Here is a 57,671-nt window from a genome sequence, read left to right as displayed (position 1 = left end):
GAGGTCGCGTTCGAGCGCATGCGCCGTGGCGATGTGCTGCGCAGCGTCATCGTTTTCGACTGACCACCTTCCACCTTCGCCGGGCCTGGCCTGTCTCACGTTCAAGGAGTATCCGTGTCCTCACCGCATCCCGAAACTGTCTCGATCAACTATCACGGGCGCCAGTTCCGGCCGATCGCGGACGGCAGCGGGGAGCACAGCCGCGTCGCGACCTACTACCAGGATGGCGACCTGCTCTGGGGCGAGTTCACCGGAGGCCACGCTCGTCGGGGCACCCTCACCGGGCGGTGCCAGCCGGACGGATCGATCGACTTCGCGTACTGCATGGTGCTGGACGACGGACGGATCGTCGTCGGCGAGTGTCACAGCACCCCCGAGATCCTGCCCGACGGGCGCATCGTGTTACACGAGACGTGGCGGCGTCATGGGGTCCACGCCGCCAGCGGCGTGTCTCAGATCGAGGAGATTGCAGGGTCCCCGCCGAACGCACACACCTGACCCACCCGGTTCCGGCCTGCTCGGCACCAACAGGGACCCGGACCGCGATTTCCCACCCCATCACACGTCAGGAGTTCCAGATGACCTCCGTCACCGAGGCCGCCAACCGACCCAGGCTGTTGCTCGTGGCCAGCGGCATGCGGGCGTACCGGGAGTACCTGCTCGCCTCGATCGGCTCTAGTTACCAGGTGCACCTGTTCCACACGGTGGAGCCGACCTGGGAACGTCCCTACCTTGATGGCTGGACCGTACTGGACAGCACCGTCGATGGCCCGGCGATGGCGGCGACAGCACGCGGGCTGCATGACGCCGCACCGTTCGATGGGGTGCTCTGCTGGGACGAGGGACGGATCCACGCGACCGCCCACATTGCACAGGAGTTGAAATGCCGCAACGGTGACCCGATGGTGATCTGGCGGTTACGGGACAAGGCCCAGACCCGGCAGGCGCTTCGCCATGCCGGCGTTCCGCAGCCCGCTTCGGTCGAGGTGAGCACCGTGCAGCAGGCATGCGCGGCGGCTGACTCGATCGGATACCCCATCATCCTCAAGCCCCGTGGGCTGGGTGCCAGCCTCGGAGTCGTAAGGGTGGACGACGCTGAGGCACTGCATCGGTTCTTTCCGTTCACACGGAACACCCGCCCGCCCGACCCGGTCTACTACAGCACCGACGGGCCGGTCCTGGTCGAGGAGTGTCTGATCGGCGACGAGATCAGTGTGGACGCCGTGGTGACCGATGGCCGGGTCGTCCCGATGTTCATCGGCCGCAAGTCCGTAGGCTTTCCGCCGTACGCCGAGGAGATCGGACACCTGGTGGACGCGACAGATCCGCTGCTTGACGACGACGAGTTCCGCGTGCTGCTCCAGCACACGCACGACACGCTGGGCTTCCGCGACGGCTGGACGCACACCGAGTTCATGCTCACTGCCCAGGGGCCTCACCTGATCGAGGTCAACGGCCGGCTCGGCGGCGACCTGATCCCGTACCTTGGAATGCTGGCCACCGGACTCGATCCGGCCCAGATCGCAGCGGCGGCCGCCTGTGGCCGGTCTTCGGCGAGCGTCCCGACCCGGCGACAGGTCGCCGGGGTGCGCTTCTTCTACGTAGACGCCGACGACACGACCATCGGTACGGTGACGATCGACCGCGCGCTGCTACCCGCCGCCGTCGACCGGGCGGTGGTGCTGGCTGAACCGGGCCTTACCGTGTCGCCGCCGCCCAAGGGCACGCTCTGGGGACGGATCGCGTACGTGACGGCGGTGGCCGACACCGCGCAGGAGTGTCGGTCCGCACTCCTGAAAGCGGCGGGGGCCGTACGCTATACCGAAGTCTGAGCTGTGCGCTTCGGATTCCGTCCGACCTGCGCCAACGAAGGACCGAGACTGACAGGGGCGGCTGTGGCCGGTGGCGAGACCTCGTGTCGTCTCGCCACCGGCGTAAAGGTCAGGTCTCGACCGACATGCGGATGGCAGCCGCGATCTTGCGACTGCTCACCGTCTGCAGCATCGTGTAATGGTCGCCGGTGACCCGCATGGTCTGCACGTCGCCGGTCAGCACCCCCTGCCACAGCGCTCGGGTGTCCGGCGACTCCCTGGCGCAGACCACCAAAGCGTTGGCCTCCACCTCTGCCCTCGGTTGGTAGGCGGAGAGCAGATGCATGTGCGCCCGGAACAGCTCGTGCCGGCGGGTGATCTCCTCGCGGACACTCCCAACGGCGGGGAGGGTGCCCTCCAGTTGCGCCACCAACCAGTCGATCTGCCGCTGGGCCGGCAGGTCCCGATCCGGGACCGCGGCCGGGTCGACACCGAGTTGATCGATCGCGTCGGAGACGAAGCGGGCCGCCTTCACCTCCTCGGAGGTGGCCAGCCAGTCCGGCAGTTGGAAGGGCGCGTCCAGCACCGCCAGGAAGGCCACCTGCTCACCGGCGGCCTCCAGCTGGTGTGCCATTTCGAAAGCGACGATGCCCCCCATCGACCAGCCACCGAGGTAGTACGGGCCGGTCGACTGTACTTCGCGGACGATGTTGAGGTAGTCGGCCACCACTTCGGCCAGCGAGTCGGCCGAACTCCCGCGCAGGCCCGGCGCCTCGATGCCATAGACGGTGAACACGTCCGCGAGTTCACCGGCCAGCTGCGCGAGGTTGTAGACCGTCCCGCCGGCCCCGTGCACCAGGAACAGCACCGGCCCACCACCATCGCCAGCGAGCCGGACCAACTGCTTCGGATCGTCGGCGCTCCCAGTCGATCCGCCACTGGACGTGGCGGGGAGCAACTCCGTCTCGTCCAGTGGGGAGTCGGTCAGACCGTGCCGTTCCCGCAGCACGGTGGCGAGCTGGGCAGGGGTGGGGGCGAGGAAGATCGCGGTGACGTCAACGTCCACCGCCAGCTCGTCCCGCAGCCGGGTGACCAGCTGCATGGCCTGCAAGGAGTTGCCGCTGAGGTCGAAGAAGCTGTCCTCCACCCCGACATCGCCTGCCTTGAGTAGGTCGGCGTAGAGGCTGGTCAGCACCGCCTCGATGACGGTACGGGGCGGAGTGTGCTCGCGCTCCTCGTCGTTCTCGTCGGGTGACGGCAGAGCCGCCCGGTCAATTTTCCCGTTGAGGGTGAGCGGGAACCCCGCGAGCACCAGGATATGTGGCGGCACCATGTACCCGGGCACCCGCTGCGAGAGGTGGGCTCGCAGCTCCGCAGGGGTGACCTTTCGGGCGTCGCCGCGTACGTAACCGATCAGCTGTTTCTCACCGGCGCGGTCGGTGTCGACCACCACGAGGGCCTGCGCCACGCCCGGGTGGGACTCGAGTAGCGCCTCGATCTCACCCAGCTCGATCCGCAGTCCTCGGATCTTGACCTGGTCGTCGATCCGGCCGATGAACTGGACACTACCGTCGGCCAGCCGCCGGACGAGGTCGCCAGTCTTGTAGATCCGGTCGTCGGGGTCGTCGCCGAACGGGTTGCGGAGGAACCGCTGCGCGGTGAGCTCCGGCTGGTTGAGGTAGCCGCGGGCCACACCGGGGCCGCCGAGGTGTAGTTCGCCCACCACCCCGACCGGTACCGGGTTGAGCGCCGGGTCCAGGACGTACGCGCGGTAGTTGGGCAGTGGGTGCCCGATGGGCGGCGGGTCGGCGCTGTCCAGGTCGAGGTCCATCATCATCGCACCGACCGAGACCTCGGTCGGGCCGTAGCCGTTGAGGAACCGCAGACCCGGTCGGATCCACTGCTTGACCTGGGCCGTCGACAGCGCCTCTCCCGCGGAGACCAGAACCCGGAGGTCGGGGAATTCCTCGGTGGTCAGGAGGTTGAGTACCGCAGGCGGCATGCAAGTGAAAGTCACCCGCTCCTTACGCATGAGGTCGGCGAGTCGAGGCGGTGACAGCAGTGTCTCCCGCGAGCCGAAGACCGCCGCCGCGCCCGACAGGAGCGCCAGGAACATGTCCATGACTGACACGTCGAAGTTCAGCGAGGCGAACTGCAGGATCCGGTCGTCGGTGCCGAGCGGCCACTTCTCGACCTGACCGATGACGAAGTTGATCACCTGTCGGTGTTCCAGCACGACGCCCTTCGGCCGTCCCGTCGACCCTGAGGTGTAGATGACGTAGACGGCGTTCGAGGGCTCGACTGGGTAGTCTGGGTTGTCCGTGGGAAGAGCGGCCAGGGCTGCCGCCTCCGCGGCCATCGAGAGGACCACCGCTCCGGTCGCCGGAACCACGTCGATGCTGGCGTCGTCGGTGAGTACGACAGGAATCGCGGCGTCGTTCATCATGTACGACAGCCGCTCGGTCGGGTACTCGGGATCCAGCGGCACGTAGCCGCCGCCCGCTTTGAGCACTCCGAGCAGCGCTACGAGCCGGTGCAGGGAACGGTCCATGCAGATTCCGACCAGCACCTCCGGGCCGACCCCGAGCTGGTGCAGCCGTCGGGCCACCTGGTTGGCCCGCTCGTTCAATTCGGTGTAGGTGAGTCGTTCGTCGTCGAGGACCGCTGCGGTCGCGTCCGGATTCCGCTTGACCTGCCACTCGAACCGCTGGTGTAGGCACATCGTGGGGAGGTCGACCCGCGTCCGGTTCCACTCGACGACTTCGCGGTGGTACTCCTGCGGGGTGAGCAGCGGCAGGGCCGACAGGCGCCTGTCGGGGTTCGTCACGACACCGCCCAGCAGCATCCGCAGATGCCCCAGCATCCGCTCGATCGTCTCGGCGTCGAACAGTGCCGTGGCGAAGGAAGCCTCGATCGTCAGTTCGCCCTCTCGCTCGTCGGCTGCGACGTTGAGGTCGAACTTCGCGGCGGCCAGCTCCACCGGGTCGTTCGTCATCTCCAGGCCTGCGACGGACCTTGCCTCGCCCGAATCGGCGTACGTGAATCCGATCTGAAAGATCGGCGAGCGGCTCGGGTCCCGGTCGACGCGCAGTGCCTCCACCATCTTCGCGAAGGGAAGGTCCTGGTGGGCGTACGCCTGCAGGGTGCCCGCCTTGACCCGGGCGAGCAACTCGACGAAGGTGGGGTCACCGGAGAGGTCGGTGCGGATCGGCAGGGTGTTGACCAGGTAGCCGATCATCGGCGCCAGCTCGGTGCGGCTGCGGTTGGCGCTGGCCGTGCCGACCACGATGTCGTCTTGACCGCTGAGCCGGTACAGCAGGGTCTGGAAGGCGGCTACCAGGGTCACGAACAGGGTGGTCTCCTCCTTCCTGCTGAGGCTGCGCAGACCGTCGAGGGTGTCGGCGTCGACCACGACCACCCGCGCGTCACCTTCGAAGCTCTGCACCTTGGGGCGGGGCCGGTCGGTTGGCAGAGGCACCGCCGGCACCCCACGTAGCGTCTCCCGCCAGTACTCGACGAGGCGGTCGAGGGCCGCGCCGCGAAGCCGATCCCGCTCCCAGTACGCGTAGTCGGCGAACTGCACGGGCAACTCAGGTAGCCCGGAAGGCCGCCCCGCCACCTCTGCCTCGTACAGTGCGGCGAGTTCGGACTGGAACACCCCGTACGACCAGCCGTCGAACACGGTATGGTGGGCCACCAGGACCAGCACGTGCAGGTCGGTGTCGAGCCGGGCCAGCCGCAGCCGCAGCAAGGGCCCGGTAGCCAGGTCGAACGGTCGTGCCGCCTCGTCGGCGGTGAAGCGTCGCAGCGCGTCCTCGGCCGTGGCGTCGCCGCTGCTGAGGTCCGTGACCGGCAGCTCGACCGCAACGGGATCGTCGATCTGCTGGACCGGTAGGCCGTCAACCACGATCAGTCGGGTACGCAGCGACTCGTGCCGGGCCACGATGGTGGAGAGGGCCCGCCGCAGAGTGGCAACGTCCAACGCACCGCGCATCCGGAGCGCCCCGGCGACAGTGTAGATGGGTGCTTCTGAGGCGAGTTGCTGGACGAACCACAGCTGTTCCTGCCCCAGCGACAGCGGGGCGTGTACGCCGACTGGCCGTCGCGGGATTGCCGTGGATTGCGCCGGTGCCGTACGGCCCTGCCGCAGTCGCGCGGTGAGCGCCGCGCGGTCGGTCTCCGGCGACTTGCTCTGGCTTGCCATGCTGATGGCTACTCCTGTCTGTCTGACGGGTCGCCGCTCGTGGCGGCGGGTGAGGGCGTGGAGGATCCGGGGGCGGCAGGCTCCTCGGGAGCCGTGGGGATCTCGGTGAGCCGGTAGACCGGTGAGAAGAAGGTCCACAGCAACGGGGTGGTAACACCGACGACGGCGACGACGAGGGCCGAACGGAGACCGACCACGCCGGCCAGGGTCCCGCCGAGCAGTGCCCCGACCGGGGCGGATCCGAACAGGATCATGCGGTAGCTGGCATTCATCCGGGCCAGCAGCCGATTGGGGGTCACTGCCTGACGTAGGGTCAGGGTGCTGACGTTGTAGATCGTCAGACTGGCACCGAAGATCGCCAGCACGGCGGCGAGCAGCATCATGGACGGCACGCTCCCGCTCCTGGGGACCAACAGCGGTAGTTGCGCCAGGCAGGCCGTCACAGTCACCACCAGCAGCGCCCGGCCGAAGCCGAGCGCCTCCCGGATCCGATTACTCAGCAGCGCGCCGACGAGCGCTCCGACCGACCCTGCGCCGACCACGATGCCCAGCTGCGCGGGGCTCAGGCCGAGCTCCCGGACGGCGTAGACGACGAACACGGTGAGCACAGCGTTCTGGAACAGGTTGAAGGTGGCGGACTGGGCGAGCAGCTGCCGCAGCATCGGGCTGCCGAAGACCGTCCGGAGACCCTCTCCGATGGAGGCAGTCACCGAAGGGCGGTCCGCGGGCTGCGCGGGTAGCGGCTCAGGGCGCCGGATCGCCAGGAGCAGCACGGCCGAGGCGAGATAGGTGGCGGTGTCGAAGGCCAGCACGATGGGCGGTTCGAGCAGGCCGACAAGTAGGCCGGCGAGACCGGGGCCGGCGATCCCGGCCAGCGCGAAGCTGGTCTGGATCTTGCCGTTGGCGTCGCCCAGGTGCCGTCGCTCGACCAGCCCCGGCAGGTAGGAGAGAACGCCGACATCGAAGATCACGGTCAGCGCCCCTACCGTGATCGCCACCAGGTAGAGCAGTTCCATGGAGAGCACGCCGGTGAGTGCTGCCAGCGGAACGAGGGCGATCAACGCTGCCCGTCCGAAGTTGCTGTTGATCAGCACTGGACGGCGCCGTACTCGATCGAGCCAGACCCCGGCGAACAGTGAGACCATCACCACCGGCACGTAGCGGGCAGCGTTGAGCAGACCGACTTCGAACGCCGTCGCGCCCAACGTGATGATGGCGACCAGGGGCAGCGTGAACTCGGTGATCTGCGAGCCGAGCAGGGAAACTGTCTCGCCGCTCCACAGCTTGGCGAAGTCCCGGTTACCCAGCACCCCCTTCCGGACGGTGCCGGCGCGCTTCGTGCCTTCGGACCCCTGGTCGGTGGTGGACGTCATCGCCCGGTCCCTTCCCGCTCAGCGGCCGGCTGGAGCGCGCGGAACTGGCAGTCGATGCCGAGATCGCGTAGTCGGCCAAGCCACCTGTCGACCGCATCGTCGGTCGCCGCCTGGTGCAACCCGGGCCGGGCCCGCCCGTCCAGGACCTCCCCCACCCCGATCGCCAGCGGCACCGACACCGTCCGCGCCATCGCACTCTCGACGTCGTTCCCAACCAGGTCCAGCACGTACTCGCCACCCCAGTCCACGCCGTCGTCGCCGGTCAGCCGCAACCCGACGACCAGGACCACCCGATCGCGGTCCTCAGGTGTCGTCGGGTACCGCGTGGCCAGGTCGGCGGCGAGAGCCGATATCTGTGCCTCGTCGCCTGTGGTCAACTGTTCGAAGACCGCAGACCAGGCCGCACGCCAGCCAGCTAGGCGCAGGGTGCCCCGGACGAACCGTTCGACCGTCCAGGCAGCGGGGAACGCGTACTTCGCGACGTAGGGCATGCTGTCCCTGTTGGGATAGACCTCGAACGTCTCGTCGTCCAGGACGAACTCCCGGGTCGCCTCCCACGGACGCTCTGCCGTCTGCTCGATGCCCTCGGCGACGTAACGGGCCGGGGAACGTAGCGCGTTGAGCACTCCGCGCGGGGCCCAGCTGAACCGGTACCTGAACTCGTTGGGCACGGCGGGCAGACCGCCGCAGTACGAGACGAACGCCGCCGACCCCGGGGCAGGACCCGTCGCGGCGATGGCCTGCTGGACGAGGCTGTGCGCCATCAGGTGGTCGATGCCCGGATCCAGGCCCACCTCGGTTAGCACCACGAGGTCGGCCGCCCCCGCTGCGGTTGCGGCCTGTGCGATCTCCGGCGTCAGGTAACTGGAACAGGCGAAGTGGGCCCCGGAGTCAATGGCGGAGCGCAGTAGGGCGAGGTGCTCAGTGGCGGGCAGCATGGAGACCAGGACGTCCCCCGGGCGCATCGCATCGGCCAGGGCGTCGTCGGTCAGCGCGCGGGCCTCCGCACGGCCCGTGAGGCCGAGCCGGTCCAACGTCCCGGCGGCCTGCTCGTCGGTACGCCCCCAGAGCACGAGCCGCTCGGCCTGCTCGCAGAGCAGAGCCAACCCGCTGCCAGTGGACAACCCGGTGCCCACCCAGTGGACGGTGCCGCTGGCCGCTGTCGATTCACCCAACTGTCGACTCCTTCATCTTGCGCGTACGCGTGACCTGCCGGTCGAACGTCTCCTGGCAGCGCCGCCAGACCTCACCGGACGGGTCCTCAAGCGTGGTCAGCAGCGGCGTGAGCTCGGCGGAGAAAGACTCGCTAGCCTCCAGCGGCAGCAGGGATGGCAGGTTGTCGATGGCGATCAGGTCCACTGGCACCTGCCCGGAGCGCAACCGAGCCACAGGCGTGCCCCAGGTGGTGGGACGGTCGTAGATCGGCAGGACGTTGCAGGGGGAACCGACGTCGCAGGAGACGTCGACAATCGTCCGTAGCCGCCGCGGCTGTGCCAGGTCCTCCGGCGTGACGAACGGCGGCACGGGGCGGATCGCCAGGACAGCGTTGACGAGCAGGTCGTGCGAGAGCAGCGCCGCGAGGTCCAGGTCCCGGGTCTCGGCGAGATCCCAGCAGGTCGGAGCGATGCCCGCCACCTCTAGCGCGTCTCGGGCGCCTCTGCCACACCGGCCCAGCGCGCCGACCACCAGCGCACGCGTCCCCGTCGCGGACCTGGCACCGGCGCGTAGCTCGGCGTCGAGAGCCGAACGCGTGATGGGTACCAACGGACTGTGTAGTGTTCCCCGCAGGTGCAGCACTGCGACCGCAGCGCCGACGTAGCCGGCCCAATAACCGAAGGCCGCCAGTCGTCGTCCTGCCCCGTCCACCAGGTATTCGAGGTCGAGTAGTCGGCCACCGCCGACGGTGAAGCGGCTGAGCAGGCGCGCTGCGCCGCGCTGCTCCTTGTAGGCATGTCCGAAGTAGATGTGCCGGTGCCGCAACGCTTCCGGTTGATCCGATAGCTCCTTGAGTCCGACGACGAACTGGTCGGTGTCGGCGTCCACCCAGGTCCCTGCTGGCGCGGTCCGACAGCCCACGGCGGCGTACGCTGCCAGCGGGAAGACACGCTGGGGCGACTCTTCCACGGTCACGGTGAAGCCGGCTCGGACGAGCCGCCCGGCGTCGGCCGGCACGATCGGTACCCGCTGTTCGGTAGACCGCGTCTCGGCGCGGATCCACAGCCTTGGTCGGTGCATCATGCTCGCTGGTCCTTCCGTCGGCTCTCCCCGGATGCCGGGGTGGCACGGTCGAGGTTGAGGCTTTCGGCGATGGTGGCGCGCTGCACCTCGGAGGTGCCCTCGTAGACACGCAGCGAACGGATCTGGCGGTAGAGCCGTTCCGGCACCGAACCCTGTACCAGGCCGGCGGCACCGAAGATCTGGACGCAGGCATCGACGACTCGCTGAGCAGTCTCGGTGGCGTGGAGTTTGGCGATGCTGGAGTGCCGGGCGAAGCGGCGGTTGCCTCTGTCGATCTCCCACGCGGCCCGGGTGACCAGCAGCGCGGCGGCGTTGAGCTGCACCTCCATGTCGGCGAAGGAGGCCTTGACAGTGGCCAGGTCGAGCAACCGACTGCCATAGATCGCACGGTCCCTGGCCCGGCCGAGGGCGGCGTCGACGGCCCGCCGGGCGAAACCGAGCGCGGCGGCGCCGACAGTGAGGCGGAACCGGTCGAGGACCTCCATCGCGATGACGAAACCGGCTCCCTGTCGCCCGAGCAGGGCGTCAGCTGGAAGGTGGCAGTCCTCGAAGTGCAGGTGCGCCATGGCCCGGGGAGCTATGGGCCGTATCCGCTCTCCGACCCTTATGCCGGGAGCCGTGGCGGGGACCAGGAAGGCAGACAACCCGAGCGCACCGGGGCCCGGACCGGTACGGGCGATGACGCAGTGCAGGTCGGCGATGGTGCCGTGGGCGATCCAGGCCTTGTGCCCGTTGAGTAGCCACCCCGTCGCCGTCTGGTCGGCCCGCAGGGCCACCGCCGCTACATCGGAACCGGCATGCTCCTCGGATACCGCGAAGGAGCCGACGACGGTGCCGTCGGCAAACGCCGGCAGGTGTCGTCGGCGCTGCTCGTCGGTGCCGTGCCGCAGGATCGGCGTCGCGGCCAGGGCCTGGATCGAGTACGCCAGGTCGGCCAGGTCGTCGGCGTAGGCAAGCGCCTCTCGGATCAGGCAGATCGTGCGGTAGTCGCCAGGCTCCCGGTGCCCGGCGGGCGGGTTGAGGGGCGCGAACCAACCGTCGGCGGCGAGGGAACGCAGGATCCTGCGCCCCTCGCTGTCGACGTCGTCCGGGCCGGGTTCCCCGTCGAAGGGCTGATGCCGGGAACACCAGCCTTCGATCGAATCAGCGACGGTGCGGTGCGCCGGCTCGTAGAACGGCAGGTTGAGCAGGGCCCGGTCGAGGCTGCCGCGTAAGCGAGTTGGGATGGTGGCGGTCATTGGTCGGCTCCCGGGCGGTGATGGCGCACTTGTCAGATCAGTAGATCGGCGTCGGATCCGGTGGTGATGTGGTTACGGTTCAGGTCGTTGAGGAGGGCAGACTCGACGAAGTAGGCGAAGGACGCGTAGCCCCGCCAGATCCGCCGCCACTCCCGCGGCACCGCGTCGGCTCCGACCTCACGACGGACCCCGTCGAGATAGGCGATGATGATCTCGGCTGCCTGCCGGGCATGGCCGGTGGAGAAGTTGTCAATGGACAGGTGCGCCGCCTCGTAGGTGGTGTCGAAGCCGTACCGCCGGAGTTTCTGGATCTCCTGGAGCCGGACCCGGCCGAGGCCGAACATCTCCACGCAAAGGTTGTAGCCGAGGATCTCGTTGTAGAACGTGTCCGGGAACAGCGACATGCAGAGCTGATGCAGCCCGAAACCGTACGTCTCGGGAAGTTCGTCCTGGTCGATGAAGTCGGCGTCACGCAGGTGCGGCAGGTGGATCTCCATGCTGCCCAGCACCTGGTGGATCATCGTGATGTGGTTCTTGCGGAGGTCGCCACGGCCCATCTCGTCGGCGTAGATGGCGAACAGCATCCCGTCACTCGGCCGTGCGTAGCGGCCCACGTTGCCCGTGCGGCAGGACCAGGTGCCGTCGAGCAGGCTGGCCAGGGCAACCAGTTTCTGCCCGAAAACCACCTCGTCACGGTCCGGGATCTGCGTCAACGGCTGGTACGGGTCGACCAGCTTCTCCCAGTAGATCGCGTCGACCCGGGCGAGTAGCGCCTCCGGCGAGTAGTCGAACCAGCTGGCGTCGGTGTGCATGCCTTGGGCGCCGTGGGTGAAGAGCACCTCCGCGTCGGTGAACACCTGCTCGGCGTGGGCCTGGGCCAGCGGCAACAGGTGCGCGAAGTTCTCGATGTTGACGAGTCGGTGCAGGAACCTACGGTCGTCCAGAGACTCCGGTTCGCGGATCACGATGTCGGACGGCCGGTGCCCGGTGACGAGCAGTCGCCACCGCTCGGCGTGCTCGTCACCGATCCGATTGACCGGAATGGTGATCTCTGATCGCACGCCCTCCCGCGCGGCGGTCACCCATTCGCGCAGGACCGCGCCCTCCCGTTCGTCGAAGATGCCGAACATAGGGCCACCGAGCTTGAGGGCCCGCAGGAACCGGGCCTCGCCAGGAGAGTTCACGTAGTGTGAGTCGCGCAGGTCAGTCAGAAAGCGGGCGATGTCGAGGTTCTCGTCGCCGAGGGTAGTGGCGAGCAACTGACCGGCGATCTTGACGCCTCGGTGCTGTCGCCCGGCGAACGGGGCGTGCCGCTGAATGATCTCGGCCACCTTGGCGTCCAGCGAGAGACCGGCGTGCCAGCTGGCGAGTTCGCTTAGCAGGGCGGCATGTTCCCGCTCAAGTGCGCTGGCCAGACGCACCGCCGACAGCAGTCGCCGTCGATCCGTCACACCGGTGGGGGACTGCCCGGTCAACCCCAGGTACTCGGCCAGCGCGGCGCGCAGCTTCGGCTCGGTGAGTACCGGTACCGAGCCGAAGACCAGGTCGTCCACACCCAGGGCGTTGACGACATAGTGCACGCCGACGATCTCAGGCAGAAGATTCGCCGGCAGCCGGGACAGTGACAGGTAGAAGACGGCGTGCCAGGCGGTCAGGGGGCGCGCCTCCACCCGGCTGAGGAAGTTCACCGCGTCGAGGGGCGGCAGGTGTGTTCCACCGGCCTCCAGACTGCGGCGGCGCAGATGGTGCAGGGACCGCTGCGGTTCTCCCTCGCCCTTGAGGACGAAGTGGTGTCGGAACAGGTGGTTCACGATGATCGACGGCTGGGTGGCCGGGTTGGACACGGTGTCCAGCCAGCAGCCGGCCAGCAGCGCCAGCGGGGCCCGCTGGCGGCGGACCGCCTCGAGTACCGCAGGGTCCGCCGTGGCCAGCGGCGCGAGCAGGGTCGAGATTCGCTCGCGCTCGGCGTGGACCTGCTCGGCGACCACGTCGGCTTCGGCCGCGATGTCGCACGGATCTTCTGCCGCGCGCAGGAAGGCGTCGACCACCGTACGCGCGACGAGCAGCATGACCTCGGACTCCTGGTCGGTGAGGAGTCGGTGATGCAGCGCCTCGACAGGACCTTCGAGCAGCTCCGCGGCCTCGGCCTGTGCGGCCGGGCTGAAGGTGAAGGTCGTCGTCGGGAGGGATGTGATGCGGTCAGGCAACGAGAACGGACGGGGGACGGCGGATACGGCGGGCATGGTCGGAGTCCTCTTCTCCCTGGGCCTCAGCCGGTGTGGAAGGCGTACTGGACGGGGGGTGCAGCCGATGGCTGTGGTGACGGTGCACCGGTTTCTTCGTCGCCGGGTGCAGGCGCGGCGCAGCGGCGTAGCAGCACGGCGAACCGGGAGCCGGGCACGCTGGCGGCGAGCAGGTGCAGTGAACCGACGTCTATCCCGGCCTCCTGCCGGTCCACCAGATTGATCAACGGGTCGGCGGCGAAGCAGTGCCCGAACCGGGCAATGTTGGTGGTGTAGATCTGCTCCTTCGCGAAGCCCGCCTGCAGCTCCTTCATGATCACTAACGGCAGGAAGATGTTCGCCTGCGACAGACCGGCCAGGTCCCGGGTGGTCAGGCCCCGGGAGGACAGCAGTTCCTCGTTGACCTGCCGGGACAGGTCCGAGCTGATCTCGTTGGACCATTCCAGAGCGCCGGCTTCGGTGGCGGAGGCCGAGCCCACCAGCTCGTACCGGTCGGAGCCGAGTGGCTCGCGGTCGACCAGGCAGCTCGCGGCACCGTCGGAGAAGAGCGCGAAGCTTTCCATCCGGGTCGACTCGTCGGCGACCCGATCGGTGGTGATCACCAGGGTGCGTCGGGCCAGCCCCGCAGACACGTGTGCCTGAGCCACCCGCACCGCCGAGAGCAGGTTGGTGCACCGGTTGAGGGTGACCCCGACGAAGTCGGCCCGGGTCAGGCCGATGCCCGTCATGATGGTCTCCACGAACCCACCGTGGGTTTCCGCGCCGCCGGGGAACCGGGTCGAACAGAGCACCAGCAGATCGACCGTGTCGGGATCGACCACGGCGGCAGCAATCGTCGCCCGACCGGTCTCGACGGCCAGTTCCTCCAGACTGCGGTCGGTCCGTCGTACGCTGCCCCAACCCCATAGTCCGGGCTGCGGCGCGAGCTTCAACTTCATGGCCCGCTCGGACAGGCCGTCGATCTCGTCGTGGCTGACCTCGATTTCACCGAGCACATAGCCCGGTGCGCTGAGGAAGACGTGCGATCGGCTCACCGGGAACCGCCAACGGTCGGATCAGCCGAGTCGTCGGAGCGGCCGAAGCGGGCATTGACGTCCGCGTACGGCAACGCCGCCCGGGCGAAGTCGAAGACCCCCTTGGACAGGATCTCCTCCGCGGCGCCCACCAGCCCGGCGAGCGCCAACCGGGGCAGCACCGAGCCGAGACTGATCCGGCGGACCCCGGCTTCGGTCAACTGCGCCACCGACAGCATCGGCCCACTGCCGCCGGCCAGAACGTTCACCGGCTGACCGACCGCGCCGCAGACGCTCCGGACCGCTTCCAGGTCAGGCAGGCCAGGGGCGTACAGCACGTCCGCGCCGGCCTCCTGGTACGCCTGAAGGCGGCGGACGGTGTCCGCCAGATCCCGCCGGCCGTAGAGGAAGTTCTCCGCGCGGGCGGTCAGGGTGAATGGGAACGGCAACTTCCGAGCGGCGGTCACGGCGGCGGTGACCCGCTCGACAGCCGCTTCCAGCGGGAAGATCGGGTCGTCGGGCGATCCAGTGGCATCCTCGATGGACCCACCGACCAGGCCGGCCTCGGCTGCCAGCCGAATGGTGTCCGCCACCTCGGCCGGCGTGGCCCCGAACCCGCTTTCCAGGTCCGCCGAAACGGGCAGGTGGGTGGCGGCCACGATCGTGCGGACGTTGGCCAGCGTCTCGTCCCGGTCGACGCGGTTGGCGCCGTCCGGGCGGCCGAGCGCGAAGGCCAACCCGGCGCTGGTGGTGGCGAGCGCCGAGAAGCCGGCCTGGGTGAGTAACCGGGCGGTGCCGGCGTCCCACGGGTTCGCGACGACGAAGGCTCCCGGACCCTGGTGCAGCCTCCGGAAGGCGACGGCGCGACGGTGCTGGTCAGCGGCGGCCAGATGCACTTTCGGTCTCCTCTTGTGGTGTCACCACGCGGTGGCGTTCTGCGTTCGTGGATAGGCCGATCAATGATCCGGGTCAGATGAGCTCCACGTGGTCCTCCACGCCGGAAGGCCGGCCCGGTTCGGTACGCAGCCGTTGGAACACCTCGACCAAGGCGGCCGGCCGGTCGGTGAAGTAGAAGTGGCCGCCCGGGCTCCAGCGCACCTCGGGAGTGGTGACGAATTCGTCTGCCCACGGAGCGAGGCTCTCGACGTTCACGTGCGGGTCGTCGTGGCCGTTCACCAGCACCAGGTCGACGGTGAGGGGCGGAGCCGAGCGATACTGGTAGCGGGATATCAACCGGACGTCGGTCTTGAGGGTGGGGAAGAGCAGACGATGCAGTTCCTCGTCGGCGAGGATCTCCGGCGGTAGCCCGCCGTAGGAGCCGACGATCGTTGCGAACTCCTGTCCGTTGACCTGCGCAGCCCGGACGACCTGGTCGGAAGGCTGACGGGAGGGCGCCGAGCAGCCGGAGGCCACAAGCGTCCGAAGGGTGGGTACGTGCCGCAGCCGTCGGGCCACCTCGAAGGCGAGCAGCGCGCCGAAGCTGTGCCCGAAGAGCTGGAACGGCAGGTCGGCCCGTCCGGAGATCGCCTCCGCGACGGCGTCGGCGAGCGCGGTGAGACTTGCCGGTTCGGGATCGTCCACGCGGTGCGCGCGGCCGGGAAGGTATACCGGGATGATGCGTACCGACGGGTCCACGAGCCGTTGCCAGGCCAGCAACGACCGAGGGTTACCGCCGGCGTGGGCGAGGCAGAAGACCCTCGACCCAGTCTCCGGGTAGTCCGCTTCGAGCCCGAACCAACTGACGGTTGACGGTGCAGACATCGACCTTTCCTCACCTCGAACATCGTGGCCGTGATTCCGGTGGACGTCAGTCCACCGTGAACACCCTGGTTCCGCCACGGGACGGGTCTCCTCTGCGTAGGTGTAGTTCACCCCGGTCGGGAAACATGACAACTGCTGCCACCGTTCGTTCGCGCCGGATGTCGCCGTCGTCCGGTACGCAGATCGGTGGACTCGACAGCAGGGCGAAGTGCTCCTCTGCCGACGCGCCGGGAGCGAGCGTGTCGAGCCCTGCCGTCGCGGTCCGCAGGCGCAGCAGCGACGAGTTGCGGGCGAACACGTTGATCTCGTCTCGGGGCACGAAGTCGGGGTGCAGGAAGTGGTTGGTGTGCACGCTGCGCTCGTCCCCGCCCTCGACCACCCGCAGCTGCGACTCGACGATCTCCACGCAGGCGACTTGTTCGGCGTCGCAGAGCGTCATCGACCGTGAGCTGGCGAGGTCGAGTCCGGCCAGCACATCCAGCGCCTCGCCGACGGTGTCGCAGCTGTCGAGCAGATGCCGGATGGCGAGGTACGGGGGCAGCCCCGGCCCCCACCGGCCGGCGAGCACCAGGTTGAGACCGATTGCCAGTCCGGAGCTGTTCAGGCCGAGGTAGCCCAGCAGGCCGCCGAAGCTGAGCACGAGGACCCGCCGCCGGCCGTGCCCGGGACCGACGGCGAGCACGGCCAGGTGGTCGTCGAGGTCACCGTTGAGATCCACGGTCTGGGCCAGAACGGGACCTCCGGTGCCTCGACGGGCCCACGTGGTGCAGTCACCACCGGTGGGGATGCGCCGATAGCCGAGAATCTCCCGGCGCAGTTGCAGCAGGACGGCCTGTTGGTAGCTGATTGCGGCGCCCTCGGCCAGACCTCGCAGTTCCTGGGCCAGCGCCGGTGTGGTGGCCTCGATCCGTTCGGTGTGGGCGGCGATGGTGGGTGCCAAACCGTCCAGGGTTACCGGTTCGGGCAGCAACCGGTTGAGACGGCAGAGGTGGTCACCGAGGAACGTTCGAAGTGAAACACCGAGGGCGGCACCGACCTGACGGCCGATGCCGACGGGAGTGCCCGTGGCGACGATGGCATCGGCCATCACCTCGGTCACGATGGCGTGCCCCGTGCCAGGACCTTGGGACTGCGGGCCAGTTGGTCCTTCACCTGGGGCCACTCCGCGCGCAGGATGCTGTAGTAGATGGCGTCGCGGCGCCGTCCCCCCGGCATCGGGTTGAAGCTGCGCAGCACGCCCTCCTCCACGGCGCCGATATTGCGTAGACCCCGCCGTGCCTGCTCGTTGAGCTGGTCGGTCTTGAACTCGACCCGCTGCGCTGACATCCGTTCGAAGGCGTGCTCCAGCATGAGGTACTTCGCCCAACGGTTGACGCCCCGGCCGCGGAAGTCCCGGCCGAGCCACGACCAGCCGATCTCCAACCGGCCGTCGGATTCGGCGAGGTTTCCGAAGCTCATACTGCCGGCGACCCGGCCGCTGGACTTGTCGGTTATGACGTAGACGACCCGCCGCCCGGCGGTCTGGTCGGCCAGGTTGGCCCCGAAGAAGCGGTCGAAGTCCTCGTCGGAGCTCACCATCGACACGAAGTAGCGCCAGATTGCTGGCTCCATCGCCACGGAGTGAAGTGCGTCGTAGTCGTCCCGCCGTAGTGGATGCAGCTTGACGTGCTCGTTTTCCAGTACGGTGTTCGCGGTCGTCACCCAGCTCATGTCAGACCCGCGTCCCCTGGCGCTTGCCCAGTGCCTCCGTTACGTCGCCGAGCGTGCGCATCCGGGCTACGTCCTGTTCGGTGAAGTGCGCCAGCGACACCTCAGCCTCCTCGCAGACCGAGGTGAGGAAGAGGACCTTGTTCAACGAGGTGAGACCGTAGGTGTCCGCCATGTCGGCGGCCGGGTCCAGGTCGGCGGGTGCGACGTCGGATTCGACCACTGCCGCCAAGCCCCTGCGGGCGATCTGTTCGATGTCGTCATGCATGACTGTCCTCCTGGATCCTGACCATGTCCGCGCGGTACGCCTGGAAGATCCGGCGTCGCTTCGGTTTGAACTGTGCGGTGAGCAGGTCGTTGTCGATGCTGAAACGTTGCCGGGCGATGACCACCCGGAAGATTCGCTCGTCGGGTGCCGACATGGTGTTGATGCGGTCGACATGTTCCTCGATCGCCGCCTCGTCGGCTGGTTCCGTCGCTGGGGAGACCACCGCGACCAGGTAGGTCTCGGTGGGGCAGTACACGACTGCCTCTTCGATGGCCGGGCTTCGTTTGAGCTTTTCCTCTATCGGCCGGACGATCACCTTGCGACCGTTGCCCAGCACGATGACGTCGTCGGCCCGCCCCCGGATGTAGAGGTATCCGTCGGCGTCCATATAGCCGAGGTCCCCGGTGCGGACGGTGCCGTCTGGGCCGAAGACACGTTCGGAATCACCCGGCTCGGCGTACGCGTACGCGAGGCTGACCGGGTGGTCGCTGCGGATGCTCACCACACCGTCGTCGTCGACGATCACCTGCTTGCCGGGCAGCAGCCGGCCTACGCTGCCGTCGCGGCTGTGCCCGGGGTAGTTCTTGCTCACGATGCAGGTCTCGTTGAGCCCGTAGCCCTCGTAGATGGGCAGGGCGCACTCGGTGAAGAAGCGCAGCGTGTCCGGGTCGGCGGGGGCGGAGCCGGTCCACAGGTAGCGGATGCGATCACCGAACAACTTGACTGCGGCGGCCCGACGGGCGGCGGCCGGGTCACCCGCGATCTGGGTGGCGCGGCCCTCGATGTGCCGGCGGGCGCTGTCGAAGAAGCCGGGTACACCCATGACGACGGTGGGCCGCGCGGTACCGAGGGTGGCGAAGGCTGCCTCGTAGGTGCTGACCGTGACGTCGTGGCCGTACCGCAGCGCCGAGTAGATCCAGTAGCGCTGCTGGAGCAGCGATAACGGCAGGAAGATGAAGATGTCGTCGTCCGGGCCGTGGGCGAACATCTCCTGCACTGCGGTGATCGAGCTGTCGATGCTGCCGACGCTGGCAGGCAGTCCCTTCGGTGTGCCGGTGCTACCGGAGGTGAACTTGATGGTGCTGGGTTCGTCGGCGGAGTACCGCGCCGGCGGCGGCGCGACTGGCCCGTCGGACGTTTCGGACCACGTCCTCACCTCGTTGATCGGGAGCGAATCCAGCTGCTCGTCGGGCTTGTCGGTGAAGATGAGCCGCAGGTCGTAGCGGGTGGCCAACGCGGTGTCGCTGGTGAACTTGCCAGGCTCGAACCCGGCCGTCACCACCTTGAGCCGCAGGGCGGCGAGGTCTAGCAGGACCCATTCAAGGCTGTTGGCGGCGAGGATCCCGATACGGTCGCCCGGTCGCACGCCGAGCGCGACGAGCCGTGCCGCGACCTTTTCGGCCCGCTCGTGGAGTTCCCGGAGGGTCATCGATTCGGTGCCGAAGAGCCGGATGAAGCGGATCCGGTGATCCGGCCCTGGGGGGTTGGCGACGACGTGGTTGATCACCGACTCGGTCACCGCTCCGTCTCCCCTCTCGCGGTGGCCACGAACCTCGCCATGGCTCGCACGGTGTCCACTTCGGACAGACGATGGATAGGGATAGTAACACCTAGTTGTTTACGGATGACTGTGAGGATTCGCGCTGCGGAGATGGAGTCACCGCCGAGCTCGTAGAGCGTGCTCACCGCGTCGACGGCCGGCACGTCGAGCACCTGCCGCCACAGTCCTGCCACCCAGTGCTCCAACTCGTCGGCCAAGTCGGCGTCCGCCACCACCGTCGGGGCGTCGCGCACAGGCGTCACCCGGACAAGAGCGCTCCGGTCCACCTTGCCGTTGCGGGTGAGGGGGAAGTCGTCATGCCAGACGACCTGTGAGGGCACCATGTACTCTGGCAACAGCTCACGTAACCGTTCCCGGATGGTCGCCTCGGTGGGGCGCGTCGGCCCGGCAGCTACGAGATGAGCCACCAGCCGGTCCCCGGTAGCGCCCTCCTGCCGGACCACCACCGCCCGGTGCACGCCGTCGAGCCCGACCAGCCGGGTCTCCACCTCACCGGCCTCGATCCGGTAGCCGTTGACCTTGATTTGGAAGTCCTTGCGGCCCTGGATGTCGATGCTCCCGTCGGGCAGGTACCGCCCGAGGTCTCCGGTTCGGTAGATCCGCTCGCCGCGCTCGTCGTCGTACTGGAACCGCTCTGCGGTCCGCGCCTCGTCGCCCCAGTACCCGCGAGCCAGCCCTACCCCGGAGGCGCAGATCTCACCCGTGACCCAGTCAGGCATGTCCAGCCCGTCCCGGTCCAGAACAAAGGCGCGGTTGTTGGAGTTCGGCCGACCGTACGGGATGCTCTGCGACCCGTCGGACTCCTTGCCCACCGGATGCAGGATGTTCCAGATAGTCGTTTCGGTGGGGCCGCCGAGCGACACGACTACCAGATCGGGCTTGAATCTGTTCAGCGTGGCTGGAAGCTCCGGCGGGATGCGGTCACCGCTCATCATCACCAGACGCAGCCTGACCAGGTCCGCGTCGGCGCCGTCGGCGTATGCCTGCTCGTACAGCAGCCCCGCGATCGCCGGCACGGAGTTCCAGATGCTCACCCCGGCGCTGGCGCAGAGGTCCAGCCAGTGCCGCGGGTCCATGGCCCGATCGTGCTCCGGCACCACGAGTGCGGCACCTGCGGAGAGCGAACCGAAGATGTCGTAGACGGAGAGGTCGAAGTTGAAGGCGCTGATGCCGAAGAACCGGTCTGCCGGACCGACATCGAACCGCCGGTTGCAGTCGGTCACGACGTTGACGACGCTGCGGTGACGGATCATCACGCCCTTGGGCTCGCCGGTGGTGCCCGACGTGTACAGCACATAGGCCAGGTCGTCTGGGCAGGCTCCCGGCAGGAGGTCCAACTGTGGTACGGGACCCGTCGGCACCGGTTGGCGGATGTCGAGCGGCAGCACCGCCCGGTTGCCCTCCTCGTCGACAAAGGCGGTGTTGGTCAGGACGGTACGCACCCGGCCGTCACGCAGCATGTATTCGCGCCGCTGCGCGGGTAGCCCGGCGTCCACTGGCAGGTAGGCGGCACCGGCGAGCAGTGTCGCGAGCACCCCCACGATCTGCTCCGGCCCCCGGGTCATCGCGAGTGCCACCAGTTCGTCCCGGCCGACCCCCTGTTCACGCAGCCAGTGAGCGGCGTGTGCTGCCCGGGCGTGCAGCTCGCCGTAGTTGACGCAGCCGGTGGACGTCACAATCGCGACAGCGTCCGGAGCACGGTCTACCTGGGCGAGGAACAACTCGGACAGCAGCACCTCCGGAATCGGGACGGTGGTGTCGTTGGCCGACTCGCGTCGGGCCCGCTGGGCGGCGGGGAGCAAGTCGAATCGGGTGTGCTGCCATGCCGCCCCGTCGACCAGCCCGTCCAGCAGCCGCTGGTAAGCCTCGGTGAAACCGTCGAGCAGTCCCTCCGGGAACAGCTCCTCGACGCCGTCGAGCTGGATCACCAGCGCACCGTGCTGCTCCATGGCGAAGACGTTCAGCCACACCTGAGGGGTCTGGCTGACGCTGTGAACCTCCGGGCCGAACAGTTCCAGCGTCGACCCGTCCAGCCCTTCGACGGGATAGCCGAGGGTGCTGTTGAAGGTGAACGGCATGCGTGCCTCGACGTTGCCGCCGCGCCGCCGGGCCAGCTCACGCAGGACCTCGCCGCCAGAGAAGTGCCGATGGTCCAGGCCGGCGCGCAACTCCGCCTGCACCGCGCGGGCCCGCTGCGCGAAGCTGAGCTTGCGGTCCACCGACATCTCCACAAGCATGGTGTCGGAGAACGCGCCGATTGCCGTCATGATCCGGGGATGCAGCGGTGGGCGGTTCGCGAAGGTGCTCAACAGCGTGAAACGCTCACCGCCACCCCAGACGGACAGTGTCTCGGCGTAGCCGGCGAGTAGCAACGCCGACGGGGTGAGCCCCTCGGAGGCGGCGAAACGCTTAAGCGCCTCCCAGCGCGCCGCGTCCATACGTACCCGGCGCGGCGTGAAGCGTGGCCGGTGGATTGCGCTTGGGCTCGTTCGCAATGGCAGGTCAGGGTGGGGTGCCAGCCGATCAAGCCGGTCCAGCCAGTAGCGGCGTGACCGCTCGTACGGCGCGCGGGACCGGGCCGCAACCAGCGCGTCGGTGTACGCCTCGAACGAAAGCTCCTGCGCCGGGTCGGACGGTGTGGCCGACCCCTCGTACTGCTCCCACCACTGCCGGAAGAACAGGAACATGCTGGGGCCGTCGAGCACCAGGCCGTCGTGACCGACATGGAGGACCATCAGATCGTCCGCGAGCAGAGTCACCGCGGCGGCAAGCATCGGCGCACGATCCGTCGGCAGCACTCGGTGGGACCACTCGTCGCGGATTGCGGTCCGGCGTCGCTGACGCGTGTCCGCATCGAGACCTCGCAGGTCGTTCCGGCCGATGCGGACCTCGACGGCCGGCACCTTCACCCGCTCCGCGGTCTGCGTGAAGTGACTACACAGCGAGTCGTGGGCGGAGACCACGGCGGCCAGGGCCCGCTCCAGACGGTCAAGGTCCCAGCATCCCTCGACCTCGTGGTAGACGTAGCTGGCCACGTTACCCATCTCGAACAGGTCGCCCCGCCCGAACAGGTAGCTGCGTTGCAACCCGGTCAGTGGCAGCCCTCGTTCGGCGGGCCGGGTGAGATGGGCGAGAAGGTCGGACTTGTGTTCCCGGATCCGGCCGACCAGTTCGGCGTCGATCCGGTCACGCGCTCCCTGTAGGCGCAGGTCCGAGCCGGAGACGGCGAGAGTGAGACCTCGGGTGGCGATCTCGTCCAGGAGGGCGAGGTGACTCATGCCCTGGCCTCCTCCGGTTCCGGGGCCTCCGGCGTCGCCTCGGCCAACGTACCGATCAGCGTGGCCAGGTCGGCGAGATCTCGTGCGCCGAATATCTGCTCGATGGAGATGTCGGCATTGGTCCGTTCCAGGATCTGGTACTGCAGGGCCACCGCCTGCATCGAGCTCATCCCCAGGTCAAGCAGGGACCGGTCGGAGACCGGGGCGTCGGAGGGGAGCAGCATCGCGGTGCGTGCCGCCGTGGTGAGCCAGTCGAGCAGCAGCGGGTCGCCGTCGAGGAGCGGCTCACCTCCAGCAGTGAAGAAGATCGTGTCGGCCAGGGCTACCCGCGAGCCGGGCGGCAGCAGGGTGACGAGGTCGGGCCAGACCTTCGGTGGGTCGGCGCCCAGCGCCGCGGCGAGGTTACCGGCGAAGCGGGGCAGCACCGGCGCGGCGCAGTGGGCCAGCAGCGAGGCCGCAGCCAGTTCCAGCGCCACCGCGGTGCGGACGTTGCCGGCGGCGACGTCCAGCTCGGCCAAGCGTTGCTCCTGCTCGGCAAAGCGGATCGAGTCTTCGACGATGCCGTTCAGCGCGGCAGCGGCCTGGTTCAACGAGAAGGCGTCCTCGCTGAGGCTGCCGGTCACCTCGGCCAGCCGGGTGCCGAGGCGGCGGAGGAAGGCGGTGTGCTCGGGCGTCCAGGTACCTGCGTCGGGAGCCAACCCCCCGTAGCGCTGTCGCACCCGGGTGCCGAGGTCGGTGAGCCACCGCTGCCAGCGCCCGATCAGCGTGTCCTGAACCGTCGCCTCGTACACGGCGCGTTCGAAATTGGTTCGTCGCCCTTCCGACCGGGTGAGGGACAGGTAGAAGCGCACGGCATCGACGGTGTCCTCGCTGAGGATCTCCTTGCCCCAGATGGCATGCCGGCGGCTGGTGGAAAACTTCTTGCCCTCCAACAGGTAGAACTCGTTGACGTGGTAGTCGATGTCGGGCTGCCACCCGGGGAAGGCCAGGCGGTACAGCGCCGGGTAGAGGATCGCGTGGTAGAAGCTGTTGTCGTAGCCGAAGAAGTGGACGATCTTCCAGCCGTCCTGTGGTCGCGCTGCCTGCCAGTCCCGGCCGAGACGACGGCCGAGGGCCTCGATGCCGTAGAGAAAGCCGTACGACATCTCCGGCCAGACCCAGATCACCTGGTCGGTGACGCCGTCCTCGACCGGTGGCACCCCCCACCGGGACGGGTGGGTGATCGGCACGTCGCAGCTCGGCCGGTCGAACAGCCGCCCGGCCAGTTGCCGCAGCCGCGCCGGGACCCGGCCGTGCCGGTGGTGCGCCTCGATGTCGGCGCGGAAATCGTGTAGGGGAAGGGAGTACCGGATCTGCTCACCGACCAGGGGGGCGAGGCCTGACCGGTTGGACTTCGGACCGATCAGATCGGCGCAGAAGTTGGGCTCGCCGCACTCCTCGCAGATGTTTCCGCCGGTGCCGGAACTGCATGTGGGGCACTCCCCGGAGACGTCGACCTCGTAGAGGTAGCCGCCATCGTCGGCGCCGAACAACGCCGGACCCGGTCGGGCAGCGGCCTGACCCGACGCCAGCACCCGGGAGAAGAAGTCCTGCAGGCCGGAACGGTAGCCGTCGTCACGCTGCGTCACGGTGTACTGGTCTAGCTCGATGTCCATCAACCGCAGAGTCTGCGAGATCTCCGCGCTGTAATGGGCTGCAGTGGTGGCCGGGTCGACCCCGTCGCGGCGGGCGCGGTCGACAACGTAGCTCTGGAAGTCGTCGCTTCCGGTGAGGTGCCACGCTTGGGTACCGTTCATCCGCTGGAAGCGGACGAAGACATCGGCGCCGAGGTACGGGCCGGACAGATGGCCGAGGTGTAGGTCTCCGTTGGGGGTCGGGGGCGTCGAGAAGACAAAGACCGGCCGGTCGCCGAACCCCCGCCGGGGCGCGCTCGCGGCGGCCTGCAGCGCGCGGGCCGGGTCCCGCCAGTAGAGGTCGAAGAAGACCAGGTCCTCCTGGCCGGTGTTCTCGATGACGTGCGAGTCGAACGGCTCCAGCACCGCGACCGTTCCCCGACCGACGTCGTGGTGTACGCCGTCGACCAAGAGCCTCCCGGTGCCGCCGAGGAAGACGAGGACCTCCGTTTCGTCGTGCCGATCCGGGTTGGTGTGCCCACCCGGCCGGATCCGCCCCCAACTGGAGCCGACGCCCGCGTCGTGAATGGCGCTCATCTCGATACCGAACGCCGCCTCGAATTCGGCGTCGGCGTACGTGCTGATATTCAACGAACCTCCCTTATCGCTGAAGCAGGTCGACTGCGGAACGCGCGACAGCCGGCGCGAGGCGGTACCCGGACCCGTTCGCGGCACCGGCGAACACCACCCGACCGTCCGGGGTCAGTGCCCGGACGACCGGTTCCCGGTTTGGGCTGTAGGCGTCACAGAAGACCCGGCCGGAGGTGCGGTACCGGAGGAAGTCGGGCGCGTACCGTTCGAGTAACTGCCGAGCCTGGTCGAGGTGGCGGTCGGCGAGCCCGTCGGTGCTCTGGGGAGCTACGTCCCACTCCTGGCAGGTGTAGCTGAACAGCCAGTGGTTGCGGTGAATCATGGGCAGCAGGAAGGCATCCTCCTGCTCCAGCACGATCGCGCGGTCCGTCGACTCGACGGGTCCTTCGAGATGCAGCGCGACGACCCGCTTGACCCGGATACCCGCTGGGGCGAGGAGGTCGTGCCAGGCCGGACTGTCCAGCCACGGGCCGGGTGCGAGGACCACTCGCCCGACCCGCAGTGTCTCGCCGGTGCCCAAACGCAGTCGTACGCCTCCGACGTACGGGTCGATACCGGTGACCTCGACACCCTCGATGATTGACGCGCGCGGCCGAAGCTCCCGTGCGATTGCCTGGACCAGCCCGTACACGTCGGCGTACTGGGCCCCGTTCACCGTCCAGGCACTGAAATCGTCGGGGACACGGATCCCGTTCGGTCGCTCGACAGGTGTGATCGCCGCAGTGTCCAGGTACGCCTCGCGTAGCTGGTCGGCTGCGGCCACCGGGGCGACCACGGTCATCCCCAGATCGAAGATCGGCAGCCCGTGGACTTCGGCGCGGAGCTTGTCGTAGTAGTCCTGGCTGTAGGTGGCCATGTCCCGGATTCGGATGCTCGCTCCCCGCGGCATGTGCAGACCGGCCGAACGACGGCTGGCGCCAGTGCCGGTCCCGTCCCGGTCGATGAGTATCACCGAGGTGCCGGGAACACCTTCGACGATCCGCCGGGCCACGAGGCAGCCGATGATCCCGGCGCCGACCACCGCGACATCGGCGTCCCGGGCGCCGTCGCTCAACGCACGACCTCGGCGACGAGCCGTGGAGACCACTCCAGGAAGGACGGAAGAGGGCTGGTGCTCTTGGCACCGCGCAACCGGTCGGCGATCCGTTGACTACGCCACGCCATCAAGCTCAGATTGGGGTCGGCAAGACCCCGCTGTTTGCGGGCTGCGTTCTGCAGGAAGATGCCCCGGTCGGACGGTCCGTCCCAGACGACACCGAAATCCTCATTGATTTTGATCTCGCCGTCCTCTACCTGTAGCCGGTCGGCGATGGGCCCGAGGAAGTTCATCGGGGTCGGTGCGACGCCGGTGGCCCAGATGATGACGTCGGCCTCCAGCTCCTCGACGGTGCCGGGTAGGTCGTTGTGGGCCATGGTGATCCGCCAGCCGTTACCGACAGGGGTCACCTGAGTGACGGACCGGTTCGGGTAGAGGTCGGCGAGCCCTTCCCGCTTGTCTATGAAACGATGAATGTAGATTCGTCGGTAGATTTCGCGCAGGGTTGCCTCGGAGATGCCGTCACTTGTGAGTACGTTGCGGACGGTGAACTCGGCTCGCAGTTGTGGTCGAAGACCGAAGAAGTAGTCTGAGTAACAGGGCATGTAGTAGTCGTTCGTGAACGGCGTGTCATCGATCGGGGAGAAATTTTGTCGCCTGGATACCCAGGTCACCTGGCGTGGAAGCTCTCCTGGTGCCCGAGCGACGAGGTCCAGGAACGCCTCCGCCCCAGATTGCCCACCACCGATCACGCACACCCGTCGACCGCTCAGTCCGACGGCCCGGGTCACGAATTCGCTGATGTGGAACTGGGTTTCCCCGAGATGTGGGGTGGCGAAATCGGGTACGGACGGGACGACGCCTACGCCGACGACGATGTTGTCTGCTGTGACCTGACGACGGCTCGTGGTGATGTGGAACGCGTTATCGGCGAACTTTACTTCGATGACCTCTTCGCCAAAGGTCACGTTGGGGTTCTTTCGGCTGGCCCAGAGCATGTAGTCGCGGAACTCCTGTCGCGGCACGTGTTCGAACTGGGCGTTGATAAAATGGTACATCCTGCCCTGCTCGTGCAGATACGACAGGAATGAGTAGGGGTTTGTCGGATCCGACAGGCTGACCAGATCCTTGAGGATGGAGACCTGCAGCGAGGCGCCGGACAGCAGTTGTCCTTCGTGCCAGCCGAAGGCTGGTTTCTTGTCTACGAAGAGGTTCGACACCTCAGCGTGTTCCTGCAGGAGGCAGGCGAGGCTGAGGTTCGCTGGCCCCACCCCGACGCCCAGGCAGCGATAGTGGCTCTGATCCAGATCGGTCATCTATTCTTCACCGCCGAATTCAGCCTTCCTTAACCGAGTGCGGACATGCTGCAAGCAGGGGCGACAGGCTGTGCCCCTGCGTAAGTGCCGACGCCAGTTGGAATCGCAGGCGGAGAGCATGAGTGCCCGTACGCCATGCGGTGACCCGATAGGTGTTGATGTGCGATTCGAGATTCCGGGTTGCCCTTGTCACGGCCAGCGCGTGCTGTCTCGACACAGCGTAGTCACGCCCTTGGATTCGTGTCAATGAAAAAACCTGACACCGCATATCCTATTTCAGGCAGTCTATCCGGATCTACCTCATGATTTCGGCGGCATTACGCGTGTCGGTTGAATCTGTGTAAACATCGGAATAGCGACACATCTTTCAGCGGCTGCCCAGGTCGAGGCAGGGCTTGCTCCCGTGGCCGCGCTCCATCGATGTGGACATCCCGCGAAGTCTGCGGCGGTCGACCAGGAGGTGCCGTGCGGACTCGGGCGACTGTCGGCAAGCTCCGGTGGCCCGATACCGCACCCGTCACACCGGCCGCTGACTGTCCGCTCCTGCGGCCGGGCCGGGCTCAGCTGGTGTGGGTTCTGCATCAGCGCTAGCACCGCGTCCGACGGGTCCTTGATCAGCGCGAACCCTCCGGGGCCGGTGCCGTTGGGCTGCCGCACGACCTCGCCGCCCTTCTCCTTCACCTGCGCGAGGCTGGCGGACAGGTCGTCGACCGCAATGTTGGTGATCCACTGTGGCGGCAGGTCGGCGTTGCTGTCCCTGGCGTGGCAGATCCCGGCGCGAGGATTGCGGTCCTGCGCGAGCATCATGTAGTCGTCGTAGTCGCCCATGCTCAGCGGCTCCGGCCGCCAGTCGACCACGTCCGCGTAGAAGTCGCGGACACCGTCCGCGTCCTGCACAGTCAGGTCGAAGCGCCCGATCGCGCCTGCCTTCGTCTCGCTCATGGTGCACCCCTCTCGCTGCCACCGTGCGGATTGCCAGGACGGTGCGGGGGCCCACGACGTCGTGAGTTGCTCCGGGAGGTGACCGAACGCGGTGGCGTCGAGGTGGCAGGTGCTCAGGATGTGCATCCGGTGCCTGCCATGTCGGTCGTAGACGGTACGGTCCCGGCCGGCATCAGCAGCCCACGGTCCAGCGTCCGCCGACTTCGACGGTCATGGCGTGTCCGACCAGGGGTGTGGTGGCCGGGCCGCGGCTTCTGTCAGTGGCCTACCGGTTCGGGTCTGCGGGTCAGCCCCTGCTTCTTGACGTGCTCGATGAGCGCTACGAGGACGTCTTTGGACGACTGCCGCTTCCGCGCGTCGCACATCAGGACGGGCACATCCGGGTCGAGGTCCAGGGCCAGCCGCACCTCGTCGAGGCTGTACTTTCGCGAGTTCTCGAAGCAGTTGACGGCCACGATGAAGGGCAACCGCGCACGCTCGAAGTAGTCGACCGACGGGAAACAGTCGGCGAGCCGCCGAGTGTCTGCCAGCACCACGGCACCCAGGGCACCGATGGTGAGTTCGTCCCAGACGAACCAGAAGCGGTCCTGGCCCGGGGTGCCGAACAAGTAGAGGACAAGTTCGTCACTGATGGTGATCCGGCCGAAGTCCATCGCCACGGTCGTGGTCGATTTTGCCTCGACACCGGAGAGGTCGTCGACGCCCACGCCCTGTTCGGAGAGAACCTCTTCGGTACGGAGCGGCTTCGTTTCGCTGACGGATCCCACGAGGGTGGTCTTACCTACGCCGAAGCCACCCGCGATGAGGATTTTGATGGCGGTGGGGAGGGTCGCTTGGCCCGTCCGCTCAGAGTTGACGTAGTCCATTGATGAGCGCCTCGAATACGCTGTCGTCGGGAAGGGTGGCGGCTGGGCGAGGGTCGTTCACCTGGACGAATCCCTGAGCGAGGAGTCCGTCCAGCAGCACTCGGACGGTGCCAAGGGGGAGACTGAGATGCGCGGCCACTTCGGCGAGTGCAAGTGGCCGCTGGCACAGGTGGATGATTCGGGCCTGCTCTGGCGCTATTCCGACCTCGGTCGGCGGGGCCGATCGGGTCGACAGAATCAGAGCAACCACATTGAAACTGTTGGTTGGTTTGGCGCGCCCGCCGGTAACGGCGTAGGGCCGGACGACCGGCCCGGCTGCGTCGTCTAACCAGACCGGTTCTTCGTCGGGCATCGTCATGGCGGCCCCTAGTTGTTGGTGGACTGGCTCGGCCTGGTCGGGGAGGCGAGGAACTTGCCGGCACGCGCGACGACCATCGCCATCTCGTACGCGACGAGGCCGACGTCGGTGTCTTCGGCCGCGAGGACGGCCAGGCATGCGTTGCTTCCGGCGGCGGTGACGAACAGGAACGACGACTTCATCTCGATGATGGTCTGTTGAACCGGTCCACCGCCGAACCGCTTGCTGGCACCCTTCGCGAGGCTCTGGATGCCTGATGCCATGGCGGCCAGATGTTCCGCGTCGTCGCGGCCGAGTTGGGCGGAGGAAGCCATGAGCAGGCCGTCAGCGGAGAGCACGATGGCGTGCTCAGCCTGCTTGACACGCCCGACCAGGTCGTCGAGCAGCCAGGCCAGATCGCCCGTGGAGTTCTGCTGCACTTGCCCGTTCCTCTTTCTCACCTGTCGTTTTCGGTCGCGGACGTGTCGTCGGCGCCGTCGGGTTGTTCTTCGTCGGCGTCGACGAGACGTGCGGCGTCGTCACGGCCGCGGCGGGTGCCGGACTGGTAGGAAGACATCATCCTGCGGATGTCGTCGGGGGATCGCCCCGCCTCGTCGTCGTCCGGTTGCGGTGTCTGGCCGGGGGACGAGTCGCGTAGTTGTCGCGCGATGTTTGCCTGGCGGACTCTCATGGGCAGCCCGTGCTCGGTGTGCTCGGTGTGCCCGGTGGAAGGTCTGGGGTGCGGTCGCACGTCGGGCGTGCTCTTGACCGGCCCTTCGACGACGGTGGCGGCGTCGACGGCGGCGCGCAGTGAACGCAGCGCCGGTAGTTCGATCGTCTCGTCGTGCACAGGTGCGGGCTCCGCGACGGCGACCGAGGACTGGCGCGGGGCGGCGAAGCGCGGGGCGTCGCCGGTGGTAGCCGCGTCCTTGGTTGCGCCCGAAGCCGGTGCGGACGCGGCACCGATCGGGTCGGCGGTCGCCACCAGGTCCTTGGGAATGAGGACGACTGCCGTCGTTCCGCCGTACGGCGACGGCTTCAACTGCACCGCGAGGTGGTGCTTGGCCGCCAGGCGACTGACGACGAACAGGCCCAACTTCTTGGCATCGGCGAGGCTGAACTCGGCGGCGGTGGTCAGGTCTGCGTTCGCAGTAGCCAGGTCGTCGTCGGCCATACCGAGACCCCGGTCCTCGATTTCGATGGCGAAGCCGTTGGCGACGAGTTGACCACGTACTTCGACAGGGGTGCTCTTCGGGGAGAAGGTCAGAGCGTTCTCGATCAGTTCGGCGAGCAGGTGGATGATGTCACCCGCGGCCCGGCCGGCGAGCGCGACGGACCCGAACGGCATCACCTTCACCCGGGTGTAGTCCTCCACCTCCTGCACGGCGGCGCGGGCGATGTCGACCATGGGCACGTTGCGGCGCCAGCCACGGCCGGGCGTGGCGCCCGAGAGGACGATGAGGTTCTCGGCGTTCCGCCGCATCCGCGTCGCCAGGTGGTCGACGCGGAACAGATCCTCGAGTTCGTCGGCGTCTTCCTGCCGGCGTTCCATCTCGTCGAGGAGGGTCACCTGACGGTGGACGAGGGCTTGGGTGCGCCGAGCCAGGTTCAGGAACACGTCGCGTACGTTTCGGCGCAGCTCTGCCTGCTCGACTGCCGTACGGACAGCCGTCTCCTGGACGGCGTTGAATGCCTGGCCGACCTGCCCGATCTCGTCTGAGCCGAAGTCGAGAGGAGGTGCTTCGGTGGCGACGTCCACCTTCTCGCCGCGTTGTAGGCGCTCGACGACGGCGGGGAGCCGTTCGTCGGCGAGTTGATGGGCCGCGTCGCGGAGCCGTTGTAGTTGAGCCACGAGAGCACGGGCAGTGGTGACGGAGACGACGATGGACGCGATGACCGCGAGTAGACCCAGGCCGGCGGCAAGGACCAGCCGAATGATCACCCCGACGGCGACGGGGACGGCACGCTCCACCAGATTGTCGCCGCTACCGAGAACCATCTTTTGTAGCTCGGTCAGCGCGGCATCGGCGGCTTCGTCCCACTCCTCGGCGGTGACCGGCGGGCGGGCCGAGCCGCTGGTGTTGATCACCCGTTCTTCGAGCTGGCGCAGGCTGCGGAACGCTTCTCCCGCGACGACCTGGTCGAAGGCGGCCTGGTCGGCATCGTTGAGCTGGGTACGATCCGCGACGAAGCGTTGGGAGATGACCAGTTCGGTGAATCGCGACTGTTCGTTGGCGGTGATCCGTTCGGCGGCGAGTGCCCCGGTGAGCAGGGCATCTTCCTGTGAGATGAGCTCACGGAGGCGGTACAGCTCGATCAGGTTCCTGGTGTCCTGCTGGATTTCGGGGTCGTCGAGCGTGCCGACGACGTCGTAGATCGCGAACAGTGATTCGACCAGTGTGCTGTAGGTGCCGACGGTGCTCGCCCGGTCGATCGAACGCGCATCGATGGACGAGCGGACAGTCGCCAGACGGTCAAGTTCGGCGATGGTGTCGTCGACACGTTGTTCGGCCTTGCTGTCCGCCGTCAGCCGGGCCAGCCAGCTGCGTGCTGTCGAGGTGAAGGCGGTGGCGTTCTCGTCGACGGCGAGACGGGCGGCGTCGAGGGCGTTCTTCCGGTCCGCAGTGGGGTCACCGAGGTAGGCCACAGCCCGGCGTCGCTCGACCTGTAGGTCCAGCAGCAGCGGCTCGCTGGGCGAGACGATCTGGCTGTCGATCGTCTGAACGCCGAGAAGGTTCACGCCGTCCCGGAGGGTGACCCAGGCGGCGAATGCCCAGAGCGCGACGAGTGAAGCGATGAGGGCGATGACCTTGGTGCGCAGATTGGCGCTGCGTGACCGCATTGAACCGTCCGATGCCGAGCAGAGGAACTTGTCGACAGAGGCATGCCGACCAAGCCGCCGGTGTAGGCAGACCCGACGAACGCTAGCAGTTCTCCGACTACCGGCTCAAGGCCGTGACAATCAGCTCGGGTCCACAAGGGACTGTGCCCGTTCCGGGTGGATCCGTGTGCCGACCGTCCGACGATTACGCGCATTCTGGCAGGGTGGTCAGCAGTCTCCGGGCGCGGTGCTGGGCGGCCAGAACTGTCGCGCGGACGATCAAGGTTGGTTCGTACAGGTCCTTGTCGTGCCACAGTGCCGGCCCGGCCATGTCGCCGTGCCGGGACAGGTAGGCGTACCCCCGGCGAATCGCGTCCAGCACCCCCGGTGCCCGGATGCCACAGGCCAGCAGGATGTGCAGTGCGTAGGCCGTTTCCTCGGCGGTGGCCTTCCAGGTGCCCCAGGCCCCGTCGGTTCGCTGGGTGGCCAGTGTCCATTCCACAGCGCGGGCGAGTGGCCTCGCCACTGCCGGCGGGTCTCCGAACTCCGCCAGGGCCTGCACGCAGCAGGCGGTCGCGTAGTAGTGCGAGGCGTGCCAACGGTCGCTCCAGCTTCCCTGGAGTTCCTGGCGGTCACGCAGGGCGGCCACCAGCCGTCGGACAGCAGCGCGATGGCGGGACGGGGCATCATCAGACCTCTCCGTCAGCCGTCGACCGAGAGCGTCGAGTACATGAGCGTTGGTGGTGGTGCTGAAGCCGTCCTCACCGGGCCACGTCGCGAAGCCCTCGGATGTCTCGTAGGGCCACAGACAGTCGGTCGACACCACGAGACCGAGGTGGCTGAGGGCGCTCACCGCCACTGCCGTGGTGTCGGCGTCGGCTGGTAGCCCGGGGCCGGTCGGCGTCCCGGTCGCGCCCAGGTCGGCGGTCAGGCTTTCCACCAGACCTGGAGGTGCTGCGGTCATGGAGATGCCGGCGCGGGCGAGGATGGTGACGACCCAGGCGCGTTCGAAGACGGTGATCGGAGTCGCGCACGGCACGGGACCGCCGTAGCGGCCGACGACGCGCGCCAGGTATCCCAACGCCTCGTGTCCGCCAGAACGGTCCGGACTGCCGAGCCAGGCTGCTGTGGCTGCCGGCGAGGCACCGACGGTGCCCGAGCTGTGCGGAGTGACGCCGCGTGCCGCAGGGGCGAGGTCGGCAACCACCTCCAAGGCGTGCAGCAGTTTGTCGGGAACTGGTGCGCCACCGCCTACGAGTTGACGCACGGCGGTGAGACGTCGTCGGGTCATGCCGGGAGGTAGCCCGAGCGGGACGAGGCGCTGCCATCTATGCGCGGCTGTGGAGGGATGCTTCTCCGGGTGGCGAAGTTGGTGGTTGATCCGGTCCGTGAGCGCGGGCACGATCATGTCGAGAGCCGGGGTGTCAGGTAGCGGACCCGGGGCGCCGACGAGGCCGGTCAGGGCGGCCAAGGCGCGGTCGACAGCGTGAACGAGACGGGTCACGTCCACTGGTGGGCCAGACCGCAGAACCGTCAGCAGGGCCTCCGCCCCGCTCAGGGTGGGGACGAGGCTGTACCCGCCGGGCGGACCCCAGCCGCCGTCCGGCCGCTGGGTGTCCAGCAGGTAGCGCACCCGGTCGTGGTGGCCGACCAACCAGGGGGCGAGACTCACCAACCGGGCGGTCTCGTACGGCGACGGCGACGTACGACCAGCCGGATCGCGCATCATCTCGGCGACGAGGTCGCGGATCTGCGTGCGTACGCCTTCGGTGGTTCCGGCTGATCCTTCTGCGTCGACGATCGTCACCGGGGCCCCCAGAAATCGGTCCCGTGATAGAAGCCCGTGGTGAAACCGAGCACCCGCCGCAGGTATGTCACCTCTTGCGGGCTGGTCTCGACAAGCGGGTCCAGCAGTTTCTGGCACAGGTCGGCCTGATGCACCGCCTGTCGGCGAACCTCGTGTTCGTCGACGCCCAACATGAGGATGTTCAGGTCACCGGCTTTGACGTCCCGGTCGTAACTGGCCAGGTCGTTGACCAGCCGGAGAACCTTCTCCACCTCGTAGCTGGCCGTCGTGAGCGCGGTCAGGTGCTCCTCCGTCCGCACCGCACCTGTGGCGATCCAGTGCGACACGTTCACCCAGGTGGCACCGTAGCCGGCAGCATTGGCCAGGTAGTCTCCGGCGGACGGCAGGTCGGCGGGTTCCGTGTTCCGGCGGGCTCGCCACGTCCACTCCTGTAGTTCGGCGTCGAGCATGCGGCGCAACTCGCCCTGCCACAGGTGCCGCAGGCGTGCGAACAGTGGCGTCGCGGCCAGATCGTCTCGGATGTCCGCCAGGAACTGCGTCAGCTGATCGTCGTCGGCCGGCGCGGAGCCCGCCGCCACCGCCAGGCAGGCGGCGACGGTGGCGGTGGCTTCTGGCGCGGAGGTGACCTGTGAGTCGATTCGCCAGTCCTCTGCCGTCACCCAGAGGGACGTGTGGTTGGCGGTACGCAGTTCGGTGGCGGAGCACCACGGGGCGATGAAAGCGGTGGACAGCGCCAGGGCGCTCAGCATCGTCGCGTCGACCGGTGGGTCGGGGAACAGGGCGGGATAGCTGGCGACTCGCTCCTGCAGGTCGCGTTGTCCTCTGGCGGCCACCGAACAGATCCGTCCCTGTTCGGCGGTGTGCTCCAGCGTCGCGGCCAGGGTGTCCGGCTGCATCAGTTGCTCCTTCCAGGGACAGCGTGATCGCGACGGGAGAGGGTCAGCTCGACCTGCCGCCGTGGGCGCAGCGACGCGGCGACCCGGGGCGCGGGCACCGTCGGGTCGGTCAACGCGAAGCGGAACCTGCTGACCAGGGTCGCCACGATCAGTAGGGCTTCCACGTTGAACAGATGTTCGCCGAGGCACCGGTGCATGCCGAGCCCGAACGGGTAGTACGCGTTGCGCCGGGCTGTCTCCACCTCGTGGCGGTCCGGAGCAAAGCGTTCCGGGTCGAAGGACTCGGCGGTCGGACCCCAGTAGGCCCGCATCCGCTGAGTGGCGTACGGGGAGAGGATTACGGTCGCGCCCCGCTCTATGCGTACGCCGCCGAGTACGTCGGGGGCCGATGCCCGCCGGGGGACGATCCAACCCGCCGGGTACAGGCGGAGGAGTTCGTTGAGTACCAGCTGGGTGTAGGTGAGCTGACGCAGGTGCTCCGCCCGCACCGGCCCCGCACCGACCACCTGGTCGACCTCCGCGTAGAGCCGCTCCGCGACATCGGGGTGGTTGGCGAGGACCGGCCACAGCCAGGTCAACACGACATAACTCGTCTCGGTGGTGACGGCCACCATCGACACCAGGTCGTCGCGCATCTGTCGTTCGGACAGCGGTTGGCCGTCGCGTTGGGCACGGGCCAGGGTCGACAACACGTCGTCGCCGTCACCGGGCTGCTGCACCGCGGCGCGCAGGACCGGCAGCAGGATGCCGTCGATGGTCTGTACGGCGCGGTGGAAGCGACGGTCACCAGGCATCGGGATCCACCATGGTGTGAAGGGAGCCAGCAGGCGTGGAGCCATCGAGGTGACGATCTCCTCCTGGGCCGCCATGATGCGCAGAGCGTCGTCGACCGAGACCCGAGAGTCGAAGAAAACCCTCATGATGGCGGCGCAGACGAGGCGGGACAGCTCCGCGCCGATGTCGACGACGCGGCCCGCTTCCGCCGCACCGTCCAGTCGGTCGGTCGCCTCGTCGATGGCCTTCGCCATCGTGTCGACCATCACGTCGATGCGTCCGCGCCGGAACAGTGGGGCCAGGGTCTTGCGGGACGCCAGCCAGGTGTCCCCCTCGGCGAGGATCCCGTCGCCGACCAGCTTGCGGACCGAACGCCAGAGTGCGGTGTCATCACCTCGGGGGTAGTTCGTCGCCCGGTCCTGCAACACCTGCCGGACGTGGTCGGGGTCGGTCACGAGATAGGGGCTGGAAACCCCGAATCCGAGTCGTACGACCCTGCCGCCGGCTGCCTCGCCGGCGTCTACCAGGGACTGGTGTGCGTCGCGGAGGAAGTTCGGCAGGGCACGCCAGACCGGAACTGTCATGGGTCGACCGGCTGTTCGTGCCCCTTGTGCACCCATAGTGGACCCTCCCCAGTGACTCATCACCAACTTGCCGAACGCGCAACTTCCAGGCCGTGAGGCGGCCTAAGTGTGCAATTTGTGAGGCCAGCTTCGCAATGGGTGACGGTCTTTGTCACTCGGTCTTGTGCCCGCGGCTCCTCAGGCCACCGGCGGACGGGAGCAAGGAGCAGGACCGGCCGTACGCCGTGCCGTACTGGCTCGCCTCCTCCGCTGCTGTCCCGCCCCGGTGGCGCGTTGCTCGTGCTCGCCAGTGCCTACGTGGCCGAACACGGCTGGTTCGAGGTCCGGTACCTCTGCGCCGCCTCGACCCACGATCCGATCACCATCACCGCCGCCGGCGGCGGTGAGTACCGGACACCGTCCCGGGTAACCGAGGGCTATGGCGCGGTACACGAAGCCCGAACTGCGGGAACAGATCAAGGAAGAGATCAAGGCGTCCGACCGGGGTGGCCGTCCGGGACAGTGGTCGGCGCGCAAGTCGCAGCTGCTCACCAAGGAGTACCGGAAACGCGGTGGCGGCTATCAGGGCCCGAAGGACGAGCGGCAGAAGTCGCTCAAGCAGTGGGGCGACCAGAAGTGGCGTACCAGGCAGGGCGGCACCCGCGCCCGACACGACGGCGAAACCGACCGTTACCTGCCCGACCAGGCATGGAAGCAGCTTTCCGCGGAGCAGCGACGCGAGACCGACGCGAAGAAGCGTAAGGCGTCGAAGTCCGGCAAGCAGTATGTCGCCAACACCGGCCCGGCCAAGCGCGCACGCCGGAACGCCGTGTCGCCCGGGTCGCTCACCGACCTGCCGGTCGCCGAGGCGACCCGACACGTTCGGGACCTGGACACCGGCCAGCTCAGGGCGGCGCTACGCGAGGAACGCGCGGGAAAGGGCCGCAAGACCCTCATCCAACGCCTCCAGTCGGCACTCGACCGCCGCTGACCGGCGCAGCGACCCGGCGGCCACGCCAGGGTCATCGGTGTCTTCTCGCGCACCTCACGGTGATCCAGCCCTCGTTTCACCACCTATCGGTGCTTGTTGCTGCAACGATGCAAGGCGTGGGAACTGCGAAGACTACGACGCCGGCCATCTCGCCACTCACCGGTGAGCCGATCAAACCTGCCGATGCCGAGCGCCTCGCGGGAGTGCTGAAGGCATTCGCCGACCCGGCCCGGCTGCGGCTGCTCAGCCTGATCCAGTCGTCCCCGACGGGGGAGGCGTCCGTGAGTGACCTCACCGCGCCGCTCGGGCTTTCCCAGCCGACCGTGAGTCATCACCTCCGGATCCTGACTGAGGCTGGCCTGCTGGAACGGGACAAGCGCGGCGTCTGGGCGTACTACCGCCTGGTGCCGTCGGCGATCGCCGCGATCGCCGAGCTGTTGACACCACCCCGTAAGCGGGCGGCCAGGAAGAGCCGCTGACACGTTCGTCGGGCAGACGTGCCTCCTTCACCGGTCGGAGGCAGGGGACCTCTGTACGGCAGGTGTTCGCCTGGACGATGACCCAGCTTGGTGGCATCGTCCAGTAGACACATGTTCATGTTTGCTCATGAGCGGACATCACCCCCGTCACTGTCACCACGATCACGACCACCGACCAGCCGACGAGGTTCCGTACGGACAGGTCAACGTTGCGCCGATGTTCGGTCGACGGGCGCTGCTGGCCGGTACGGGCGGCGCGTTGATGCTTGCCGCGCTGCCGACCTCGGCCCGGGCGGCCAGCACGACGACGGCCAGCGTCCCGACCGAGACCGTGGCGGCCGGTGCCGCCCGAACCTCCCGGGTCACCCAGGGCACGATGCTGGTCCACGCCGACATGCACAACCACACCGTGATGTCCGACGGTGACGGCAGCCCCGAGGCCGCGTTCGCCTCGATGCGCGAGGCCGGTCTGGATGTGGCTGCGCTGACCGACCACGCCACGCTCTTTGCCATCGACGGGATCAGCTCGTCGGAGTGGCGGACCACCGGTGACCTCGCCAATGCCGCCAACGACCCGGGCCAGTTCACCGCGATCCGTGGATTCGAGTGGTCCCATCCCCTGCAGGGGCACATCAACGTGTGGAACACCTCTGACTTCGCCGACCTGTGGCGGGCCGGCAGCACCGGCAGCCTGTACCGCTGGTTGACCGGTCGGCCAGGCGGGTTGGCCAGCTTCAACCACCCTGGCCGTGAGCTGGGCAGGTTCGACAACTTCTCGTTCAACGCCGCCGCCCGCGACCAGCTGGTGGGGTTGGAGATGTTCAACCGCACCGACGACTACCTGTTCGAAGGCTGGTCGTCCGGACTGACGTCGCCGCTGGTGGCCTGCCTCAACGCCGGCTGGCGGCCGGGTCTCACCGGCGTCACCGACGAACACGGCACCACCTGGGGCTTTCACGAGGGCAAGGGGCGCAGCGGCCTGTGGGTCACCGAGAACACCCGGGCCGCGGTGTTCGAGGCGATGGCGGCCCGTCGCTCCTTCGCCACCCGCGTCTCCGGCCTGCGGGTGGACGCCACCGCGAACGGCGTACGCATGGGTGGCGTGCTGAACGTGACCTCCGGGGACGTACGGTTCCTGCTGGACCTCGACCGTGGGTCGGCCTGGGACGGAAAGCCGCTGCGGATCCAGGTCCTGCGCCCCGGCAACCGCGCGCCGAGCGTCGTCGACGTCATCGACACGGTCAACGGTCGGGTCACCGACTTCACGGTGCCACTCGACGTCGCCGACGGCGACTGGGTGGTGCTCCGCGTCTCCGATCCGTCCCTGCCCAACGGCGCTCCTGGCCCGGCCGGTCACCCGTGCAACGACTTCGGGGTGGCGTACACCAGCCCGTGGTGGCTACGTTCCTGACCGCGCCGCGAACTGTCATGCCAGCACGCTTCACTGCCGTCGCACCACCGCTTCATCTTCTCTTCTGCTACTACATCGGACGCGGCGGCACGTGGTGGGATCTGATCCGCGGCACCCCAGCCCGACCAACTTTACGGCTAGCGCGGCAGCTGCCGTTCGAGATTTCGCTGCTGCCTTCCGGCGGTGCGCTTTCCGGCTCCGGCCGGGAGGCAGGCAGCGGCACAGGTGCCGCGCGTTGCGGTGCTGGCCTTGGACCCGGGATGGGGTTGCCGCTACCAGCCTTGATCCGAATAGCGGTCGCGTCGGCCGATGTCTTGGGATGTGCGAAGCGGAGAAATGGCGCACAGGCCGTACCGCTAAATATGGACACCGATACCAATAGGCGAACGTTGATGCATTGTCGGATTGGTGTGATACTTGCTGGAAGCGCTCCCAATCCGTCCCGGTGAGCGCCCCAGAAACGGAGGATGCACCGTGCTACCACACCATCCCCACCGAACCGGCCGGCGCACCCGGCCAGCCGTCCGGGTGCTCGTCCTGGCACTCACCATGATCGTCGGCATGCTGCCCTGGGCGGGTGCGGCCCAGGCCCATGGCACCGTGATCAATCCGGCGAGCCGCGCCTACCAGTGTTGGCAGACGTGGGGCCACCGGCACATGGATCCGGCGATGCAGACGCAGGACCCGATGTGCTACCGGGCGTTCCAGGCCAACCCCGACACCATGTGGAACTGGATGAGCCAGCTGCGTGACGGCCTGGGCGGTCAGTACCAATCCCGTACGCCCGACGGCCAGCTCTGTAGCAACGCCCTGGCCAGGAACGACGCCCTCAACCAGCTGGGAGCCTGGAAAGCGACGACCGTCAGCCGCAACTTCACGCTGAAGTTCTACGACCAGGCCAGCCACGGCGCTGACTTCTTCCGGGTCTACCTCACCCGGCAAGGTTTCAACCCGAACACCCAGCGAGTCACCTGGGGCAACATCGACCTGATCACGCAGACCGGGCGCTACGCGCCGACGCAGAACATCTCGTTCAACGTCTCGACCTCCGGACGCACCGGACAGCACGTCCTCTTCGTGATCTGGAAGGCGTCGCACATGGACCAGACCTACATGTGGTGCAGCGACATCAACATCGTCTGACCCCGGCGCCGGTCCCACTCGGCTCCGGCCCGGATCGCCCCGGGCCGGAGTCGAAAGGGCGCCGGCGGCGGCCCGTCCGGTGCAGCGACAGCCCGGCGACACCCTCGTACGCTGCACCAGCGGCAGGTGCCGGGGTAGCCTCGGGCGGGTGCGGACCGTCGCGTTCCTGGCCATCTCCATCGTCGTGCTGACCGCCGTCGTGCTGATCGCCGCGGTCCTGACCGGCGCTGCCCGACGCCGGCGTCACGCCGCGCAGGTCTCCGCCCGCTGGGCCGTGCGCCACTACGCGATCCCGGGCCGTGGCCACACCGTCGTCGCTGTCACCCTCACCGACGCGGACGGGCGGATGCACGGTGAGCACGTGGTCGCCCGTGTCCCGGACGATGCCCAGGACTGGCAACGCGACTTCGTCGTGGCCCGCCAAGAGGCCGAGGAGCGCGCCTTCCACCTCAACAGCGACCGACCACCGATCGGGAGCTGACCGCGAACGACGAGAACCACCCGGACACCGTCCCCTGCGGAGCCGGCGGATCAGGTCACCCTCCGACGTGGCACAGCCGGTTGCTGACGTCGTGCACTCCCGGGGTACGCCAGGCGAGAGCATGCGCCTCGGCGCTGACCTCGGCCGTGCTCACCGTGCCTTCGAGCACCACCACCCGGTTCTGCACCTCGATGCAGATGCGTTCGTGACGCAGTCGCGGATCCTGCTGCATCGTCGTGAGCAGCCGACAGGCCAGTCGGGTGTCCCCGACGGTGGGGTCGGCGTGAAACAGCGGAGGCAGGTCGTGCGAAAAGAACCAAGGGTGCGCCATCGTCTACTCCTTCAGGGGACTGGTTCCCTACGCCTGCCCTACCCGCAGTCGCAGCGGACAACACGACGATCCGATGACGGTCTCAGCCCGTGACGATGACGGTCTCCGCCCGTGACGATGACGGCCGGCGACTCGACGTTTGCGATCGAGGATTGCGGGTAGCGGGCTAGCCAGGGCATCGGACGCGGCTGCGGTCGCACGACCGCCGGGAGGAGACCACCGTGACCCGCCGATCGTTCCGGAACGGCACCGCAGGCGAACGCACGTGGATGACGTACCCGTGAACGGGCGGGACCGGCCAGGCTGTGATGACGCCGGTCGCCGAGGTACGACCCGGCAGTCAGGGCGCGTCGACGTCCGGGTCGCCGGGCCGGAGCGGCGATGAGCCGGCCCGTCGACGACGAGCGAACTCCAGAGGACGCGGTACTGCACGGCGTCGCCCGGCGGCTCGACAAGCCGATGGGTGCCCTCGGCGTGCTCTTCGTACTCGTCGTGTTCGGGCAGGCGCTCGCCGGGCATCCCACGCTGTCCACTGCGCTGTCCGTGCTGGGCTGGGCGCTGTGGGCGGTGTTCGTGGCCGAGTTCGCTCTGCGTGCCTGGCTGGCCCGCCACGACGCGGGTCGATTCTGGCGACGCAACTGGTGGCAGGTCATCTTCCTGGCTGTGCCGTTCCTCCGTTTCGCCCGGGCCGCCTACGCTCTGCGCGCCGCCCGTGCCGGTGGCGTCATCACTGCCGCCGTCCGCGGCTCGCGCTCCGCCGGTCGGTTGCTGACCGACCGGATCGCGTGGCTGGCGATCATCACCACGACGGTCATCCTCAGCGTCGGCCAGCTGCTGGTCGTCACCGGCTCCTACCGGGCGTACGGGCCAGCGCTGCACGATGTCGCCCTGAGCACCATCACCGGTGAGCCGCTGGGTGCGAACGACCCGGTCGCCCAGGTCGTCGAGCTGGTACTCGCGATCTACTCGGTGGTGGTGTTCGGCACCCTCGCCGGGGCGGTCGGAGCCTTCTTCCTCAGCGCCGACCGCGAGAGCAAGGCCACGGCGACGTGAACCGGCCCCGAACGGTTGCCGCCCGGCTCGCCGAGATACGGCAGGGTTTCTGGCTCGTCCCGGCGCTGTTCGCGACGAGTGCCGTCGTGCTGGCCATCGGCCTGTCCGTGCTGGAGCTGCAACTCCGGCTGCCGATCGAGAGCATTCTGCCCAGCGGCCCCGCCGGTGCCAGGTCCCTACTGTCGTCGATCATCACGGCGATGATCTCGTTCACCGCGTTGGTCTTCTCCATCACCGTGGTGGCACTGCAACTGGCCAGCAGCCAGTACTCCCCCCGGGTGCTGCGCACCTTCCTCCAGGACCGGGTCATCCAGTCCACGCTCGGGACGTTCGTGGCGACGTTCCTCTTCGCGATGGTGGTTCTGGCCGCTCTACCGGCCCGCGACAGTGAGCGCCTACCCGAACTCTCCCTCGCCGTGTCGATGTCGCTCGTCCTGGCCAGCACCGCGATGTTCATCTACTACCTGCACCACATCACCACCGTGATGCGGGTGTCGCACATCATCGTCGCCATCGGCGCGCAGACCCGCCGCACCATCGATCAGCATGTGCCCGACAGCGAGGAACCGGCCGGCGTGGTGGGCGAGGTTGTGCAGGTCGTGCCGGCTGTGGCGGCGGGCCTGGTCACCAGTGTCGACCTCGCCCGGCTCGCCCGGCTGGGGCGGGAACACTACTGCTCGATCACCGTCGTACCGGCGCCGGGAGACTTCGTGGTCGCCGGTGCGCCGTTGCTGCACTGCCACCGGACACCCACCGCTGAGCCCCGCCAACTCCCCACCGAACGCGTCGCCCACGCGGTCACGATCGGCGTGGAACGCACACCGGGGCAGGACGTGGGGTTCGGTCTCCGCCAGTTGGCGGACATCGCCGCGCGGGCGTTGTCCCCCGCGTCAAATGACGTCACGACTGCGGTACGCGCCGTGCAGGAGGCGCACGACCTGCTCCGCCGGCTCGCGACCCGGCCCGATCCGGTCGTGGTCGTACGCGACGACGACGACACGGTACGGGTGGTGGCGAACCGCCCCACCTACGACACGCATCTGGCGATGATCGTTGACGAACTGCGGAGTACCACGGACGGTCAACCACGGATCAGCCGGTTGCTGGACGAGGTCGTCGCCGACCTGTACTCCGTGGCGCTTCCCGCGCACCGGCAAGCGATCCGGCTGCGGTTGCCGGTGGGCTGAGACCGCCCCGGCACCCGTCGTCGACCACAGCCCGGTCAGGCGGCGGATGCCGTTTGCCCGAACCGTTGCGGGGAAGTCTCGGCAGCGCGGCGGCGATGCCGTCGCCGGCAGGAGGGGATGCCGACGATGACGAGACACCCGTCCACCGCGCCGTCCCTGAGCGTCGTGGATGTGCCAGCGCGCCTGACCATAGGGGTGGAGGAGGAGTTCCTGCTGCTCGACCCGGAGACAGGGGAGAGCCTGCCGGTCGCCGACCAGGTGCTGGCGGCCCTGCTGGGCACGGCCCGCGAGCAGAGTCGGCAGGAGTTCCGGCACAGCATGGTGGAAATGGTCACCCCTGTCTGTGTCGACCTGGCGGACCTCCGCGAACACCTGATCACCTTGCGACGTGCCGCAGCGGAAGCTGCCCGGTCAGCGGGAGCACGGTTGGTCGCGGTCGGCGCCACGCCGGTGCACGAGTCGCACCGGACGGTACCGGACGAACCGCGTTACCAAGCCATGTCGCGCCGCTTCGGCCCGGTCGCACACGATCCGGCCGTGTGCGGCTGCCACGTGCACGTGGGTCTGCCGGACCGGGACCTGGCGGTGCAGGTCGGCAACCATCTGCGACCGTGGCTTCCGGTGGTGCAGGCGCTCACCGCCAACTCGCCCCTGCACGACGGCGCGGACACCGGTCACGCAAGCTGGCGTGCCATGCAGCTGGAGCGTTGGCCGAGCATCGGCCCCACCCCCTACTTCGCCTCCGTGGCCGACTACGACGCGACGGTGACGGAGTTGGTCGACGCGGGAATCATGCTCGACGCGGCGATGGTCTACTGGTACGCCCGTCCGTCGGCCAGCTATCCCACGGTGGAGATCCGGGTGGGCGACGTGTGCCCCGGAGTGGACGACACGGTGCTGGTCGCGGCTCTGGTGCGAGCGCTTGTCGCCACCATGGCCGATCAGGTGCGGGCCGGCGTCCCGGCACCCCGTCTGCGTAGCTGTCTGCTCGCGGCGGCACACTGGCGAGCCGCCCACGAAGGGTTGGACGGCAGACTCGTCGATCTACGCGGCGGTGGCGCACGCCCGGCATGGGACCTCGTGGAGGAGCTGTTCGCCACCGTGACACCCGCGCTGGTCCGGCACGGGGACCTGTCGTACGTGCTGGAACAGCTGGCCCGGCTGCGCCGCGACGGTACCGGTGCGGCCCGGCAGCGGCGGGTCATCGCACGTACCGGTGGGGACGTCCGGGCAGTCCTCGATCACCTCGCCGCCGAGACCGCCGCCGGTTGAGCGGCAGGACCGCCGCCGCGTTCAGCGGATGCCGTGGGTCTGGAGCCAGAGTTCGAGCAGGCCCATCTGCCACAGCTTGTTGCTGCCCGCGGCGGCCTGCGCCTGTCCGGGGTCGGCGAGTAGCGTGTCCATGTACTCCTGCCGGAACAGTCCGCGCTCGCGTGCTGCCGGCGTCCGAAGCGCCGCCTCGACGAGGTCACGGACCGGGCCGTCGACGTTGCGCAGGGCCGGCACCGGGAAGTAGCCCTTCGGCCGGTCGATCACCTCGGCGGGCAGTACCTCCCGGGCGACCTCCTTGATGACGCCCTTGCCGCCCTGGCTGACCTTGTGCTGCGGCGGGCAGGCCGCCGCGAGGGTGACCAGGTCCTGGTCGAGGAACGGGGTGCGCACCTCCAACCCCCAGGCCATGCTCATGCTGTCCACCCGTTTGACCGGGTCGTCGGGAAGCATCAGGTGGGTGTCCAGGCGCAGCACCGCGTCCAGGGCGGTCTCCGCGCCCGGGGCGTCCAGTTCCGCGAAGACCAGCTCCCGGCTGGCGTCGACGTCGACGGTGTACGCCGGGCCGACCACCCGGATCAGCTCGGCGTGGTCACGGTCGAAGAAGGCGGTGGTGAAGGTCTGTGCCGCCTCGGCCCGGGACACCCGGGTCAGCGGCTGGTGGTAGCCGTACCCGGCGAACACCTCGTCGGCGCCCTGCCCGGACTGTGCCACCTTCACGTGCGCGGAGACCTGCTCGGAGAGCAGATGGAAGGCGACCACGTCGTGGCTGCCCATCGGTTCGGTCATCGCCTCGATCGTCCGCCGTACGGCTGGCACCAGGTCGTCGTCGGCGAGCTGGATACGGACGTGGTCGGTGCCGTACGCGCGGGCGACCATGTCCGAGTAGTGGAACTCGTCGCCGGCCTCGCCGTGCCGGCTGTCGAATCCGATGCTGAAGGTGCGCAGGTGCGGTTGCCCGGCCTCGGCGAGCAGCGCCACGATGAGACTCGAGTCGAGCCCGCCGGAGAGCAGCACGCCCACCGGCACGTCGGCGACGAGGCGCCGTCGTACCGCGGTGCGGAGGGCGTCACCGATGGCGGTCCGCCAGTCCCGGTGATCCCAACCGGCGTGGCTGGGGTCCCGGACGTAGCCGGGGCGCCAGTAGCGGCGGTCGCGGCTGCGCCCGTCGGCCTCGACGATCCGGACGGTGGCCGGGGGCAGCTTTCGGACACCGCGCAGGATGGTGCGGGGTGCCGGCACGATCGAGTGCCACGACAGGTAGTGGTGCAGCGCCAGCGGGTCGACGGCGGTGTCCACGTCACCTGCCTTGAGCAACGCCGGCAGCGTCGAGGCGAACCGCAGCCGGCCCGCCGTCTCGGTGAGGTAGAGGGGCTTGATTCCGAGGCGGTCCCGGGCCAGCACGAGACGACGGCGGGTGCGGTCGACCAGACCCACCGCGAACATGCCGACGAGATGGTCGACGAAGTTCTCACCCCAGTGTGCGTACGCGACCAGGATCACTTCGGTGTCACTGGTGGAGTTGAAGCTGTGCCCGGCTGCGCGTAGCTCTTCACGCAGTTCCGGGTAGTTGTAGATGCAACCGTTGAAGACCAGCGCGAGGCCGAGATCCTCGCGCACCATGGGCTGGCGGCCCGCGTCGGAAAGGTCGATGACGGTAAGCCGGCGGTGCCCGAGGGCCACCCAGCCATCGCACCACAGGCCCTCGCCGTCCGGGCCCCGGGACCGCATCGCCTCGGTCATCCGGGTCACCGCGTTGACGTCGGGCGTGGCACCGTCGAACCTCGCCTCACCGCTTATGCCGCACATCACGTTCCGTCCCTCGCCCGCCATCAGGCGTCTCAGGATGGTCGGTCTGTGTCGACGGTACGTGGCGGTTGTTCCCGTCGAGGACGGTTCGCGAAAGCGGAACGTAGGGTCACCCGTCCGGCGGACCGGGGGTGACGGCGGATGCGCTGTCCATTGGACCAGGTCCAGTTGACGGTCCAGCCGGCGATGGCGCTGTTACCGGCACGGACGGTGACTTCGCCGCCGAAGCGGCAGACGTGTGACCACACTGCCGGTGACTGTTCGGCGGCTCCCAACCGCGATGGTACCCATCGTATCCACTTACGTGGATCGCTGCCGGGGGGGCTCCCGCGCGCATCACCTGGCTCGCCGCGTCGAAGCTCAACTCGCCCCGACCGGTGCTAGCGGTAGGACGCATCCGAATCCACCCTGCCACGGCAACCAGCGCCATCAGCACCAGCAGCCGCGCACCGGTGCGTCCCATGACCGTGAAGCTGCCCACCCACAGCAGGTCGAACAGGCCCACCGAACCCAGCACCGCGCCGACGAAACCGGCGAGCGCCGCCGGGGTGTCGAGAGGATGCGACGTCGCCCACGTCAGTACCCAGTCGATACCGCGCACCGCGACACCGGTCACCGGGACCATCGCGACGATCCCCGCCGGCCCGAAGTTGTACAACCACTCACCGTGCCAGAGGGCTGCCGCGGAATGGTCGGTGCCGGCCAGGTGCGGCGACAGGAACGGCACGATCTCCGCGCCGAATCCGACAGGTTTGTCCGGCCACAACGAGCGAGGGAACAACGCTACCGCGGTCGCCCAGAATGTCGATCCGCTCCCGTTCGGCAGCACCCCCCACGCAGACATCTGCCACAACGAGGCGAACGAGGCGAGCGGGCTGACCGCCGAGCCGAAACCGTCACTGTCGACGGTGGTCGCAGGCCCGCCGGCGCGGATCGACGCAAGAAACAGCAGTACGGGAGCAGCGCCCAGGATCACCGCCATCTTGGCGTAGCGGCGGTGGTACCGCTGCGCGAACACGGCCAGCAGAGCCAGGGCCAGGGAGCCGATGACGATGCGTCCGTACCCACTGAACAGGAACGTGAAGTAGACACCGAACGCGGCTGTGGTGAGAGAGCCGCAGAGGACCGTCCACCGTCCGAGCGGCCCCAGGAACAGTCCTGCCGCGACCAGCACGACCCCGACGAAACCCGAGGGCTTCACCAAGGGCGCGGCGGGGCCGACGACGGCTGACCCGGCGATGGCGATGGCGAGCAGCACCGCGCCGAAGGCGACCGCCCAGGTCGCTGTGGGTCCGTTGACGCTGATGGCCGCCGTGTGGTGGCGGACCGGGCGGCTCCAGAAAATCAGCCACGTCACCACATGGCTGGCGTAGCAGACCGCCTGTACGGTCAGCAGCGGCACGCCCGGGTCGGTGTCGGCGGTGTCTGCCGCGAGGTAGATGCCGGCGAACCCGACGAAGAGCGCGAACGCCAGGTTGTAGACGCCGACCGCAGTTATCCGGCTGCCGCCGTGGTTCCAGAACACCCAGCCGCCGAACAACGTCGACAGGACGCTCAACGCCAACAGGTTGTCGTCGAGGGTGTAGGCGACGGCACCGGACGCGAGCCACACGGTGCCGACGAGCCCACCACGGAGGATGCGCGGCTGTTCGGTTCGGTGTCGTCCGGTACCCGGCTGTGCCGGACTTTCTAGTGACCCCACAGCGGCGGAGCCTATACGGGTAGTGACATGAATGCGTCTATTCGACCGGATTGTGGAGGTCGTGGCGGGGCTCGGGATCGGCTCAGCGGCAGCGAAAAGACGCCTGCCTTCGGCGTTACTCGCACTCGTACGGGTATGCGGACGAAGCCCAATACCTGAACGTGGAGGTCGTCATGACGAGCACCACCCTGCCCATGCTGGAGACCTACCCACAGTCGATCAACCTGGACCGGCACAAGCTGGCTACCACCATTGGTGCACTGATCGCCTGCAGCGAGGCGTGCACCGCGTGCGCCGACGCCTGCCTGAGTGAAGGCATGGTTGCCGAGCTGACCAAGTGCATCCGTACGAACATGGACTGCGCCGACATCTGCGGCACGACTGCGCGGGTGCTGTCGCGGCATACCGGCTACGACGCCAACATCACCCGCACCCTGCTCGAGGCGTGCATCATGGCCTGCAAGTCCTGCGGCGATGAGTGCGCCAGCCACGCCGACATGCATGAGCACTGCCGGATCTGCGCTGAGTCGTGCCGGGCCTGTCAGCAGGCCTGTCAGGACCTGCTCGCCATTATCGCCTGACCCGGTTGAACCGTCAGACCTTGGTGGGATGGGGACGAGCGCGGGGCGTGGCACCGGCAACCGAAATCGTGTCGATCGCCGTTATGAACGACCCGGCGAGGACGTTGTCGGCCGAGCTGCCGACTTTGCTCATCGCCTGCCGGATGCCGGTGGCCTCACAGATCGACTCTTCTTTCTCGGCTGGCGTCAGCTGCCGCAGCAGTCGTCCTGCCGGGTGGTTGCCGGCTCGTCGGTGTCGACCAGGTTCAGCGGTGCGGTGAGCAGACCGCCGCCGAGGCCGGTGGCCAGGCCCCTGCCCGTCGGCGGGGAAGTCGGGCCGCAGCAGTCGTCACCTGCCACCGAATCGGCGGGGTCACTGCTACAGACACCGGTTTCGGGCAGTTCGAGCCGTACGTCCCGGGCGGCCTGCCAGTCACCGGCGATGGCGGCGACCACGGAACGGGCCTGTTCGTAGCCGGTGGCCATGAGGAAGGTGGGTGCGCGGCCGTAGCTTTTCATTCCGACGGCGTAGTAGCCCGGTTCCGGGTGGGCGAGTTCGTCGACGCCGTGGGGTGGGACGGTGCCGCAGGAGTGTTCGTTGGGGTCGATGAGCGGGGCGAGGGCACGGCTGGCACCCATGATCGGATCAAGGTCCAGGCGTAGCTCGGCGGTGATGGTGTGGTCGGGCCGGTAACCGGTGGCGGCGACGATGCGGTCCACGGTGACGCCGTCCTGGGTGCCGTCGCCGCGTCGGACGACCACGGCTACCCGACCGTCGGCGGGGGCGATCGCGTGTACGGAGAATCCGGTCAGCAGCCGGATGCGGCCGGCGTCGACGTGTGCCCGCAGCCGGGAGCCGAGTGCGCCGCGAGCGGGTAGCGCGTCGGCGTCACCGCCGCCGTAGGTGCGCGTCGGTGACTGCGACCGGATGGCCCACGTCACCTCGGTGTCGGGTGCGGTGGCAGCGAGTTCGGCGAGCGAGAGCAGGGTGTTGGCGGCGGAGTGTCCGGCGCCGACGACCAGGGTGTGCCGGCCGGCGAAGCGGGCCCGGTCGGTGCCGAGCACGTCCGGCAGTGCGTGCTCCAGGTGGGCGGCGGCTTCGGTCTCGCCATGTGCGGGCAGACCGGAGGCGCCGAGCACGTTCGGGGTGTCCCAGGTGCCGGAGGCGTCGACGACGGCCCGGGCGGTGATCTCCCGGCCGTCGGTCAGCCGGAGCAGGAACGGAGCGGCCTGCCGACCGGTGGTACGCAGCCGGTCGTAGCCGAGCCGGCTGATGGCCGTGACCCGTGCGTTGTAGCTGAGCTGCGGCTTGAGTTGTGGCAGGTCCGCCAGGGGCTGAAGGTAGGTCTCGACGAGGTCCGCACCGGTCGGCAGGGCGTCTGGGTCGGGTGCCACCCAGCCGGCCTCGTCGAGCAGCCGACGGGCGGCCGGATCGATGTTGTACCGCCAGGGTGAGAAGACGCGAACGTGGCCCCACTGGCGGACGGTGGCGCCGGCGGCGGCGCCCGCCTCGAGGACGGTGAACGGGAGCGCCCGCTCGTGCAGGTGTGCGGCGGCGGCGAGGCCGATCGGCCCCGCGCCGATGACGGCGACGGGCAGGTGGTCCAGGTCACTCACCAGAAGCTCCTCTTGTCGACGGTTGTCGAACAGCGAGGCGGGCCGACCGTCTTGGGCGGTGCGCCACCGTCACGCTGTCTCGATTATCTTCGAATCAGAGAGTTGCACGGTGATTAGATCGATGTCAACCTAGGGTCATGTCGGAGCAGGTGGTGTCACCTCCCCTCGATCTCGCCGCCGTCCCGTGCTGCCCACCGTTGGCGCAGCAGCGGGTCCCCGGCGAGACCGCCATCCTGTTGGCGCCCGCGTTCAAAGCCCTCGGCGATCCCGTCCGGCTGCAACTGATGTCGATGATCGCCTCGGCCGAGGGCGGTGAGGTGTGTGTCTGTGACCTGACCCCGGCCTTCGACCTGACCGGCCCGACGATCTCGCACCACCTGCGGACGTTGCGGGAAGCGGGTCTGGTCGACTCCGAACGACGGGGCACCTGGGTCTACTACCGAGCCCGGCTGCCGGTCCTGCGGCAACTCGCCGCCCTGCTGTCCGTCGAAGGGACACGCCCGACGAAAAGCTAGGTCAGGCGCGACGGTCCAGTCGTATGCCCGCCGGCTCGGCGTTGCCGAAGAGGTCGTTGACGAGCACCACGTCGCGGCCGGCGTTCGCCAGCAGGGAGGCGGCGAAGGCGGCCCGGTAGCCGGACCCGCAGTGCACCCAGACGGTGCCGACCGGGATGTCGGCCATCCGGCGGGGGAGCTCGGGCAGTGGTACGTGCACAGCACCGTCGATGTGACCGTCCCGCCACTCGTTGCCCAGCCGTACGTCGAGGACGACCTGCGGGGTGGGCAGCCCGGCCGGTGGTTCTCCCGTCTGAGCGCTGGCCAGCGCCGGGAAGTCAGTGACCGGAAGCTCCCGTAGCCCGGTCGGCCCGTCGGCCCACTGCCCGGGCGTGCCTGTCGCCTGGGCGGCGGGCCGGTCGATACCGATCCGGACCAGCTCGCGTTGCGCGTCGGCAACCTGCTCCGGCGTCTCGGCCAGCAGCGTGACCGGTGTGCCCCAGTCGATCAGCCAGCCGAGCCAGGTCGCCATCGGTCCGTCGAGGCCGAGGCTGACCGTGCCGGCCAGGTGGGAGGCCGCGTACGCCTTGCGGTTTCGCAGGTCGACCACCCACTCCCCGGCGGCGATGCGCTCCCGCAGCTGCGCGGCGTCGGCCCGTGCCACCGGGGTGAGGTCGACCGGTGCCGGGCCTGTGGTGTTCGCCTCCCCCATGTGCGCGTAGTACGCCGGGTAGGCGTCCAGACCAGCCAGGGTCTCGGTGACGAACTCGGTCGAAGCCAGCCGGAACACCGGGTTGACCTGCTTTTCCCGGCCGATCGTCGATTCCGGGGCGTCGGCCTGGCTGGCCGAGCAGAAGCTGCCGAAGCCGTGGGTGGGCCACACCTGTGCCCCGTCGGGAAGCAGGTCGGCGAGCCGCTTCGCTGACGTGTGCTGACGCTCAGCCAACTCGTGTGCGTGTCCGGCGCCGAGCAGGTCGGTGCGTCCGGTGGTGCCGAACAGCAGTGAACCTCCGGTGAAGACCCCGACCGGCGTCCAGCCGGTCTCGGTAGCCTCGTCCAGCACGTACGACAGGTGGTGGAAGGTGTGACCCGGGGTGGCCACGGCCCGGAGCCGCATCGCCGCCGACACCTCGACGATGTCCCCGTCACCGACCGGGACCCGGTCGAAACCGGCCTCGTCGGCGGCGGCCACCAGGTAATTGGCCCCGGTCAGTCGGACCAGGTCCAGCCCGCCGGAGACGTAGTCGTTGTGCAGGTGCGTCTCGACCACGTGACTGATCCGTGCGCTGGCCGCACCGGCGAGGTGCAGTACCCGGTCGATGTCCCGCTGCGGGTCCACCACGACCGCGATCCGGCCGTCGGTGGCCAGGTAGCTGCGGTCGCCGAGGGACGACGTCGTGATGACCGACACCTGCACCGTCATGTCCAGCTCCTCGATAGGTCGTCGCGAACGGGTGGCGTACCCGGCCGAGGGGGCGGTGATGCCGTCTCGATCGGTCGGCCGATCCCTAGTATACCCCGGGGGGTATCTTCGGCTCAGTCGGGTGGGTCATCCGCCAACCGATGGCCGGTCCGCGGCCGGACTGCTCCGACCGCGGACCGGCGCTTTCACCTACCGGTCACAGGCGGGCGCACTGACCCACCGACGGACCCCGTACCGTGTTCGCCCGACCCTCGTTCACCGGAGCCGGGTTGTTCCCGACGCAGGCCAGCGGGCCGCTGACGGTGTTCGCCGCGACGACCACCGGCTGGCCGCCGACGTTGCCGATCACGGTCATCGGGCCACTGACGGTGACCTGGTCGACCCGTACCCCACCCTGGTTGGCGATGAGCGACACCGGGCCGTTGACCCGGCCACCGCTGATCTTCAACTCACCGGTGGCACCGGCCACCGTGACCGGGCCGGAGATCTCGGTGCCCGAGAACTCGAACAGCACCGGTCGGAGCGCGGACACCGGGCCGTTGATGGTGCCGCCGTCGACCCGAAGCGATGCGCCGGGGGCGACCGACACCGGGCCGGCGACCGTGGCGTTCTCCAGACAGGTCAGACCCGTCGTCACCAGCAGCGGCTTGGTGCGCTTACCGGTGATCGTCGTGGTGCACTCCGGCCCGCCCTGACCGACAGCCGATCGCGGCGTGGTGTCCGCCGTGATCGGTGAGTTCGCCGAAAAGTAGCTGACCAACATGGTGAGGTCGTTGTCCCCGGTGGTCACCGTGTCGGTGCCCTTGGCGAGAGTGGTGAAGTTGTCGCCACCCGCCGCGAGGAACGAGTTGACCGTAACCCGGTAGCTACCTGCCGGGTCGATCGGCCTGCCGTCCAGCTTCATCGAGGTGATCCGGGAACCCTGTGCGGCCTGCGGATCGTAGGTGTAGTAGAAGCCCTTCGACACCCCCAGCCACAAGACCGGACGCGACGCGCCCGCCGGCTGCCACTGCTCCTCGAGCACCTGCTTGATCTGGGCACCCGTGTACGTCCGGGTGACCACGTCGTTCGCGAACGGCTGCACGGCGAAGGCCTCGGCGTAGGTGACCGTGCCGTCGGGCGCGTACACCAGATCGGACCGCAGCCCGCCCGGGTTCATGAACGCGATCTGCGCCCCGCCCCGGCCGGCGTCACTGGTACCCGCGAGCTGCACGTCGGCGACGAGGTTACCGAGCGCCGACTCCTTGCCCCGATCCTCGTTGCCGTCGGTGTAGGCCCGCCGGATGTCGGCGGTGATCTGCCCGAGCTCGCGCTGGCCCAGCTCCTGCGCCCGTACCTTCGCCGTGGCCACGATCTCCGCCACCGCCGGGTCCTGCGGCGCGCCGACAACGTCCACCAGGGACGCGTCGACGGAGGTGATGACGCCCGCCGCCGGATCGAAGGTCAGCGTGACCCTGCCCAGGCGCTTACCGTAGTCCTCGGCCTGCACGATCGGCCGCAGCCTGTCGGTGCCGGGAACCGGCACCTCGAAGGCATACGGCTGGTGGGTGTGCCCGCTGAAGATCACGTCGACGGTGTCGTCGGCGCGGGTGAAGTCGCCGAAGACCGCATCGTCCGCCAACGCCTCCGGGGTGTCGATGTTCTCGGTCGCGGCGCCCTCGTGCGCGAGCAGCACCACGACGTCGGCCTCACCATTGGCCGGGTCGCCATCCTTGAGCTGGCCGGCGACCAGGTTCGTCTCGGCCACCGGATCGCGGAAGGTGATGCCGGCGATACCGTCCGGGCTGACCAGTGCCCCGGTCTGCTCGGTGACCACACCGATGAAGCCGACCCGGACACCGCCGATGGTCTGCACCGAGTACGCGGGCAACGCCCGCGTGTCACCTCGGTACACGTTTGCACCCAGGTGCGGGAAGTCGGCCCGGTCGGTGACCCGGCCGGTCAGGTCCGCCATGCCCTTGTCGAACTCGTGGTTGCCCACCGCCGAGACCAGCAGACCGGCCTCGTTCAACGCGTCGATCGTCGGGTTGTCGTCGTCGATCGCCGAGATGAAGGTGGAGGCGCCGATGTTGTCACCAGCGGAGACGAACGCGGTGTTCGGGTTCTCCGCCCGCAACTTGTCGACCAGACCGGCGACCTGAGCCGCACCGCCGACCGGTTGACCTCCGACGGTGGCCGGGGACTCCAGCCGGCCGTGGAAGTCGTTGATGCTCAACAACTGGAGGGTCACCGGACCGTCACCGGCCCCGGTGTCGAGGCCCACGACCAGCGGGTTGTGGTCGCTCGCCCGGTACGGGTCCGGCGCGAAGAACGCGGCCGGGCCGTCGTACTGGAAGGCGTACGACTCGACCGCGTTGATCTGCCAGACGTCGACGCCGGTGACCCGCGATGCCAGCGACGGCGAGGCGAGGGCGTGGTCGAGTGAACCGGACTCACCGTTGAAGACGTAACTGGTCCGCCCGGTGTCGTTGAGGTTGCGGTAGTCCTCGTCGTAGAGGACCTGCATCGGGTCCTCCTGGGTGTACGCGTTGAAGTCGCCGAGCAGCAGCACGTCGTCGGTGCCGCTGTCGGTCTTCACCCGTTCCACGAAGGCGGCCAGTGCCCCGGCCTGTCGGACCCGGTCGCCGTTCCAACCGCCCTGACCGTCACCGGTGTCGGCGTTGTCCCCGGTGCCGGCACCGCTCTTGGACTTGAAGTGGTTGGCCACCACGATGAAGTCCACCGAGCCGGCGGTGAATGTCTGCGCGATCGGCTCGCGGGCGTTCGACCACACCGTCTCGTCGTTCACCGACCGCGACGGTCCCTTCGGCTGGGCCTTCGCCGGCTTGAAGATGATCGCGGTGGTGATGACGTCCTGCTGGGTCGCGCCGGGAAGGTCAGCCGGAGTGCGGACGTAGTCCCAGGTGCCCGCGCCGTCCTCGTTGTTCAGGGCGGATACCAGGCGCTTGAGGGCCTGCTGCGGGTCCTCGGCGTTGAACCGGACCGAGTTCTCGATCTCCTCCAGCGCCACCACGTCGGCGTCGAGCGCGGTGATCGCCGAGACGATCTTCGCTTCCTGCTTGGCCAACGCAGCCTCGTCGGCGGCACCCCGGGCGTCACCGCCGAAGTGGACGAAGTAGTTCAGCACGTTGAAGCTGGCCACCCGCAGGTCGCCGCCCACGTCGACGGGTCCGGCGGTACGCGGGTTCGTGGCCTTGAAGGTGGTCCGGGCGGCCGGTGCGGTGTCCGCGTCGACGGGGCGGGTCGGCTGCAGACGCCACTCGTTGAAGCCGTACGACAGCACCGAGGGGCCGAACGTCTCCACCTGGTCGCCGACCCGCAGCGGGCTACTCGGCGAGACGTACGGTGGTAGCAGTCCGGCGGTGGCCAGGTTCGTCGTCCGGCCGTCGTCCACCAGCAGGCGACGCAGCTTGTTGTCAGCGGCCAGGGCCTGCGCGGTGTCCGAGCCGGGCCGGGCCACGTCGGTCGGGGTACGGGCCGGTTGGTCGCCGGCGGCGAGCACGACTTCGCCGTACCGGTTGGTGTTGTACACCTCCGAGACGGAGTACGCGCCGACCGGCGCCACGAGCATCGACTCGACCGACTCGCGAGCGGCCTCGTCGAGCGGCAGCTCCACCGGGACCGGCGCGGGCAGCGGCGCGTCGTGCGCGCATACCTGCACGTCGCTCCGGGCCGCGATGGTCAGTTGGGTGAGACCGTTGAACTCGCTCGCCGTGCCGCTGACCCGTACCCGGTCACCGATGGCGACTGACGGGTGGTTCGCGGTGTTCGTGGTCAGGTAGACGAAGATGCCGTCCGAGGCGGTGCCGGCGGCAACCGTGCGCTGTGCGCCACTGCCTGCCGTCTGCACGTACACCCCGTTGTAGCCACCGGTGCGGTGGTCGGCGGTGACGATGCCCTCGACGGTCACCCGGTCACCGGCGAGCGGTGTGGCCGTTCCGGCCCCCTGCACCTCGGCGATGGTGCGGTTGACGGTGACGGTGCAGCCGGTCGGGTCCGGGTCTGGGTCCGGTGCTGCGTTGCGTGCCCCGAAGGTGTTCGGGGCTGCCGCCCGCCAGCCGCCGTCGACCTTTTGGAGCGAGTGGCCGGCGGGGGTCGATGCGGTCTCCTGCACGCCGATGTCGACGCCGGTCCGGCCGTTCGCCGGCCCGCCGACCGCGGTGAACGTGCCCTCGTAGGTCAGGAACTCGGCGACGGCACCGTCGGGCGCGACGAGCGCGACGCCGTCGGGTGCGCCGTTCTGGATGCCGTCCGTCGGGTACGTCTCGACGACCACACCAGCGGCCGGCACCGCGCCGCTCAACGTCCTGGTGTTGTACGCGGTACCGTTCGCGCCGTTGTACAGGACGATGCGCCAGCCGGTCAGGTCGAGGCCGACCGGTCCCTCGATCTCGATCGCTTCGCCGGTGTCCGTGCTGGCGTTGTCGTAGTGGATCTCACTGATGAACGGCGTGGTGGGCACCGGGTCCGCGTGGGCGCTGGTGCCACTGGAGAGGATGAGCGCGGTCGCGGTGACCAGCACGCTCGGGGCGGTGAGTAGTCGGGAATCTCTTGTGCGCTGCATGTAAGCGGCCTCCGCAGGGAGTAGACCGTCGGAGGATAAGCGGCGCCGGTGTCCAGGGGGGAGCCAGCGTGTGTACCGATACGACAAGGATGGTGTCGGGCCCGGGCCTGACCCGCGCTCGTTGTTCAGCGGGGTTGTCGGGGTCTGGCCGGTGACTGGCTTCCGGAGGGTGCAGGCACTGCTCGCGATGGCGTCGCTGATCATCGGCGCGGTCGTGGGCGTGTTCGGCCTTCGTGGGTGGCGGGTGACCGACGCGCTACGCGTTGAGACACCTGGCCGCGGGCGGTCTGCCGCTCGGTCTGGCAGCTGGCGGGGCGTGCCTGGGGCGAGTGTGACGGGGACCGCTCCGCGTCGATTTGACGATCAAACCGTCGGGCGCGTAACTTTCTCTCTGCCAGCGCGGAACGGGGCAAACAGGGTGAAAGTCCTGATAGCCAGGGGTCGCGCAGGCTCCGGGTCCAGGAGAGGCGAAATCCTCTGTGGACACGGCCGGGTGGGGCTCGATCGGCCGCCGAGGGGCGGATTTGGTGGGGCGTAACCAACCGGGTAAGGTTCACGACCGGCAGGGAACCGGGCGAGCTTGCGGGTGACCGCAGCGGCCGGCCTGTCGAATCCGGAGTTCGAGTCAGGCGGTAGCTTGCTGCGCGCGGACGCCGGTGCCGAACCACCTGAAGCGTGACGTACCAGTCAAACTGGTTTGACTCGCCGCAGATGGTGAGGTAACGTAGTAGGAGTGCCCGGTGCGGTTGTGGTCGGGTGTGGTGCCCCGGATGGTGGCCCTTGGTGGGTTGCTTTGATGGTGTGTGGTTGTTTTTTGAGAACTCAACAGGGTGCTTGATA

43 protein-coding genes and 1 pseudogene (1 of these 44 running past the window's edge) are annotated in these 57,671 nt (G+C 68.4%); 13 read left to right on the top strand and 31 right to left on the bottom strand.

Annotated elements, in window-relative coordinates; genetic code table 11:
* The 3 genes from HCA58_RS20270 to HCA58_RS20260 form a co-directional block, all read left to right on the top strand.
* On the top strand, positions 1 to 63 hold the 3' end of the coding sequence (locus HCA58_RS20270; protein WP_169599419.1) for an S-(hydroxymethyl)mycothiol dehydrogenase. It extends 1,029 nt beyond the left edge of the window; the window shows 63 of its 1,092 coding nt (coding positions 1,030–1,092); its start codon lies off the left edge, out of view; the stop codon is at positions 61 to 63.
* A gap of 51 nt (positions 64 to 114) precedes the next feature.
* Complete coding sequence (locus HCA58_RS20265; RefSeq protein WP_240956517.1) at positions 115 to 498, top strand: hypothetical protein; 384 nt, start codon at positions 115 to 117, stop codon at positions 496 to 498.
* A gap of 80 nt (positions 499 to 578) precedes the next feature.
* Positions 579 to 1,832, top strand: coding sequence for an ATP-grasp domain-containing protein (locus HCA58_RS20260; RefSeq protein WP_169599418.1), 1,254 nt, complete (start codon positions 579 to 581; stop codon positions 1,830 to 1,832).
* Positions 1,833 to 1,941: 109 nt separating this feature from the next.
* On the opposite strand, the gene HCA58_RS20255 is transcribed toward HCA58_RS20260, so the two are convergent.
* The 25 genes and pseudogenes from HCA58_RS20255 to HCA58_RS20135 all read right to left on the bottom strand — a co-directional run bounded on the left by HCA58_RS20255 (position 1,942) and on the right by HCA58_RS20135 (position 36,338).
* Positions 1,942 to 6,015 carry a non-ribosomal peptide synthetase gene (locus tag HCA58_RS20255; protein WP_169599417.1) on the bottom strand — a complete coding sequence of 1,358 codons (4,074 nt, stop codon included), beginning with the start codon at positions 6,013 to 6,015 and terminating at the stop codon, positions 1,942 to 1,944.
* 8 nt (positions 6,016 to 6,023) lie between these two features.
* Positions 6,024 to 7,388, bottom strand: coding sequence for an MFS transporter (locus HCA58_RS20250; RefSeq protein WP_169599416.1), 1,365 nt, complete (start codon positions 7,386 to 7,388; stop codon positions 6,024 to 6,026).
* Positions 7,385 to 8,563 (bottom strand): saccharopine dehydrogenase family protein, encoded by a 1,179-nt coding sequence (locus tag HCA58_RS20245; protein WP_169599415.1) that lies wholly within the window; start codon positions 8,561 to 8,563, stop codon positions 7,385 to 7,387. The genes HCA58_RS20250 and HCA58_RS20245 overlap by 4 nt, the downstream gene beginning before the upstream one ends.
* Complete coding sequence (locus HCA58_RS20240) at positions 8,556 to 9,626, bottom strand: saccharopine dehydrogenase (protein ID WP_169599414.1); 1,071 nt, start codon at positions 9,624 to 9,626, stop codon at positions 8,556 to 8,558. Before HCA58_RS20240 ends, HCA58_RS20245 begins: the two co-directional genes overlap by 8 nt.
* Positions 9,623 to 10,864, bottom strand: coding sequence for an acyl-CoA dehydrogenase family protein (locus HCA58_RS20235; protein ID WP_169599413.1), 1,242 nt, complete (start codon positions 10,862 to 10,864; stop codon positions 9,623 to 9,625). The genes HCA58_RS20240 and HCA58_RS20235 overlap by 4 nt, the downstream gene beginning before the upstream one ends.
* A 32-nt stretch (positions 10,865 to 10,896) precedes the next feature.
* Positions 10,897 to 13,107: an iron-containing redox enzyme family protein gene (locus tag HCA58_RS20230; RefSeq protein WP_169599412.1), complete on the bottom strand. Its 2,211-nt coding sequence runs from the start codon at positions 13,105 to 13,107 to the stop codon at positions 10,897 to 10,899.
* A 26-nt stretch (positions 13,108 to 13,133) separates the two neighbouring features.
* The gene (locus tag HCA58_RS20225) at positions 13,134 to 14,141 is read right to left on the bottom strand and encodes a 3-oxoacyl-ACP synthase (RefSeq protein WP_169599411.1); all 1,008 of its coding nucleotides are present in this window, start codon (positions 14,139 to 14,141) and stop codon (positions 13,134 to 13,136) included.
* On the bottom strand, positions 14,138 to 15,016 hold the full coding sequence (locus tag HCA58_RS20220; protein WP_169599410.1) for an isocitrate lyase/phosphoenolpyruvate mutase family protein: 879 nt from the start codon (positions 15,014 to 15,016) through the stop codon (positions 14,138 to 14,140). The genes HCA58_RS20225 and HCA58_RS20220 overlap by 4 nt, the downstream gene beginning before the upstream one ends.
* Before the next feature lie 73 nt (positions 15,017 to 15,089).
* Positions 15,090 to 15,881: an alpha/beta fold hydrolase gene (locus HCA58_RS20215; RefSeq protein WP_169599409.1), complete on the bottom strand. Its 792-nt coding sequence runs from the start codon at positions 15,879 to 15,881 to the stop codon at positions 15,090 to 15,092.
* Positions 15,882 to 15,927: 46 nt separating this feature from the next.
* Positions 15,928 to 16,980: a C45 family peptidase gene (locus tag HCA58_RS20210; RefSeq protein WP_346776057.1), complete on the bottom strand. Its 1,053-nt coding sequence runs from the start codon at positions 16,978 to 16,980 to the stop codon at positions 15,928 to 15,930.
* The gene (locus tag HCA58_RS20205; protein WP_169599408.1) at positions 16,977 to 17,591 is read right to left on the bottom strand and encodes a GNAT family N-acetyltransferase; all 615 of its coding nucleotides are present in this window, start codon (positions 17,589 to 17,591) and stop codon (positions 16,977 to 16,979) included. The genes HCA58_RS20210 and HCA58_RS20205 overlap by 4 nt, the downstream gene beginning before the upstream one ends.
* Before the next feature lies 1 nt (position 17,592).
* Positions 17,593 to 17,856 (bottom strand): acyl carrier protein, encoded by a 264-nt coding sequence (locus HCA58_RS20200; RefSeq protein WP_169599407.1) that lies wholly within the window; start codon positions 17,854 to 17,856, stop codon positions 17,593 to 17,595.
* The gene (locus HCA58_RS20195) at positions 17,849 to 19,375 is read right to left on the bottom strand and encodes an AMP-binding protein (RefSeq protein WP_346776056.1); all 1,527 of its coding nucleotides are present in this window, start codon (positions 19,373 to 19,375) and stop codon (positions 17,849 to 17,851) included. Before HCA58_RS20195 ends, HCA58_RS20200 begins: the two co-directional genes overlap by 8 nt.
* Positions 19,372 to 22,695 carry a non-ribosomal peptide synthetase gene (locus HCA58_RS20190; protein ID WP_169599406.1) on the bottom strand — a complete coding sequence of 1,108 codons (3,324 nt, stop codon included), beginning with the start codon at positions 22,693 to 22,695 and terminating at the stop codon, positions 19,372 to 19,374. The genes HCA58_RS20195 and HCA58_RS20190 overlap by 4 nt, the downstream gene beginning before the upstream one ends.
* Positions 22,692 to 24,959 (bottom strand): class I tRNA ligase family protein, encoded by a 2,268-nt coding sequence (locus HCA58_RS20185; RefSeq protein ID WP_240956516.1) that lies wholly within the window; start codon positions 24,957 to 24,959, stop codon positions 22,692 to 22,694. Before HCA58_RS20185 ends, HCA58_RS20190 begins: the two co-directional genes overlap by 4 nt.
* Before the next feature lie 10 nt (positions 24,960 to 24,969).
* On the bottom strand, positions 24,970 to 26,013 hold the full coding sequence (locus HCA58_RS20180) for an FAD-binding oxidoreductase (RefSeq protein WP_169599405.1): 1,044 nt from the start codon (positions 26,011 to 26,013) through the stop codon (positions 24,970 to 24,972).
* Positions 26,010 to 27,311: a SidA/IucD/PvdA family monooxygenase gene (locus tag HCA58_RS20175; RefSeq protein ID WP_169599404.1), complete on the bottom strand. Its 1,302-nt coding sequence runs from the start codon at positions 27,309 to 27,311 to the stop codon at positions 26,010 to 26,012. Before HCA58_RS20175 ends, HCA58_RS20180 begins: the two co-directional genes overlap by 4 nt.
* A 567-nt stretch (positions 27,312 to 27,878) precedes the next feature.
* Positions 27,879 to 28,253 (bottom strand): annotated as a pseudogene (locus tag HCA58_RS20170) (VOC family protein); the annotation flags it as partial.
* Between the two features lie 257 nt (positions 28,254 to 28,510).
* On the bottom strand, positions 28,511 to 29,119 hold the full coding sequence (locus tag HCA58_RS20165; RefSeq protein WP_169599403.1) for an ATP/GTP-binding protein: 609 nt from the start codon (positions 29,117 to 29,119) through the stop codon (positions 28,511 to 28,513).
* Positions 29,100 to 29,477 (bottom strand): DUF742 domain-containing protein, encoded by a 378-nt coding sequence (locus HCA58_RS20160; RefSeq protein WP_169599402.1) that lies wholly within the window; start codon positions 29,475 to 29,477, stop codon positions 29,100 to 29,102. The genes HCA58_RS20165 and HCA58_RS20160 overlap by 20 nt, the downstream gene beginning before the upstream one ends.
* An 8-nt stretch (positions 29,478 to 29,485) precedes the next feature.
* Positions 29,486 to 29,896: a roadblock/LC7 domain-containing protein gene (locus tag HCA58_RS20155; protein WP_169599401.1), complete on the bottom strand. Its 411-nt coding sequence runs from the start codon at positions 29,894 to 29,896 to the stop codon at positions 29,486 to 29,488.
* A gap of 17 nt (positions 29,897 to 29,913) precedes the next feature.
* On the bottom strand, positions 29,914 to 32,298 hold the full coding sequence (locus HCA58_RS20150; RefSeq protein ID WP_169599400.1) for a nitrate- and nitrite sensing domain-containing protein: 2,385 nt from the start codon (positions 32,296 to 32,298) through the stop codon (positions 29,914 to 29,916).
* Between the two features lie 184 nt (positions 32,299 to 32,482).
* The gene (locus HCA58_RS20145) at positions 32,483 to 34,084 is read right to left on the bottom strand and encodes a prenyltransferase/squalene oxidase repeat-containing protein (RefSeq protein ID WP_346776055.1); all 1,602 of its coding nucleotides are present in this window, start codon (positions 34,082 to 34,084) and stop codon (positions 32,483 to 32,485) included.
* Complete coding sequence (locus HCA58_RS20140) at positions 34,081 to 34,980, bottom strand: terpene synthase family protein (protein WP_169599399.1); 900 nt, start codon at positions 34,978 to 34,980, stop codon at positions 34,081 to 34,083. The genes HCA58_RS20145 and HCA58_RS20140 overlap by 4 nt, the downstream gene beginning before the upstream one ends.
* Positions 34,980 to 36,338, bottom strand: a complete 1,359-nt coding sequence (locus HCA58_RS20135) for a cytochrome P450 (RefSeq protein WP_169599398.1) — start codon at positions 36,336 to 36,338, stop codon at positions 34,980 to 34,982. Before HCA58_RS20135 ends, HCA58_RS20140 begins: the two co-directional genes overlap by 1 nt.
* A gap of 418 nt (positions 36,339 to 36,756) precedes the next feature.
* Between HCA58_RS20135 and HCA58_RS20130 the strand changes: the two genes are divergently transcribed.
* The 5 genes from HCA58_RS20130 (at position 36,757) to HCA58_RS20110 (ending at position 40,822) form a co-directional block, all read left to right on the top strand.
* Positions 36,757 to 37,308 (top strand): hypothetical protein, encoded by a 552-nt coding sequence (locus tag HCA58_RS20130; RefSeq protein ID WP_169599397.1) that lies wholly within the window; start codon positions 36,757 to 36,759, stop codon positions 37,306 to 37,308.
* A 107-nt stretch (positions 37,309 to 37,415) separates the two neighbouring features.
* On the top strand, positions 37,416 to 37,787 hold the full coding sequence (locus tag HCA58_RS20125; RefSeq protein ID WP_169599396.1) for a metalloregulator ArsR/SmtB family transcription factor: 372 nt from the start codon (positions 37,416 to 37,418) through the stop codon (positions 37,785 to 37,787).
* A 217-nt stretch (positions 37,788 to 38,004) separates the two neighbouring features.
* Positions 38,005 to 39,198, top strand: a complete 1,194-nt coding sequence (locus tag HCA58_RS20120) for a CehA/McbA family metallohydrolase (RefSeq protein ID WP_240956515.1) — start codon at positions 38,005 to 38,007, stop codon at positions 39,196 to 39,198.
* Positions 39,199 to 39,672: 474 nt separating this feature from the next.
* On the top strand, positions 39,673 to 40,341 hold the full coding sequence (locus HCA58_RS20115; RefSeq protein WP_346776054.1) for a lytic polysaccharide monooxygenase: 669 nt from the start codon (positions 39,673 to 39,675) through the stop codon (positions 40,339 to 40,341).
* A gap of 148 nt (positions 40,342 to 40,489) precedes the next feature.
* Positions 40,490 to 40,822 (top strand): hypothetical protein, encoded by a 333-nt coding sequence (locus HCA58_RS20110; protein WP_169599394.1) that lies wholly within the window; start codon positions 40,490 to 40,492, stop codon positions 40,820 to 40,822.
* 55 nt (positions 40,823 to 40,877) lie between these two features.
* On the opposite strand, the gene HCA58_RS20105 is transcribed toward HCA58_RS20110, so the two are convergent.
* A complete protein-coding gene (locus tag HCA58_RS20105) occupies positions 40,878 to 41,153 on the bottom strand; it encodes a BON domain-containing protein (RefSeq protein ID WP_169599393.1) in 276 nt (91 codons plus the stop codon).
* A gap of 381 nt (positions 41,154 to 41,534) precedes the next feature.
* On the opposite strand from HCA58_RS20105, the gene HCA58_RS20100 reads away from it, so the two are divergent.
* The 3 genes from HCA58_RS20100 to HCA58_RS20090 all read left to right on the top strand — a co-directional run bounded on the left by HCA58_RS20100 (position 41,535) and on the right by HCA58_RS20090 (position 44,665).
* Positions 41,535 to 42,206, top strand: coding sequence for a hypothetical protein (locus tag HCA58_RS20100; RefSeq protein ID WP_205809202.1), 672 nt, complete (start codon positions 41,535 to 41,537; stop codon positions 42,204 to 42,206).
* Positions 42,203 to 43,393, top strand: coding sequence for a DUF2254 domain-containing protein (locus HCA58_RS20095; RefSeq protein ID WP_169599392.1), 1,191 nt, complete (start codon positions 42,203 to 42,205; stop codon positions 43,391 to 43,393). The genes HCA58_RS20100 and HCA58_RS20095 overlap by 4 nt, the downstream gene beginning before the upstream one ends.
* A 126-nt stretch (positions 43,394 to 43,519) precedes the next feature.
* Complete coding sequence (locus HCA58_RS20090) at positions 43,520 to 44,665, top strand: glutamate--cysteine ligase (RefSeq protein WP_169599391.1); 1,146 nt, start codon at positions 43,520 to 43,522, stop codon at positions 44,663 to 44,665.
* Between the two features lie 21 nt (positions 44,666 to 44,686).
* Here HCA58_RS20090 and HCA58_RS20085 read toward each other — a convergent pair whose 3' ends face one another.
* Both HCA58_RS20085 and HCA58_RS20080 read right to left on the bottom strand, forming a co-directional pair.
* Positions 44,687 to 46,471 carry an N-acetylglutaminylglutamine amidotransferase gene (locus tag HCA58_RS20085; protein ID WP_169599390.1) on the bottom strand — a complete coding sequence of 595 codons (1,785 nt, stop codon included), beginning with the start codon at positions 46,469 to 46,471 and terminating at the stop codon, positions 44,687 to 44,689.
* A gap of 109 nt (positions 46,472 to 46,580) precedes the next feature.
* Positions 46,581 to 48,173 (bottom strand): hypothetical protein, encoded by a 1,593-nt coding sequence (locus HCA58_RS20080; RefSeq protein WP_169599389.1) that lies wholly within the window; start codon positions 48,171 to 48,173, stop codon positions 46,581 to 46,583.
* Between the two features lie 173 nt (positions 48,174 to 48,346).
* Between HCA58_RS20080 and HCA58_RS20075 the strand changes: the two genes are divergently transcribed.
* Positions 48,347 to 48,754 (top strand): four-helix bundle copper-binding protein, encoded by a 408-nt coding sequence (locus tag HCA58_RS20075; protein ID WP_169599388.1) that lies wholly within the window; start codon positions 48,347 to 48,349, stop codon positions 48,752 to 48,754.
* 186 nt (positions 48,755 to 48,940) lie between these two features.
* Here the strand turns inward: HCA58_RS20075 and HCA58_RS20070 are convergent, their stop codons facing one another.
* Positions 48,941 to 50,350 (bottom strand): FAD-dependent oxidoreductase, encoded by a 1,410-nt coding sequence (locus HCA58_RS20070; protein ID WP_169599387.1) that lies wholly within the window; start codon positions 50,348 to 50,350, stop codon positions 48,941 to 48,943.
* Between the two features lie 137 nt (positions 50,351 to 50,487).
* Between HCA58_RS20070 and HCA58_RS20065 the strand changes: the two genes are divergently transcribed.
* Positions 50,488 to 50,865 (top strand): metalloregulator ArsR/SmtB family transcription factor, encoded by a 378-nt coding sequence (locus tag HCA58_RS20065; RefSeq protein ID WP_169599386.1) that lies wholly within the window; start codon positions 50,488 to 50,490, stop codon positions 50,863 to 50,865.
* A gap of 1 nt (position 50,866) precedes the next feature.
* Here the strand turns inward: HCA58_RS20065 and HCA58_RS20060 are convergent, their stop codons facing one another.
* Both HCA58_RS20060 and HCA58_RS20055 read right to left on the bottom strand, forming a co-directional pair.
* Positions 50,867 to 52,267, bottom strand: coding sequence for an MBL fold metallo-hydrolase (locus tag HCA58_RS20060; protein WP_169599385.1), 1,401 nt, complete (start codon positions 52,265 to 52,267; stop codon positions 50,867 to 50,869).
* Between the two features lie 196 nt (positions 52,268 to 52,463).
* Positions 52,464 to 56,831, bottom strand: coding sequence for an ExeM/NucH family extracellular endonuclease (locus tag HCA58_RS20055; protein ID WP_240956514.1), 4,368 nt, complete (start codon positions 56,829 to 56,831; stop codon positions 52,464 to 52,466).
* Positions 56,832 to 57,671: the final 840 nt, after the last annotated feature.

The sequence above is a fragment of the Micromonospora sp. HNM0581 genome, assembly GCF_012726175.1.
Lineage (GTDB): Bacteria > Actinomycetota > Actinomycetes > Mycobacteriales > Micromonosporaceae > Micromonospora.
This window is presented reverse-complemented; position numbering and strand designations above follow the sequence as displayed.

Excerpts from the sequence above, each read along its gene's own strand:
- HCA58_RS20060 (WP_169599385.1), bottom strand. The coding sequence starts at position 52,267 with ATGACGGTGCAGGTGTCGGTCATCACGACGTCGTCCCTCGGCGACCGC.
- HCA58_RS20150 (WP_169599400.1), bottom strand. The coding sequence starts at position 32,298 with ATGCGGTCACGCAGCGCCAATCTGCGCACCAAGGTCATCGCCCTCATC.
- HCA58_RS20190 (WP_169599406.1), bottom strand. The coding sequence starts at position 22,695 with ATGAGTCACCTCGCCCTCCTGGACGAGATCGCCACCCGAGGTCTCACT.
- HCA58_RS20120 (WP_240956515.1), top strand. The coding sequence starts at position 38,005 with ATGTTCGGTCGACGGGCGCTGCTGGCCGGTACGGGCGGCGCGTTGATG.
- HCA58_RS20130 (WP_169599397.1), top strand. The coding sequence starts at position 36,757 with ATGGCGCGGTACACGAAGCCCGAACTGCGGGAACAGATCAAGGAAGAG.
- HCA58_RS20235 (WP_169599413.1), bottom strand. The coding sequence starts at position 10,864 with ATGACCGCCACCATCCCAACTCGCTTACGCGGCAGCCTCGACCGGGCC.
- HCA58_RS20085 (WP_169599390.1), bottom strand. The coding sequence starts at position 46,471 with ATGTGCGGCATAAGCGGTGAGGCGAGGTTCGACGGTGCCACGCCCGAC.
- HCA58_RS20160 (WP_169599402.1), bottom strand. The coding sequence starts at position 29,477 with ATGACGATGCCCGACGAAGAACCGGTCTGGTTAGACGACGCAGCCGGG.
- HCA58_RS20100 (WP_205809202.1), top strand. The coding sequence starts at position 41,535 with ATGAGCCGGCCCGTCGACGACGAGCGAACTCCAGAGGACGCGGTACTG.
- HCA58_RS20090 (WP_169599391.1), top strand. The coding sequence starts at position 43,520 with ATGACGAGACACCCGTCCACCGCGCCGTCCCTGAGCGTCGTGGATGTG.
- HCA58_RS20075 (WP_169599388.1), top strand. The coding sequence starts at position 48,347 with ATGACGAGCACCACCCTGCCCATGCTGGAGACCTACCCACAGTCGATC.
- HCA58_RS20230 (WP_169599412.1), bottom strand. The coding sequence starts at position 13,107 with ATGCCCGCCGTATCCGCCGTCCCCCGTCCGTTCTCGTTGCCTGACCGC.
- HCA58_RS20215 (WP_169599409.1), bottom strand. The coding sequence starts at position 15,881 with ATGTCTGCACCGTCAACCGTCAGTTGGTTCGGGCTCGAAGCGGACTAC.
- HCA58_RS20135 (WP_169599398.1), bottom strand. The coding sequence starts at position 36,338 with ATGACAGTTCCGGTCTGGCGTGCCCTGCCGAACTTCCTCCGCGACGCA.
- HCA58_RS20055 (WP_240956514.1), bottom strand. The coding sequence starts at position 56,831 with ATGCAGCGCACAAGAGATTCCCGACTACTCACCGCCCCGAGCGTGCTG.
- HCA58_RS20165 (WP_169599403.1), bottom strand. The coding sequence starts at position 29,119 with ATGGACTACGTCAACTCTGAGCGGACGGGCCAAGCGACCCTCCCCACC.
- HCA58_RS20250 (WP_169599416.1), bottom strand. The coding sequence starts at position 7,388 with ATGACGTCCACCACCGACCAGGGGTCCGAAGGCACGAAGCGCGCCGGC.
- HCA58_RS20065 (WP_169599386.1), top strand. The coding sequence starts at position 50,488 with ATGTCGGAGCAGGTGGTGTCACCTCCCCTCGATCTCGCCGCCGTCCCG.
- HCA58_RS20105 (WP_169599393.1), bottom strand. The coding sequence starts at position 41,153 with ATGGCGCACCCTTGGTTCTTTTCGCACGACCTGCCTCCGCTGTTTCAC.
- HCA58_RS20175 (WP_169599404.1), bottom strand. The coding sequence starts at position 27,311 with ATGACCGATCTGGATCAGAGCCACTATCGCTGCCTGGGCGTCGGGGTG.
- HCA58_RS20240 (WP_169599414.1), bottom strand. The coding sequence starts at position 9,626 with ATGATGCACCGACCAAGGCTGTGGATCCGCGCCGAGACGCGGTCTACC.
- HCA58_RS20140 (WP_169599399.1), bottom strand. The coding sequence starts at position 34,980 with ATGCAGCCGGACACCCTGGCCGCGACGCTGGAGCACACCGCCGAACAG.
- HCA58_RS20205 (WP_169599408.1), bottom strand. The coding sequence starts at position 17,591 with ATGAGCTGGGTGACGACCGCGAACACCGTACTGGAAAACGAGCACGTC.
- HCA58_RS20200 (WP_169599407.1), bottom strand. The coding sequence starts at position 17,856 with ATGCATGACGACATCGAACAGATCGCCCGCAGGGGCTTGGCGGCAGTG.
- HCA58_RS20125 (WP_169599396.1), top strand. The coding sequence starts at position 37,416 with ATGCAAGGCGTGGGAACTGCGAAGACTACGACGCCGGCCATCTCGCCA.
- HCA58_RS20255 (WP_169599417.1), bottom strand. The coding sequence starts at position 6,015 with ATGGCAAGCCAGAGCAAGTCGCCGGAGACCGACCGCGCGGCGCTCACC.
- HCA58_RS20260 (WP_169599418.1), top strand. The coding sequence starts at position 579 with ATGACCTCCGTCACCGAGGCCGCCAACCGACCCAGGCTGTTGCTCGTG.